This window comes from Paenibacillus xylanexedens, assembly GCF_001908275.1.
Lineage (GTDB): Bacteria > Bacillota > Bacilli > Paenibacillales > Paenibacillaceae > Paenibacillus > Paenibacillus xylanexedens_A.
This window is the reverse complement of the sequence record NZ_CP018620.1, coordinates 1,038,086-1,095,756: the sequence shown is the minus strand read 5'-3', so window position 1 is coordinate 1,095,756 and position 57,671 is coordinate 1,038,086. Positions and strand designations below refer to the sequence as shown.

The 57,671-nt window shown below is 47.6% G+C and carries 40 protein-coding genes, 2 rRNA genes, 1 pseudogene and 1 riboswitch (2 of these 44 running past the window's edge); of the genes and pseudogenes, 12 read left to right on the top strand and 31 right to left on the bottom strand.

Annotation, left to right across the window (positions count from 1 at the left end; all coding sequences use genetic code 11):
- The 9 genes and pseudogenes from BS614_RS04840 to BS614_RS04795 all read right to left on the bottom strand — a co-directional run.
- Positions 1–2,876: ribosomal RNA gene (locus tag BS614_RS04840) — 23S ribosomal RNA — on the bottom strand (it extends 50 nt beyond the left edge of the window).
- Positions 2,877–3,189: 313 nt separating this feature from the next.
- Positions 3,190–4,742 (bottom strand): 16S ribosomal RNA (locus tag BS614_RS04835).
- The 16S and 23S rRNA genes sit together here, the layout of an rRNA operon.
- 633 nt (positions 4,743–5,375) lie before the next feature.
- Positions 5,376–5,923, bottom strand: a pseudogene (locus tag BS614_RS04825) (GNAT family N-acetyltransferase).
- 51 nt (positions 5,924–5,974) lie between these two features.
- The gene (locus tag BS614_RS04820) at positions 5,975–7,579 is read right to left on the bottom strand and encodes a response regulator (RefSeq protein ID WP_074093110.1); all 1,605 of its coding nucleotides are present in this window, start codon (positions 7,577–7,579) and stop codon (positions 5,975–5,977) included.
- Positions 7,576–9,444, bottom strand: a complete 1,869-nt coding sequence (locus BS614_RS04815) for a cache domain-containing sensor histidine kinase (protein ID WP_074093109.1) — start codon at positions 9,442–9,444, stop codon at positions 7,576–7,578. The genes BS614_RS04820 and BS614_RS04815 overlap by 4 nt, the downstream gene beginning before the upstream one ends.
- A gap of 28 nt (positions 9,445–9,472) precedes the next feature.
- Positions 9,473–10,321, bottom strand: coding sequence for a carbohydrate ABC transporter permease (locus BS614_RS04810; RefSeq protein WP_074093108.1), 849 nt, complete (start codon positions 10,319–10,321; stop codon positions 9,473–9,475).
- Positions 10,318–11,268 carry a carbohydrate ABC transporter permease gene (locus tag BS614_RS04805; RefSeq protein ID WP_244898266.1) on the bottom strand — a complete coding sequence of 317 codons (951 nt, stop codon included), beginning with the start codon at positions 11,266–11,268 and terminating at the stop codon, positions 10,318–10,320. Before BS614_RS04805 ends, BS614_RS04810 begins: the two co-directional genes overlap by 4 nt.
- Before the next feature lie 47 nt (positions 11,269–11,315).
- The gene (locus BS614_RS04800; RefSeq protein ID WP_074093107.1) at positions 11,316–12,656 is read right to left on the bottom strand and encodes an ABC transporter substrate-binding protein; all 1,341 of its coding nucleotides are present in this window, start codon (positions 12,654–12,656) and stop codon (positions 11,316–11,318) included.
- A 262-nt stretch (positions 12,657–12,918) separates the two neighbouring features.
- A complete protein-coding gene (locus tag BS614_RS04795) occupies positions 12,919–15,162 on the bottom strand; it encodes a glycoside hydrolase family 88/105 protein (RefSeq protein ID WP_074093106.1) in 2,244 nt (747 codons plus the stop codon).
- Positions 15,163–15,764: 602 nt separating this feature from the next.
- On the opposite strand from BS614_RS04795, the gene BS614_RS04790 reads away from it, so the two are divergent.
- On the top strand, positions 15,765–16,592 hold the full coding sequence (locus BS614_RS04790) for a methyl-accepting chemotaxis protein (RefSeq protein WP_017691152.1): 828 nt from the start codon (positions 15,765–15,767) through the stop codon (positions 16,590–16,592).
- A gap of 162 nt (positions 16,593–16,754) precedes the next feature.
- Here the strand turns inward: BS614_RS04790 and BS614_RS04785 are convergent, their stop codons facing one another.
- Positions 16,755–17,573: an endonuclease/exonuclease/phosphatase family protein gene (locus BS614_RS04785; protein WP_074093105.1), complete on the bottom strand. Its 819-nt coding sequence runs from the start codon at positions 17,571–17,573 to the stop codon at positions 16,755–16,757.
- A 280-nt stretch (positions 17,574–17,853) separates the two neighbouring features.
- Between BS614_RS04785 and BS614_RS04780 the strand changes: the two genes are divergently transcribed.
- Both BS614_RS04780 and BS614_RS04775 read left to right on the top strand, forming a co-directional pair.
- On the top strand, positions 17,854–19,632 hold the full coding sequence (locus BS614_RS04780; RefSeq protein ID WP_074093104.1) for an SWIM zinc finger family protein: 1,779 nt from the start codon (positions 17,854–17,856) through the stop codon (positions 19,630–19,632).
- 5 nt (positions 19,633–19,637) lie between these two features.
- On the top strand, positions 19,638–22,658 hold the full coding sequence (locus tag BS614_RS04775) for a DEAD/DEAH box helicase (RefSeq protein ID WP_157116281.1): 3,021 nt from the start codon (positions 19,638–19,640) through the stop codon (positions 22,656–22,658).
- A 152-nt stretch (positions 22,659–22,810) separates the two neighbouring features.
- Here the strand turns inward: BS614_RS04775 and BS614_RS04770 are convergent, their stop codons facing one another.
- Complete coding sequence (locus BS614_RS04770) at positions 22,811–23,278, bottom strand: hypothetical protein (protein ID WP_074093102.1); 468 nt, start codon at positions 23,276–23,278, stop codon at positions 22,811–22,813.
- 381 nt (positions 23,279–23,659) lie between these two features.
- On the opposite strand from BS614_RS04770, the gene BS614_RS04765 reads away from it, so the two are divergent.
- Positions 23,660–24,343 carry a type 1 glutamine amidotransferase domain-containing protein gene (locus BS614_RS04765; RefSeq protein ID WP_074093101.1) on the top strand — a complete coding sequence of 228 codons (684 nt, stop codon included), beginning with the start codon at positions 23,660–23,662 and terminating at the stop codon, positions 24,341–24,343.
- Positions 24,344–24,447: 104 nt separating this feature from the next.
- Here BS614_RS04765 and BS614_RS04760 read toward each other — a convergent pair whose 3' ends face one another.
- From BS614_RS04760 to BS614_RS04745, 4 genes are all read right to left on the bottom strand, one after another.
- A complete protein-coding gene (locus tag BS614_RS04760) occupies positions 24,448–25,407 on the bottom strand; it encodes a 2-keto-3-deoxygluconate permease (RefSeq protein ID WP_074093100.1) in 960 nt (319 codons plus the stop codon).
- 6 nt (positions 25,408–25,413) lie between these two features.
- Positions 25,414–26,871: a glycoside hydrolase family 1 protein gene (locus tag BS614_RS04755; protein ID WP_074093099.1), complete on the bottom strand. Its 1,458-nt coding sequence runs from the start codon at positions 26,869–26,871 to the stop codon at positions 25,414–25,416.
- 79 nt (positions 26,872–26,950) lie between these two features.
- The gene (locus tag BS614_RS04750; RefSeq protein WP_074093098.1) at positions 26,951–28,879 is read right to left on the bottom strand and encodes a beta-glucoside-specific PTS transporter subunit IIABC; all 1,929 of its coding nucleotides are present in this window, start codon (positions 28,877–28,879) and stop codon (positions 26,951–26,953) included.
- 138 nt (positions 28,880–29,017) lie between these two features.
- Entirely contained in the window at positions 29,018–29,863 is an 846-nt protein-coding gene (locus BS614_RS04745) for a PRD domain-containing protein (RefSeq protein WP_235200849.1), read from the bottom strand.
- 313 nt (positions 29,864–30,176) lie between these two features.
- Here BS614_RS04745 and udk point away from each other — a divergent pair, with 313 nt between their 5' ends.
- The 4 genes from udk (at position 30,177) to BS614_RS04725 (ending at position 36,278) form a co-directional block, all read left to right on the top strand.
- Positions 30,177–30,809: a uridine kinase gene (gene udk / locus BS614_RS04740; protein WP_017691162.1), complete on the top strand. Its 633-nt coding sequence runs from the start codon at positions 30,177–30,179 to the stop codon at positions 30,807–30,809.
- A gap of 111 nt (positions 30,810–30,920) precedes the next feature.
- Entirely contained in the window at positions 30,921–31,250 is a 330-nt protein-coding gene (csaA, locus tag BS614_RS04735; protein WP_062837691.1) for a chaperone CsaA, read from the top strand.
- A 344-nt stretch (positions 31,251–31,594) separates the two neighbouring features.
- On the top strand, positions 31,595–32,881 hold the full coding sequence (locus tag BS614_RS04730; protein WP_074093097.1) for an S-layer homology domain-containing protein: 1,287 nt from the start codon (positions 31,595–31,597) through the stop codon (positions 32,879–32,881).
- A 529-nt stretch (positions 32,882–33,410) separates the two neighbouring features.
- On the top strand, positions 33,411–36,278 hold the full coding sequence (locus BS614_RS04725) for a DUF5704 domain-containing protein (protein WP_244898265.1): 2,868 nt from the start codon (positions 33,411–33,413) through the stop codon (positions 36,276–36,278).
- Positions 36,279–37,004: 726 nt separating this feature from the next.
- A riboswitch (cobalamin riboswitch) is annotated at positions 37,005–37,197 on the bottom strand.
- 77 nt (positions 37,198–37,274) lie between these two features.
- Here BS614_RS04725 and BS614_RS04720 read toward each other — a convergent pair.
- Positions 37,275–38,102 carry an AraC family transcriptional regulator gene (locus BS614_RS04720; RefSeq protein ID WP_074093096.1) on the bottom strand — a complete coding sequence of 276 codons (828 nt, stop codon included), beginning with the start codon at positions 38,100–38,102 and terminating at the stop codon, positions 37,275–37,277.
- A 202-nt stretch (positions 38,103–38,304) separates the two neighbouring features.
- On the opposite strand from BS614_RS04720, the gene melA reads away from it, so the two are divergent.
- Positions 38,305–39,606, top strand: coding sequence for an alpha-glucosidase/alpha-galactosidase (gene melA, locus BS614_RS04715; protein WP_074093095.1), 1,302 nt, complete (start codon positions 38,305–38,307; stop codon positions 39,604–39,606).
- 117 nt (positions 39,607–39,723) lie between these two features.
- Here melA and BS614_RS04710 read toward each other — a convergent pair whose 3' ends face one another.
- From BS614_RS04710 to ytxJ, 10 genes are all read right to left on the bottom strand, one after another.
- Entirely contained in the window at positions 39,724–40,425 is a 702-nt protein-coding gene (locus BS614_RS04710) for a response regulator (RefSeq protein WP_074093094.1), read from the bottom strand.
- A 1-nt stretch (position 40,426) separates the two neighbouring features.
- Positions 40,427–42,019 carry an ATP-binding protein gene (locus BS614_RS04705; RefSeq protein ID WP_244898264.1) on the bottom strand — a complete coding sequence of 531 codons (1,593 nt, stop codon included), beginning with the start codon at positions 42,017–42,019 and terminating at the stop codon, positions 40,427–40,429.
- Positions 42,020–42,026: 7 nt separating this feature from the next.
- Entirely contained in the window at positions 42,027–44,366 is a 2,340-nt protein-coding gene (locus tag BS614_RS04700) for a histidine kinase (protein WP_074093092.1), read from the bottom strand.
- An 88-nt stretch (positions 44,367–44,454) separates the two neighbouring features.
- Positions 44,455–45,015, bottom strand: coding sequence for a potassium-transporting ATPase subunit KdpC (kdpC, locus tag BS614_RS04695; protein ID WP_074093091.1), 561 nt, complete (start codon positions 45,013–45,015; stop codon positions 44,455–44,457).
- Positions 45,016–45,076: 61 nt separating this feature from the next.
- Positions 45,077–47,077, bottom strand: a complete 2,001-nt coding sequence (gene kdpB, locus BS614_RS04690) for a potassium-transporting ATPase subunit KdpB (RefSeq protein WP_210436983.1) — start codon at positions 47,075–47,077, stop codon at positions 45,077–45,079.
- A 208-nt stretch (positions 47,078–47,285) separates the two neighbouring features.
- Positions 47,286–48,965 carry a potassium-transporting ATPase subunit KdpA gene (gene kdpA / locus BS614_RS04685; protein ID WP_074093089.1) on the bottom strand — a complete coding sequence of 560 codons (1,680 nt, stop codon included), beginning with the start codon at positions 48,963–48,965 and terminating at the stop codon, positions 47,286–47,288.
- A 58-nt stretch (positions 48,966–49,023) separates the two neighbouring features.
- Positions 49,024–49,140, bottom strand: coding sequence for a potassium-transporting ATPase subunit F (locus BS614_RS04680; protein WP_084174397.1), 117 nt, complete (start codon positions 49,138–49,140; stop codon positions 49,024–49,026).
- A 288-nt stretch (positions 49,141–49,428) separates the two neighbouring features.
- Positions 49,429–50,625, bottom strand: a complete 1,197-nt coding sequence (locus BS614_RS04670) for a spr1629 family repressor/antitoxin (protein ID WP_074093087.1) — start codon at positions 50,623–50,625, stop codon at positions 49,429–49,431.
- A gap of 38 nt (positions 50,626–50,663) precedes the next feature.
- On the bottom strand, positions 50,664–51,422 hold the full coding sequence (locus BS614_RS04665) for a spr1630 family ClpXP-sensitive toxin (RefSeq protein ID WP_074093086.1): 759 nt from the start codon (positions 51,420–51,422) through the stop codon (positions 50,664–50,666).
- Positions 51,423–51,532: 110 nt separating this feature from the next.
- Positions 51,533–52,072, bottom strand: coding sequence for a bacillithiol system redox-active protein YtxJ (gene ytxJ, locus BS614_RS04660; protein WP_244898263.1), 540 nt, complete (start codon positions 52,070–52,072; stop codon positions 51,533–51,535).
- A gap of 222 nt (positions 52,073–52,294) precedes the next feature.
- Here ytxJ and BS614_RS04655 point away from each other — a divergent pair, with 222 nt between their 5' ends.
- Positions 52,295–53,152, top strand: a complete 858-nt coding sequence (locus BS614_RS04655; RefSeq protein ID WP_074096685.1) for a hypothetical protein — start codon at positions 52,295–52,297, stop codon at positions 53,150–53,152.
- Between the two features lie 116 nt (positions 53,153–53,268).
- Here BS614_RS04655 and BS614_RS04650 read toward each other — a convergent pair whose 3' ends face one another.
- The 3 genes from BS614_RS04650 to BS614_RS04640 form a co-directional block, all read right to left on the bottom strand.
- Positions 53,269–53,697, bottom strand: a complete 429-nt coding sequence (locus tag BS614_RS04650) for a VOC family protein (RefSeq protein ID WP_074093085.1) — start codon at positions 53,695–53,697, stop codon at positions 53,269–53,271.
- 167 nt (positions 53,698–53,864) lie between these two features.
- Entirely contained in the window at positions 53,865–54,425 is a 561-nt protein-coding gene (locus BS614_RS04645; protein ID WP_074093084.1) for a hypothetical protein, read from the bottom strand.
- 79 nt (positions 54,426–54,504) lie between these two features.
- Complete coding sequence (locus BS614_RS04640; RefSeq protein WP_017691180.1) at positions 54,505–54,732, bottom strand: hypothetical protein; 228 nt, start codon at positions 54,730–54,732, stop codon at positions 54,505–54,507.
- Positions 54,733–54,909: 177 nt separating this feature from the next.
- Here BS614_RS04640 and BS614_RS04635 point away from each other — a divergent pair, with 177 nt between their 5' ends.
- Positions 54,910–55,785: a CPBP family glutamic-type intramembrane protease gene (locus tag BS614_RS04635; RefSeq protein ID WP_074093083.1), complete on the top strand. Its 876-nt coding sequence runs from the start codon at positions 54,910–54,912 to the stop codon at positions 55,783–55,785.
- A gap of 16 nt (positions 55,786–55,801) precedes the next feature.
- A complete protein-coding gene (locus BS614_RS04630) occupies positions 55,802–56,563 on the top strand; it encodes a MerR family transcriptional regulator (RefSeq protein ID WP_074093082.1) in 762 nt (253 codons plus the stop codon).
- 48 nt (positions 56,564–56,611) lie between these two features.
- Here the strand turns inward: BS614_RS04630 and BS614_RS04625 are convergent, their stop codons facing one another.
- Entirely contained in the window at positions 56,612–57,484 is an 873-nt protein-coding gene (locus tag BS614_RS04625; protein WP_074093081.1) for a sugar phosphate isomerase/epimerase family protein, read from the bottom strand.
- 12 nt (positions 57,485–57,496) lie between these two features.
- Positions 57,497–57,671, bottom strand: partial view of a sugar phosphate isomerase/epimerase family protein gene (locus BS614_RS04620; protein ID WP_074093080.1) — the final stretch only. 701 nt of this gene lie beyond the right edge of the window; only the last 175 of its 876 coding nucleotides appear in the window; the start codon falls outside the window, past its right edge — the gene reads right to left on this strand; it ends in the stop codon at positions 57,497–57,499.

The window sequence follows — 57,671 nt, the reverse complement described above, 5'->3', positions numbered from 1 at the left end:
ACTTCCACCCCCAGCCTATCTACCTCGTCGTCTTCAAGGGGTCTTACATACTGGGAAATCTCATCTTGAGGGGGGCTTCACGCTTAGATGCTTTCAGCGTTTATCCCGTCCGTACATAGCTACCCAGCGGTGCTCCTGGCGGAACAACTGGTACACCAGCGGTACGTCCATCCCGGTCCTCTCGTACTAAGGACAGCTCCTCTCAAATTTCCTACGCCCACGACAGATAGGGACCGAACTGTCTCACGACGTTCTGAACCCAGCTCGCGTACCGCTTTAATGGGCGAACAGCCCAACCCTTGGGACCTACTTCAGCCCCAGGATGCGATGAGCCGACATCGAGGTGCCAAACCTCCCCGTCGATGTGGACTCTTGGGGGAGATAAGCCTGTTATCCCCAGGGTAGCTTTTATCCGTTGAGCGATGGCCCTTCCATGCGGTACCACCGGATCACTAAGCCCGACTTTCGTCCCTGCTCGACTTGTAGGTCTCGCAGTCAAGCTCCCTTATGCCTTTGCACTCTTCGAATGATTTCCAACCATTCTGAGGGAACCTTTGGGCGCCTCCGTTACTCTTTAGGAGGCGACCGCCCCAGTCAAACTGCCCACCTGACACTGTCCCCGCACCGGATTACGGTACCAGGTTAGAACCTAGATACGATCAGGGTGGTATCCCAACGTTGCCTCCACGCAAGCTGGCGCTCACACTTCAAAGGCTCCCACCTATCCTGTACAGATCGTACCCAAATTCAATATCAAGCTGCAGTAAAGCTCCATGGGGTCTTTCCGTCTTGTCGCGGGTAACCTGCATCTTCACAGGTATTAAAATTTCACCGGATCTCTCGTTGAGACAGCGCCCAAGTCGTTACGCCATTCGTGCGGGTCAGAATTTACCTGACAAGGAATTTCGCTACCTTAGGACCGTTATAGTTACGGCCGCCGTTTACTGGGGCTTCGGTTCACAGCTTCGGATTGCTCCTAACCACTCCCCTTAACCTTCCAGCACCGGGCAGGCGTCAGCCCGTATACTTCGCCTTACGGCTTCGCACAGACCTGTGTTTTTGCTAAACAGTCGCTTGGGCCTTTTCACTGCGGCCCCCTCGTGCTATTCACACTACCGGGGCACCCCTTCTCCCGAAGTTACGGGGTCATTTTGCCGAGTTCCTTAACGAGAGTTCTTCCGCGCGCCTTAGAATACTCTTCTCGCCTACCTGTGTCGGTTTGCGGTACGGGCACCATCACCTGGCTAGAGGCTTTTCTTGGCAGTGTGAGATCATGACCTTCGCTACTATAATTTTCGCTCCCCATCACAGCTCAGCCTTACAATGTGCGGATTTGCCTACACATCAGCCTTACTGCTTAGACGGACATCCATCAGTCCGCGTCACTACCCTACTGCGTCCCCCCATTGCTCATAACGGCTTACGGTGGTACAGGAATTTCGACCTGTTGTCCTTCGACTACGCCTTTCGGCCTCGCCTTAGGTCCCGACTTACCCTGAGCGGACGAGCCTTCCTCAGGAACCCTTAGGCTTTCGGCGGATCAGATTCTCACTGATCTTTTCGTTACTCATACCGGCATTCTCACTTGTATAATGTCCAGCGCTCCTTACGGTACACCTTCAACCCTTATACAACGCTCCCCTACCCCTGATGCAAAGCATCAAGCCATAGCTTCGGTGGTGTGTTTAGCCCCGTTACATTTTCGGCGCAGAGTCACTCGACCAGTGAGCTATTACGCACTCTTTCAATGGTGGCTGCTTCTAAGCCAACATCCTGGTTGTCTGTGCAACTCCACATCCTTTCCCACTTAACACACACTTGGGGACCTTAGCTGATGGTCTGGGCTGTTTCCCTTTTGACAATGGATCTTAGCACTCACTGTCTGACTCCCGGAAGTAAGTCTATGGCATTCGGAGTTTGACTGAGCTTGGTAACCCTTGCGGGCCCCGCACCCAATCAGTGCTCTACCTCCACGACTCTGTTTTCCGAGGCTAGCCCTAAAGCTATTTCGGGGAGAACCAGCTATCTCCGAGTTCGATTGGAATTTCTCCGCTACCCCCACCTCATCCCCGCATTTTTCAACATGCGTGGGTTCGGGCCTCCAGTGCGTGTTACCGCACCTTCACCCTGGACAGGGGTAGATCACCCGGTTTCGGGTCTACGTCCACGTACTATGTCGCCCTATTCAGACTCGCTTTCGCTGCGGCTCCGGCTCTTCACCTTAACCTTGCACGGGAACGTAACTCGCCGGTTCATTCTACAAAAGGCACGCCATCACCCCTAAAACGGGCTCTGACTTTTTGTAAGCACACGGTTTCAGGTTCTATTTCACTCCCCTTCCGGGGTGCTTTTCACCTTTCCCTCACGGTACTGCTTCACTATCGGTCGCTAGGAAGTATTTAGCCTTGGCAGATGGTCCTGCCGGATTCATACGGGGTTTCACGTGCCCCGCACTACTCGGGATCCGTCTCGGAGGGAACCAACTTTCAACTACAGGGCTTTTACCTTCTTTGGCGGGCCTTTCCAGACCTCTTCGCTTAACCGGTTCCTTTGTAACTCCATGTGAGACGTCCCACAACCCCAAAGAGCAAGCTCTCTGGTTTGGGCTTCTCCGCGTTCGCTCGCCGCTACTGACGGAATCACTATTGTTTTCTCTTCCTCAGGGTACTTAGATGTTTCAGTTCCCCTGGTATGCCTCTACACAACCTATGTATTCAGTTGTGAGTAACTGGAAATTACCCCAGCTGGGTTTCCCCATTCGGACACCCCCGGATCAAAGCTTGCTTACAGCTCCCCGAGGCAGTTTCGTTGTTCGCCACGTCCTTCATCGGCTCCTAGCGCCTAGGCATCCTCCGTGTGCTCTTAGTAGCTTAACCATTTTGTTCCGGTTTCGGTCGTTCGCTTCCCTTGGTTTGGACTACGTCCAAATCCAAAAGTCGCTCTCACCCGATACCATCACAAAAGCAATTTAACTACCTTTATAAACACTTCACTTGTTTACACAAGATCAGCTTAAAGGAATGTTCTAATTCGCGTTTGTTTCGTTTCGATATCTAGTTTTCAAAGAACAAGCTCCATGCAAAAGCAAGCTGTTTGAGAGTTTGAGCTCTCAAAACCGAACAACGAGTGAGTGTTTTGCAGCTAAGCTGCGTATTTGAATGTTTCCACTCGGGAAACGATTCTCCATAGAAAGGAGGTGATCCAGCCGCACCTTCCGATACGGCTACCTTGTTACGACTTCACCCCAATCATCTATCCCACCTTCGGCGGCTGGCTCCTTGCGGTTACCCCACCGACTTCGGGTGTTATAAACTCTCGTGGTGTGACGGGCGGTGTGTACAAGACCCGGGAACGTATTCACCGCGGCATGCTGATCCGCGATTACTAGCAATTCCGACTTCATGCAGGCGAGTTGCAGCCTGCAATCCGAACTGAGACCGGCTTTGTTGGGATTGGCTCCATCTCGCGATTTCGCAGCCCGTTGTACCGGCCATTGTAGTACGTGTGTAGCCCAGGTCATAAGGGGCATGATGATTTGACGTCATCCCCACCTTCCTCCGGTTTGTCACCGGCAGTCTATCTAGAGTGCCCACCCGAAGTGCTGGCAACTAAATATAAGGGTTGCGCTCGTTGCGGGACTTAACCCAACATCTCACGACACGAGCTGACGACAACCATGCACCACCTGTCTCCTCTGTCCCGAAGGAAAGATACATCTCTGCATCGATCAGAGGGATGTCAAGACCTGGTAAGGTTCTTCGCGTTGCTTCGAATTAAACCACATACTCCACTGCTTGTGCGGGTCCCCGTCAATTCCTTTGAGTTTCAGTCTTGCGACCGTACTCCCCAGGCGGAGTGCTTAATGTGTTAACTTCGGCACCAAGGGTATCGAAACCCCTAACACCTAGCACTCATCGTTTACGGCGTGGACTACCAGGGTATCTAATCCTGTTTGCTCCCCACGCTTTCGCGCCTCAGCGTCAGTTACAGCCCAGAGAGTCGCCTTCGCCACTGGTGTTCCTCCACATATCTACGCATTTCACCGCTACACGTGGAATTCCACTCTCCTCTTCTGCACTCAAGTCACCCAGTTTCCAGTGCGATCCGGGGTTGAGCCCCGGGATTAAACACCAGACTTAAATGACCGCCTGCGCGCGCTTTACGCCCAATAATTCCGGACAACGCTTGCCCCCTACGTATTACCGCGGCTGCTGGCACGTAGTTAGCCGGGGCTTTCTTCTCAGGTACCGTCACCTTGAGAGCAGTTACTCTCCCAAGCGTTCTTCCCTGGCAACAGAGCTTTACGATCCGAAAACCTTCATCACTCACGCGGCATTGCTCCGTCAGGCTTTCGCCCATTGCGGAAGATTCCCTACTGCTGCCTCCCGTAGGAGTCTGGGCCGTGTCTCAGTCCCAGTGTGGCCGATCACCCTCTCAGGTCGGCTACGCATCGTCGCCTTGGTGAGCTGTTACCTCACCAACTAGCTAATGCGCCGCAGGCCCATCCCCAAGTGACAGATTGCTCCGTCTTTCCAGTTTCCTTCAGGCGAAGAAAACAATTATTCGGTATTAGCTACCGTTTCCGGTAGTTGTCCCAAACTTGAGGGCAGGTTGCCTACGTGTTACTCACCCGTCCGCCGCTAAGTATCAAGGAAGCAAGCTTCCTATCAACTCCGCTCGACTTGCATGTATTAGGCATGCCGCCAGCGTTCGTCCTGAGCCAGGATCAAACTCTCCAATAAAGTATTGAAAAGAGCGATAAGCTCATTTTGAATCTGACGAGATTAAAAATCTCATTTGTGCTCCAGTCGATCCAAGCCAAGGCTTGTCTCAAACTTTCGCGTTCATTCTGCAAGCAGAATGTTTACTCACTCGTTGTTCAGTTTTCAAAGATCAAACTTGTTTTCGTTACCGAGTATTGTTCTCCTCAGCAACTTTTATATCATAACACTTCCGAACCAACTTAGCAAGCTCTTTTTTTCAAGTTTCTTTCGAAGCTTATTTGTTCTGCCTGCGGCACTTTGTTTCTCGTGTTTTTTTTGGCCGGAAATAGAATATATCATATACACAATACAATTGCTACTTGTAAAATATCCCACCTGAAAACTGATTATATATTTGTTCAATCTCTTCATAATCTCTTTTTCCAATGGCAATATCCTCTTACTATACCCTATATACACTCACCGGTCTAATCTATCTCAATAATAGGTTGTGAATAGACTCATTCAACATCATTACATTCGTTCTATAAGATAAGAAACATAATACATCTTCTCAATAACACTGCTATCTATTATGTCGGTATCAAATCTAATAATTAAACTCCATAAGCTGTGGGCTTATATAGATTCTGCTTTTCACTTTTTATACCATTATAAGTCTCTGAACCTGCCCATCACTATCGTGTCATAATACTGTCCATCCGCATGTCTACGATCCTTTTTAAAATACCTTCGTTCTCGAAGCCACTCTTTTGGTATAACTCGATTGCCTTTTCATTGGATGCCAGCACGTTCAACGTCATCTTCTCTAAACCAGTCTGGTCTGCCCATTCTATCGACTTCTCTAACAAGTTCTTGCCAATCCCATGCCCCCAGAACTCTCGGGCTACACACACGCCGAACTCAACTTTATGGCAAAAGCGCTTCAGCTCTGTACCTTCACATCGGGAGTATCCCACAATCTCACCCGCTACTACAGCAACAAGGAACAGATTCCGTGACTTCTCAGTGTCCAAATGGATGATCCGCCTAAACCCGGCTGCGTCGATATACGCCTCGCCCTCTTCACGATCCATGTTCTCGGTTTCCCCATCGATTTGTACACGTAGTGAAGACAAGGCCTCAGCATCCTTTTCCTCTGCCGATCTAATGGAGTAAGATAAGCCTTTAATGTAATTTTCCTGCTGATCGATCATCATAAGAACCATACCTCCTCTTCCACTTTGTATAATTACTATACCTGTTTCGCTCTACCCCACCTCAGACGGACTCTTGCCCGTAAGCATTTTGAACACCTGGCTGAAATACGTCGCATTACGGAACCCCGTCATCTCGCTCACCTCATATACCATGTAATGTCCCGACTGCAACAGTTCCAACGCTCTCTGAATTCGGTACCCGTTCAAATAACTCACGAAATTCTCACCGGTCACCCTTTTGAACAGTTGGCTCAGATACTTCGGATGTACGAACAGCCCCTTGGCTATCGCTTCAAAACTAATCTCTTCGGCGTAATGAAGCTCTACATACTGTTTCACCTGCTCGATAAGTTTATTGCTTTTCTTCTCACCCATCTCCTTGCGTATCTGTTCCAGCCAATCGCAGATAATACGATCCATCCAGCTTACCAGATCATGTAAAGCATATTTCGATTGAATTTCACGCAGAAAATCACTCATCGCCAGCGGTGGCGCTAACATAGGGTGAAGTCGGTTCCAGCTATGCATCAACGTGTCAAACAGACTGACGGCCACCACCTGTACATCCTGTATCCCAACACAGTTGCCCTCTTTCAACAAAAGCCGAATATGATGCCATACCTCTTCCGCCAGATCAGGTCTGATATCCGTCCAAGCCTCATTCCATTGACGAAGTAATAGCGAATAATCGGTCACACTTGGTTCTGTATCCTCTGACGCTTCATAGTGGTAGATACGACTTCCACCTTGAAACTCTGCTGTTTCCACCGCTTCCCTGCTCTCCAGATAAGAATCTATCACCTCACATGGGTGACTTTTGGATCTTCCTATTCCAGCACTCACTTCAATTTTCAGATACGTAAAGATCTGATCCATCATCCTCTCCACGAGTGGCAGGCATTCCTCCAGATGATCTTTATCTCCTAATAGAAGCAACACAAATACCTGATCCGAATAATCAACAATCTCTACCTGACCATTCATGCGCGCCGCTTGCTCCTTCACCGTCTCCTGAATAATATCGGCCGCCCCATAGCGGAGAAGCTGCCAATCCCGTTCTTTCATCCGTGTCAAAAATACGGGGCGATTCAGTTGCAGACTAATGGCGCGTGTCTGTGAGGACATATGAATGCCTATATAGTCCATGCGTTCTTTAGGCAGTTCCTCTGCCCGATATCGCGTAGTCAGCAGTTCGTGAAGGAATTGTTTGCGCAAATAAGGAAGCACCCGTCCAACCTCCTGCTTGTACGTCCGCTCCAGCCGCTCATGCCGCTCCCGCACATCTTGTTCCAGTAATACCTCCCGCAGCACAGACTCAATCTCCTCAACCTCTGCCGGCTTCAGCAAAAAGTGATTCACCCCCCAGCGCATGGCTGCCCGGGCGTTCTCGAATTCGTCATATCCACTAAGAATGATGATCGGCAGGTGGGGATGATCACGTCGCAACGTCTGTGTGATCTCAAGCCCGGTCATCCCCGGTAGATAGACGTCAGTCATAACGACATCTGGATTCATGCGGTGAAACAACTCCAGCGCATCCAAGCCATTGGAAGCAGTGCCTGCAATGCTGAGGCCCAGAGAAGGCCAATCGATATGATCTGTTAACGCCTTTACAATATGAGGATCGTCATCAACAAGCATAATGGTCTTCATCATTTTTCACCGTCCAGCCATAGATTTAATTGCTCGTCGGTCTCAATACGCGGCAGCGTAATGGTCACTTCCACGCCACCTGACTCTCTATCGCTCAGTTGAACGCCATATCTCTTCCCGCAATAAAGCTGAATGCGCTGATGTACATTCCGTACACCGATACCACACGTCTCTTCGAGTTTCCACCCCTCTGGCAAACCCCGCCCATTATCCGTGATACGAATGACGATATCCTGATGCGGGCCTTCCACTTCGTGCATATGCACCTGAATTCGAAGTGTGCCTTCTTCAGGGTGCCCGTGCATAACGGCATTTTCGATAAAGGGCTGCAAAATGATTTTGGGAATGTAACAACCGCGAGTATGCGGATCGATCTGCTCCTGATATTGAATGGAAAACGGTAGCCGCTCTGACTGTATGTTGACGTAGCAACGGGCATGTTCCAACTCATCACGAACCCGTATAAACAATCTCCCTCCACTCAGTCCGATCCGTAACAGCTTACTCAGTTGTACAATCATGCGACTGATATCCTTGGCTTCGTAATCAAGTGCGCGCCAGTGGATCATGTCGAGGGTATTGTATAAAAAATGGGGTTTGATCTGGGCCTCAAGCAAGCCCGTCTGGGCTTCACGCTTGGCCCGGCTCTCATCCTTCACCTGTTCCATCAGCGTCGTGAGCTGTGAAGCCATGTGATTAAAGCCATAAGCCAAATGGGCATATTCCTCCGTAAACGAAAGTTGGACCCGGGTATCGAAGTCCCCTTTCTCCAGTTGTCTCATTCGCTTGATTAATTGTCGCAAAGGCCGGATGATCCGCCTTACAAACAGGTACGCCAGCACAGCCGAGCATAATAGTCCCAGCACGGCGATGCCAAGGATCTGCCAGCCCGCTTGTCTGAGCGGAGATAACAGTGTATATACCGGAATAGTCTGTACGAGACGCCACTGAAGCATGGCTGGCCTGGAGTACAGCACCAATTGAGCACCTCCGGGTTGGCCGGAAACTACTTCGTACCCGTCTGCACCATGCTGGACATGTTCCTGAATCCATGCACTATCTATAATAGAAGAAGATGAATTTACAGCTTCACCCGTTTCTTGAATTGTACTTGCTTCATTTCTTCTATCCGCTCGTTCCTTCTCCCCTGCTGGATCAACTCTCCCCATCTGCATTACGACATTACCAGCCGTATCTACCAACAGGACTTTTCCATCAAGCACCATGGGTACATCGGCAAACCTGCGTACGATGTCCGCTCTACTCAGTCGAATGAGCACATAAGCAACCGTTCCACCACGACTGTCGAAAATCCGTTGGGCGTATCCGACCAGGGATTGGCCAGATTCGTTCTCACGCAGCGGAACCCAAGCCGCATCAGCCTTTTCCAGCGTAGCAAACCAAGAGTCATGTGCGATGGTGTCCACCGGAAATATGCGATCAGCCATAGTCACTGTCACTTCATTGAAGACATCCGTATACAGTTCGATGGAAGTGATGCCTTCACTCACGACCATGGTATGATCCAGGATTCGAGAGACCTCTCTCCGCTGGTGAATCTGTGCAAGTCTGCCCGTATCAGCCGTTTCGAGCAAATTGGACAGCTCCCGATTGCTTGCCAAACCATATGCGGTTCCTGTTACCCCTGTGATGAAATCAAATCCCCGACGTGTGCTTTCGTTCAGAAGAGCCAGGCGTGCTTTGCTAATCTCGGCAAAGGTGACTGCTGAGAAAGACTGATATGCCAGCCAGACCACAACCGAGACGAGCAGGAGGTTAAACGCAATAAAGCAAGTCACCATCAATGTGGAGAGCTTGCTTTGTTGCAGCTTTTGATTAATAAATGAAGACCATCTTCCTTTCCTCATGGAAAAATCAACTCGTTTCGTCTTGGAATTACCCTTTGAGCCCAGAGGTCGCGATTCCTTCCACGAAGTACTTTTGACACACGATAAATACGATAAAACATGGCACCAGCGACAACACCGACATGGCAAACGTCGGGCCCCAATCGGATTGAGAGCTGGAATCAAGGAACAGGCGCAGACCTAGCGGCACGGTGTATTTGCTAACGTCACTCAGGTAGATCAACTGACTGAAGAAGTCGTCCCATGTCCACAAGAACGTAAAGATCATCGTGGTAACCAATGCTGGGAAAGCCAGTGGAATGATGATTTGGGTGTATATTTTCACAGGACCACATCCATCGATGGTGGCCGCCTCATCCAGCTCTTTAGGCAATCCCCGGAAGAACTGTACCATGAGAAAAATGAAGAAGGCATCTGTCGCCAGCCATTTTGGCACCACAAGCGGCAGATACGTATTCACCCACTCCAGGTGGTTGAAGAGAATATACTGCGGGATCAGCGTCACATGATGGGGCAGCATGATCGTCATGAGCATCAGGCCAAAGCAAATGGCTTTGAAACGAAAATTCAGTCGGGCGAAGGCATACGCCGCCATAGAGCAGGAAATCACATTGCCCAGCACCGCGCCAAGCGATAGAACGACAGAGTTAGTTAGAAACCGGGAGAACGGGTTGCCCTGAATTCCCGACCAGCCATTCATGTAATTTTGCCAATTCCATTCCTGTGGCCAGAACCAGGTCTCTGTAAAGATCATATGTCCCGGTTTGAATGAGCTGCCCAGCATCCAGAGGATCGGGTAGAGCATGACAAAGGCGATGCCTGAGATTAACACATGTTTGCTGACGACCCATGCTGTAGAGTTCCGTTGTCCAATCATGATTTCCCACCATCCTCATAGTGCACCCACAGCTTGCTGCTGCGGAATACGAGCAATGTAAATACGCCAATCAGGATGACCAGCACCCAGGCCATCGCAGAAGCATAACCCATCTGAAAGAATGAGAATCCTTTTTTGTACAGATACAGAGAGTACATTAAGGTTGAGTTCACTGGCCCTCCGCTACCGTTACTGATGACAAAAGCCTGTGTGAACGATTGAAAGGACGTAATCAGCTGCATGACGAGATTGAAGAAGATAACGGGTGACAGAATTGGCAACGTTATATAGAAGAATCTCCGCAGAGGGCCTGCACCATCTACCGCTGAGGCTTCATCATACTCGGGTGGAATCTGCTTCAGGCCTGCCAGGAAAATAATCATCGACGATCCGAACTGCCACACGGATAACAGGACAATGGAGTACAGAGCATATTTCGGATTCGCTACCCAATCGGGCGCTTTAATGCCTACCATGGCAAGAACACTATTGAGTAGCCCGTCCCCACCCAGCATTTTACGCCACAACATCGCAATCGCCACGCTACCTCCAAGCAATGTCGGGATGTAATACACTGTCCGATAAATACCTAATCCTCGAATCCCTTTGTTGAGCAACAGCGCTACCAGCAGCGCGAAAATCAATTTGACCGGTACGGATACAGCGACATACGTGAATGTGACTTTGAGCGACTGAGTGAACAGTTTATCCGATGTAAACATCGTGGTGTAGTTGTCCAGACCGACCCAGGAAGGGGCGGCCAGGATACTGTAATCGGTGAACGAAATGTACAAGGATACCAACATTGGACCTAAGGTGAGAAATAACAATCCGACAAGCCAAGGGGCGAGAAATAGAAGTGCGGCTCCATTATGCGCATATCTTCGTTTGACCCGCCGGGTAGTTACACGCTCGATTCGGGCTTGACTGACCTGTGATGTCGTCATCTTCGCAACCTCCCCGCAGAATTAGAAGTCTGAGACAGTTTCAATTATTATTGACTCGATCCAAGCGTAGCCTTGGCTCCTTCAATAAACTGGGCAATGACATCTGGAGTATTGCCTTGACCGAAGGCGATTTGCTCGCTTGCGCTTTTGAAACTTGTGTCCACTTCAGCAAATCCTTGCGGGTATGGTGGGTCAATCTCGCTGGAGTTCTTCGATACAGTATCAATAAATTGGAAAATGGTTTGCTCCGCTTCCGGCAGCGTAGGCTGCATCTGTTCACGAATGCTTGAGTTAACCGGCACACCACGTTCAGAACCAAGAATAGCGGTTGCTTCTGGATCGTTAACCATGAAATCAATGAACATGGCAACTTCCTTCGGATGTTTGGTTTTGCCATAACCGGAGAGGAACTGGCCTGGTTTCAGGTATTCACCGATTTGCTTTTCACCTACACCATGCGGAAGAACTTGTATGCCAAGCTTATGATCCTGGTTTTTGTTCACCTGCTGGAATGTCAGCAATTGATTGGACCATGCAAAGTCCATGGCGGCTGTGCCCAGTGAGATCGGTCGTGTCTCCAGCGCATTGGTTGTGGATGCCGTTATCTCCGCTGTAGTCACTCCACCATTCTCGCGTAGTGCGCTCCACATATCGAACCATTGCTGAAGCTCCTCGCTGGTAGCGGTCATTGTGCCACCATCAAACAATCCTTTCCCGGATTGCCGAATAAACACTTCAAACATGTTCGTTGTACCGGAAATGTCTGCAGATCCATAGAACCCCTCACCTTTGGCTGCGGCGATCTTGGTCGCAATATCCCCAAAATCCTTCCATGTCCAACTCTCTTGTGGTTCTTCGATACCTAATTCCTGAAATACGGTGGCGTCATATATGACACCTGGTGCGTTAACTCCGAGGGTAATCGCATATAATTTATCGTCAATTGATCCGGCTGTAATCATGCTCTGATCATGATCCTCTGTCCGCAGCTCTTTACTCTCTGCAAACGGAGTCAGGTCAAGCAAGGCACCACGCCGGGCAAAGTCAGTCAAAAAGGCGTAATCCATCTGGATGATATCTGGTGCATTTGAACCAGCTACCTGTGTAGTCAACTTGTCAAAGTAACCGTCCCAACCGGAATATTCAGGCTTAATGGTGATTCCCGGATGTTTCTCTTCAAACAATTGGATCACTTTGGTCGTCAGATCATGTCTGGTCTGTGATCCCCACCAAGTCATGCGCAGTTCAATCTTGCCTGAAGAGTCTCCTTCATTTTCACTTGCTTCACCAGAAGAAGCCGGCTTATCGGAGGCCCCTCCCGAACAGGCTGTAGCGAACAATAACAGGGACAGGCAGAACAGGGTTACCCACTTTTTTGTAATCATCATAAATGAATTTCCTCCCCTTCTTGCATTTATGGAATCGCTTACAAAACCTATTGTATCGGTCTATTACTGTACATGACATAAACAAAAGTAAGCTTTCCTGTCAAAAAAGTAAGGAGTTACAGGAATCAAAAACCACCAGGAATGATATTCCCGGCGGTGATGATCCCGTCTCAAATATGATTACGGATATACAACCGTATTACGTGGAGCAGAAGACTGTTGTATAGAAACGATAGTATGAAAATCAGACCCCGGCGGTCTGTCAGGAATGTGAGACGGCAGGTGAAGACACCCTGTGTTCAGCCAGATGTTTCTTCATTTTTGCTACTTCAGTTCCTGCCAGCATCATAATGCCTATTCCGTGATTGTCATTGGTAACGGTACGCAAGTCCTGATCATAATACTCTGCCGTAAACGCATATCGTGATCCGCTACACACGCCATGCACACTCCCTTGACGATCAATGGCTTTGCAGATAAGTCCCTTCCAAGCCCGCTCGGCAGCTGTGACGTAAACTTCAGGGTCTTTGAACCAGCCAAAGCGTACACCTCTCGCAAAACCATAGGCAAACATCGCCGTGCAGGAGGCTTCTTCATACGTCTGCGGAACATTCAACACCTGATGCCACAACCCGCTTTCCCCTTGAAGCGCTGCGTACCCCTCACACAGCTCATTGAAGAAATCTATTAAGGCTGGGCGCTCGGGATGCTCTGTTGGCAAAGCTTCCAATACCTCTGTCAAGGAAAACAGTGTCCAGCCATTTCCCCGTCCCCATGGAATCTGCGTTGCCTGTCCGTATTTGAAATCATACACATGGGACATGATCTTGAACTCAGGCATAAACAGATACTTCCGATACAGTGAAAATTGTCTGGCGGCTTCATCCAATGCGGCTGAGTTGCCTGTCACCCGTGCATAACGAACGAGAAACGGCGTGCTCATATAGAGGTCATCTGCCCACATGGTATTCTCGGCATACTCCCCTACACATGTGCGATAAAATGCACCATCCTCCTGCCGTTCCAGGCGGGAAAGCATGAAATCTGCAATCCGTTCAGCAATCGGAAGAAACGTTGGTTCATGACACTCTGAATACGCTTCTAGCATGGCCGAACCAAAAGAACCACAGTTATCCAGCATTTTCAGCATGACCAATTGTTGATTGACTGCCGGGAAACCATACTGCTCCCGATCCCATAAGGAGTATTCATACATCTGGGTACATGCCTGCACATGCTCAGCCGCATAACGTGTAATGTCCGGTCTTTGCAAATAACGCCCCGTCCGTAATAGACCATATACAGTGACACCCAATGGATAATCCCAGCGACCATAATTGGTCACACTGCCCACTGTCCATTTGTTGCTTAACATCGCGTTCTCATAATAAGGTCTGATCCAAGCATCCGGTCGATCTAAGCGCCAATATGTCTGTCCTTTCCCCGTTTGATACACTCGGTCCGTTCGAGTCAGATCCTGCAAATCGGGTTCAACCTCCGACTCAAAAGGGCCAACATATAACCAAGACTCTCCATTAGCTCCGTGCACACGCTGAGGAAGTTCCAGTGAGAGCGGCTTGCCCGACACGGTTGCGTTCAAATTAAAATGCCAAGGTCCCGCCGTATCGTCATATTCACTTCGGACAAGCAGGTCATTCCGTCCAAACGGGACTGGTACATCCACCTCGAACGGACCCGCTTCCTTCACTTGCGCCACAGGCTTGCCGCTAATCCATATACTTAGAGAACCGGAGGATTGACCTGACAATCGCACCGCATTCCCGGTTGAATCGTTATTATTCAGATGAGTCCAAGCATAAGCATGCCGACCAGGAAGATGCCCGTATATTCGTTCGAAAGCTGGCTTGGTTTTATCTTCATCAGACCAGCCTGTCTCAGGCAGCCAGTTCAAGCTATAGTCTGATTCTTTTCCAAGTAGGTCCGGTTGCTTACTCGCAGCCGGGTTCGGTTGGGAGAACACCCACCCTGCTTGTCCCTGTCTCTCCTGAAACGGCGCAAATACGTTCAGAATACGCACTTTACCTTCATCTGACCCAAATTGGCAGCCAAATCCGGCAGGGGTGTTTTTCATTTCCAGCCAAATGGTGTTCCATCCAGGCTTGATATCGATGCTGAGCTTCACTGTTGCGTCTGGACTAATCTCATCCATTACGGTTGAGCGATAGACCATCTGCTCATTGAAATAGAAACGAACAGGCCCATAACAGCGGACCAGTACATCCAGGTTTCGGTCCTCGTCCCCCCAAACCAGTGCAGCTGCGTAGGATATATGGTCTTTAGATGCATCAGGAAAGCGTTTACCTAAATTCAGATCATAAAGCCCTTTTTCATTTTGCAAAATACCAGACTTCTGGAATACCCGATATACAAAATCAGCCTGCGCATTGGCTCCAATATACCTCTCGGCCAGTACCTTCAACACCTGATCCTGATCTTCTCCAAATCGGTAATACATGCTCTGTGGTTCACTGAAATAGGTCGTCATCGATGGCACACATCCCTCTCACGTTGAAATAACATCTTATCCGAAATAAAACGTTCGCCTGGGCAGGCCAGATCCGTATTCTGCTGTCACAGCTTCCGGGGATATAGCGCTTAACCTCCGTAAGAAATTCCCTTGCCCTGAACGTTAATACCTTCTAGTTTACTCAGACACCAATTAATAATCCCAGTATAACTGACATGTTCTATGGTGGCTACAGATTTTTGATTACGCTTTCAAAAAATCAGGAAATTCGGTTTTCACTTCGCCAATTACACCTTCATTGGGACATTAATTCAAAAAAACGGAAAATGTTACCGATATAGAAACTATATATGTTGAACTAATCATTTACACAGAAACGTAGAGGACAGAAAAAACTGAAAAAGCGAAGCGTTCGCCTAAAAGATTTCTGAAAGAAAGCTGCATCGTAAGCATACGCTATCACCGGATTTTTCCCTTGAGAAAAGGGAATCAAAAAAATCTGGGGATAACAGCGATTGGAAGGTTATTCTGTCATCGGAGTGTACGTGTGAATATATCTTTAGTTCAGCTTATATAGATTGAAAAATTCCACTTTTTGTATCGGGAAGGAAAGATGCACATTGAATACTCTTGAATCTCTGGTAAATGCTATGCCTTTTGTTAGCCAAATGTTCCGTGACGACATATCCATATCCATTAATGATCATGAGAAAGTATTGTATTTTTCCGAAGCAAAAAGTCTGGAGATTGGCGTGAAGGTTGGGGATGAGCTGCATGATGATTATAAACATTTCAAAATGCTGACTAACAGAGATTCCCGTACCGTGGCACGCATGCCTGGTGATCTGCAGGGCAGACCTTTTGATGCCATTCTAATCCCTATTAAAGAGAACGATCAGGTCGTGGGTATATTGGGTGTGAACTACGCACTGGATAGTCACATGACACTGGAAACGCTGATCCGTGAAAATGAAACTACCATTAATGCGCTCGTCGGTGGCATTCAGCAGATTGCGGCACATTCCGAAGAACTCTCCGCGACATCGGAAGAGATTCTGCGCAACTCCAAAAAAGCTTCAGAGAACTCCGTCAGTGTGTCTAAAGTAACAAACGTCATTCGTGAAGTATCGGAACAAACCAATCTGCTTGGACTCAACGCCATGATAGAGGCAGCTCGTGTGGGCGATCAAGGAGCAGGATTCGGTGTGGTTGCCAGTGAGGTACGCAAACTGTCGGATCATACGAAGCAAGCAGCAGCTGATATTGAATCATCACTCGGCAGTGTACAAGATTCCATGAAACATATGGAGCAAGAGATCGGTCAGATTACAACCGCAACAGTGGATCAGGCCAAGCTTGTTACCGAGTTCATGGAAAGTATCGAACAGCTTAGCGAGACAAGCGCGAATCTGAAAAAGTTTGTACATCAGATGCTGGCGCTCGAATAACAATACAGTTCCACAACAGAAAGAACAAACGATATGAAATGTACATAGAAAATGATTTAGAATGTGAAAATCCTCCGACGACTTCCCTTTGCAGGAAGTCAGCGGAGGCTTTGTTTTGTATTTGCGGTGATATCACCTTTATGGTTTGTGGTCACACGACTGTTATATCTCTACAGCGACGCCAAAATGGTCAGACACGACTGGCCCGTTTTTACCGTTCAAGACCACGGTGGAAGACTTCGCCTGAATGGGACGATTGGAGAAAATATAGTCGATCCGCAGATCGCGTTTGTTATCTGCCCAGCCGGCAATGGCCTTCACCACAGTTGCTCCTTCATCCTTTTGCAATGCTGTGGTGTACAGGTCATTCCAACCTTTGCTCATCATATAATCATAGCCTTCTCCACGCACTTCCGCGACATTATTAAAATCACCCATTATATATAATGGCTGATCCATGTAAGGGGCAAGCTTGCTCTCCGTCAACTCCCACTGTCCTTTGAAAGGTTCCTGATCATCATCCCACCAGTTATAGTGTCCGTTCACAAACCAGGTCGCTTCGCCTTGGACAACCGTCTGGATCCCCACAATCTTGCGTGTACGATAGTTGTTATAATCCCGCATGTGGGACACGTATTCCCCAAAAGCCTGCGTAATCGGCGTCCGGCTAAGGATTGCCAGTCCTTCATCGTATTTTTGAAACCCGACATGCGCGGGAATCCACGTCCAGTAATATTGTTCTGTCAGCTGCTGAAGCAGGACATAGGCATAGTTGTCTTTTTTAATCACTGCATCGGGTTCAGTAGCATAATACATCTTCAGTTCTTCTTCAGAAAGCGCGACTTCCTGCATCGATTGGTTGACCTCCTGCATGGAGATCACATCGAATTGATGTGTATTAATAAAATCAGCCAGCTGACTGATCTTGTTCAGTTGATCCTCTTCCGCCCAAGCGTGTGTGTTTAACGTAAGTATTTTCATATGCTCTCTCCTGTTGTTTGTAGTATAGCCGTTTCCCCGGCCTGCATCGTTCCTGAAAGGAATACATACCATAAGCATACACAATATGGGGCAATCATGCATTCCGTCCGCTATCAGAACCGACGTGTTCATCCTGATTCCTGTTGGTCTAAAATAACTTCAAATTCTTCATAACCCATGCACGGATTGGCTCATAACTGATATGATGGATACATCAAATTTACAACATCACGTCATAGACGTGGTGATTACTGAACCTATGTTTACCCCAGGAGATGGAATGATGAACATACCGAATAACATGAGGATGGATGATGCGCAGTGGCAACAGTTGATCAGGCAGGTTGCAGAGCATTTTAATAACCTGACGATCATGCGCGGATTCCAATATTATAAACAGAAACGTGTCGGACCATTAACCTATTCCGAACAACAAGGGATTTCGGCCGTTGTACAAGGATCGGAAGAGTACGAGGTCACACTAAGCATGCAATCTCTGTCTACCAGTCATTGTACCTGCCCGGTGAGTTCCGTATGCAAACATATGACAGCTGTATTGATGAGTTATGCTGAGCAACTGGAGCGACCTGTCCATGCCATTGTGAATGCACACTCCAGTACTGCGCTCAAACAAACGACCAAACCCGTCGGGGCCATGTCCGCAGGACTATCCAGCTACACAGAAGCCGATGAACAACAGGAGACGAACATTCCGGACAACCAATACAGCCAGATCAAGGAACGTGCAACAGAGCTTGCTGATCTCGAAATCTCGGAATGGCACGAACTATTCCACTCATGTCTGAGACGGCTGGGGACTGGCACAGCAAGCACATCCTACGTACAGGAAGCAACGGACGAGCTGTATGCCATTAAACCAAGGCTGAACGCTGCGATGGACCAACTTTTTGAACTACATGTGCAGTTGCACCTCATCCGATTCTGCGTGCCGCCGGCTCGTAATTCAATCACTCATACCCCCGTGTACTTGAGCTACCCTGCCCAGCTCGCGGTGGATGCACTTCTGAAAGACATTGAACGGATCTTTAACCATCCGCTAGACCTGTCAGGTCTAAAGGGAAACAAGCTTGAACAACTTTGGAACAGACTGGCCGAAACCTCGGCTTATTTACGCAAACAGATGATGCCTGAGACAGCCAGCATGATGTTCTTCACTCCGATCTATCGACAACTGTGGTTGAACTGGATCGTACCTCAGCTGCAAGGGTCGCGGGACATGTTAGTGTCGGAACAGGCCATCTTAGATGATATAGAACGCAATATAACCGCCGCTTCGTCACCTTCCCAGTCAGGTGGGAGTGTCTTGGGTAGCGCTCAAAATAATGGAAGTAGTAGTGATAGACCAGGCAAAGCCGTAACACTGCCTTTACCACTCATACTCGCGCAGAGCTGGATGCACTTCCATCTGGGGCAAGATGATCAGGCATGGCAGCGACTCATCCATGGAAGCTCGGCCTACGGCTTCCCGCCAGAACAACTGTTGCATTTTCTCCATGTACTCGCAGATTCGGCTGAATGGAAGCGACTTGGGGATTGGTTGGTACAACTTGGCCCCCTTCTGGCGAATCGGCGTAATACACCTTTGAATGATTACATGCATCTATGGGATACGGCCATTCAACATCTGCCCGATGCAGAGAACCGTATGTGGGACACGCTTGTCAGTATGCTTCCCCACTCCCGCCCCGCCTACGAGGATGCTATGCATTCGCGTGGACAGTGGCGCAGATGGATTGATTTTCAGCTGAGTACGGGAACGGAACCTCTGGAATTCCGCGTAGCGATGCTGCAACCAATCGAAAAAGATGCACCTGAGCTGCTGCTTCCCTTCTATCATCAGGCAGTGGAGCGTTATATCGGACACAAAAACAGGGACGGATACAAAGCAGCGGTGAAGCTGTTGAAACGTCTGTCCAAAATCTATAAAAAAATGAAGCAAGAAGCGCACTGGGAGCAATTCATCACCACACTCGCCGTTCGTAACAGTCGGCTGCGCGCCCTGCAGGAAGAGCTTCGGAAAGGTAAACTGATCTCATGAGCTTAATTCATCCTTACACTGAAACGATTGAGGTTCACGTCGCTTTAACCGGATATGGCGATGCTTTGTTTTACGGAGCACTCAACACACACCACTTTGTATCGGGACAGTCGCTTAAGCAGCGATTGTTCGCCTGGCATGTGCCTTCCTTCTACGGTACCGAACTGGAAGTTCGGCAGATCGAGGAGATTGAGCTGGTTGTTCTGCCTGCGGAAGAAGTGATTCCCTTTTTTGCCGAGATGCATACTCTGCTTCATATTGAATGGAAGTGGGACGAGCAAGCGGAACATCTGATTCGACTAGCTCCAGCACTGGCATCCTCCATAGAGAAACGAAAATACCTACCTAGCTTCGAGGCATACCGTGCAGGACAGCTTCAGTGGACCTGGGACCCGGATAGCTTGAAAAAGCAGGAGCGGGCATCGCTTACCAAGGCGATTCAACAGACCGACGAGAGTTATGCCGAAGGACTGGGGGCGGCTTACTCCGCCTTTGTGTTCCAGCGCTGGTACAGTTCGGAGGAAGCGGCAACCGATCTGCGACGTGAATTCCCGCAGTTGTTCCCAGAGCGCGGCACTCTACCCAAGACAGCCGGGATGGATGCTCAGTCCTGGCTCGTATCCATTGGCTGGAAAGCAGATGCCGCACCATTCAGACCCATGCTGCAATTGCAGGAGCCGGACGAGGATGAGCCATCTTGGCGGCTGCGATTGGTGTTGCAGAACAAGCTGGATGCCGCTGTATTGGTGCCCGTCATGCTGGATTCACGGGGCAGACTTGAAGGTGAATGGCCAGAGGTATGGACACCGTTCATTCTGGATCGCTCGGTCGGATGGCTGGATCAGCTGCGTGCACATCTGCCGCGTCTCGGAAGCTCCATTAGTGGTAGGCGGGATGTGCTGAGTGATCCTTTGGGAGATCAGGAAGCCTGGCAGTTCCTGACGCAGGATAGCGGCAGGTTGCTCGCAGCGGGCTGGCAAGTTCTGCTACCTGGTTGGTGGGAAGCAGCCCGTAAGAAGAAACCAAAGCTGCGTGCTAAGGTGCAGCCGGAGGAAGGCAGTGAACGGGGACAGTCGTTCTTTGGACTGGACTCGATTATTCATTTTGACTGGCGAATTGCGATTGGTGACACCGATCTCAGCGAAGATGAGTTCGCCGACCTTGTTGCCCGTAATGAACGACTGGTTCGCTTCCGTGGAGAATGGGTTCCTCTCGACCCCGACCTGCTGGAACAGATACGTCGTGCCATGGGCGGTGTAGATCGGGAACAGGGACTCTCATTCCAGGATATTCTGCACCTGCATCTGCTGCACAATGAGCAACGGGAATATCGCAACCAGAAATGGAAGGAAGGACAACAAACCGAGGAAGAGCAGCAACCACAGGATGATCAGAACATTCGGCTGGAAGTAGAACTGAATGAGCACCTGAACCGGGTTATTGCACAACTCGGGGGCGGACAAGGCGGCGCACCTTCCCTGCCCATTCCGACAGGGCTTCATGCCGAGCTGCGATCGTATCAGAAGGAAGGTTTTGCATGGCTTGGTTTCCTGCGCAGATTCGGACTTGGGGCATGTCTTGCTGATGATATGGGTCTCGGGAAAACCATTCAGTTCATCACGTATCTGTTACACATCAAGGATCATGAACCACGTAAGCCGGGACAAGCCCCGGTACTTCTGATCTGCCCAACTTCCGTACTGGGCAACTGGCAAAAGGAAATTAGCCGCTTCGCACCCTCCATTAATATCAGTCTGCATTATGGCGCACGCCGATTAAGTGGAGAAGAATTCCGGGAGCAGACCGAGCAGGTGGATATTATTATCACGTCCTTTGCTACGGCTACACTGGATCAAGAGATGTTACAAACCTACACCTGGTCATGCATCTGTCTCGATGAAGCGCAGAATATCAAAAACGCTCAGACCAAACAGTCCTTGGCGGTCCGCAGTTTCCCGGCGAAACACCGCATTGCCATGACAGGTACGCCGATCGAGAATCGGTTGTCCGAGCTGTGGTCGATCTATGACTTTATCAATCCAGGATATCTGGGCAGCGGACGGGCATTCCAGACTCGCTTTATCAGTGCTATAGAGAAAGACAAGGATGAGCAACGGATGCAGGATCTGCAGCAATTGGTGAAACCATTCATGCTGCGCCGGAAGAAAAAAGATCCAAATATCCAGCTCGATCTGCCGGACAAAAACGAGATGAAGACCTACATTCACCTGACGGGCGAACAAAGTGCTTTGTATGACCAGTCCGTACAGGCCCTGATGGATAAAATGAAAGAACTGGAAGGTATCAAGCGCAAAGGTGCAATTTTATCAGCTTTAACCCAGCTTAAACAGTTGTGTGATCACCCTCTGCTGTTAACGAAAGAAGCTTTGCCGGAGGAACTGCCTGAAGACGGTGCACTAACATCTGCTTATGACGTGTACAGCCCACAGGATATGGCGATGCTGATTAGTCGCTCCGCGAAGCTGGAACGACTGATGGAACTTGTCCGCGAATTACGGGACGAGGGCGAGCGATGCCTAATTTTCACCCAATACATCGGTATGGGTCAGATGCTGCAACAGGTACTGCGTCAGGAGTTGCAGGAACCTGTGTTGTATCTGCACGGGGGGACCTCCAAAACGGCACGGGATCGTATGATTGAGGAATTCCAATACCGTACATTGCCTGAGGATAAGCAACCGTCCGTCTTCATTCTGTCCATCAAGGCAGGCGGTGTGGGATTGAATCTGACCGCAGCCAACCATGTGTTCCATTTTGACCGCTGGTGGAACCCTGCTGTTGAGAATCAAGCCACCGACAGAGCTTATCGGATGGGTCAGACCAAGGATGTTCAGGTGCATAAGTTCATCTCTCTTGGCACATTAGAGGAGCGGATCGACGAGATGTTGGAGAGCAAACAGCAGCTCAGCGATAACATCATCACAAGCTCCGAGAACTGGATTACCGAATTGTCCACGGATGAGTTGCAGGATCTGTTCACTCGGCGTCGTGATTGGTCGGGCTAACTTGGATTGAAGAAAACAGTATACAGACTGGGTCCACACCCGGATTAGATGAGATATATCATAAAAAAGAGAAATACAAAAAGAGCGAAGTTTCGGAATTTGAATTCCGACTTCGCTCTTTTTGTATTGTTGCAGCAGTTAATCATCCGTTCTTAACGCATGTTACCGATGATGGATGATCTTGAATCTTGCATTTTTTTTACAAAGTTTGTCATTACATCAAATGCTTCATTGCGCTTGTTGGACATGGACTGCAAACGAAGCATGTCCATCTGTTGGGAGTTGCCCGCTGCATCAATTTGGCCTTTCAGCTTTTGAACAGCTGCTTCATCCCCATTTTGCTGGGCTATCTGCAATTGAGAGTTCAAATCTGCGATCTGTTGATTACGGTTCTGTACCTCCTGGATTTGCATTTGCAGTTGGACATCCAATAATTTGGTACGTTCGCTCTGAACCATCATCAAAGCTGTTTCGATATCCATACTGCTGCTGATGTTGATCGGTGTTACGCTAGAGATGTTGGAGACTGAAACTGTGCTCGCTGAAGCTGAAGAGACGATGGATACTGCAGCAACGGCAGCAACTACGGTTGAAGCGAAAAATTTGCCTGAACGTTTCATGAATGTTCCTCCAAGTATATATGTAATATGTACCAGTTTTTCGTTGGCATCTTCCGCCATTCTAAATCAAAAGAACTAGTTGTTCAATCAAATTAACATCAAATTTGAATTAATTTCGATATCGCTTACACACGCCTACCTCCGCTTACAAATTGAGTAAATTAAGTTGGGCATAATAAGTAAAAATGCATTCTTAAGAGCATATTTACTAGTAGGTTGTTCTTTTCATCTCCGCTTGAAAGTAAAATTGGAGATCGACGATACGTTCATGATTTTACTTTGAAAAATAGTTATGTTATATTTAATAATATATTTTACACAATTTAATTTTGTGATATTTAATATAAATTGATGTTATATACTTTATGGGAGGTTTTTTATATGAAAAAGATACTGGTTGTTCTAACAAATGTAGATAAGTACGCAACGAAGGACGAGCCTACTGGCTTGTGGCTGAGCGAAGCAACTCACTTTATTGAAGAGTTTGACCATAATGACAATGTTCAGATCGATCTGGTTAGCCCTAAAGGTGGGAACGTACCTCTTGATCCGAAAAGTCTGGGCGACTCTCTGGATGAAAGCACCAAAGCCTATTTCGAGAACGAAACGTTCATGAATCAATTGAAAAATACGCTGAAACCTAGCGAAGTGAATGCAAGTGACTACGATGCGATCTACTTCACAGGCGGTCACGGTACAATGTGGGATTTCCCGGACAATGCTGAACTTCAAGAGCTTTCTCGTGATATCTATGAAAAAGGTGGCGTTGTATCTGGCGTGTGCCACGGGGTTACAGCCTTGCTGAACGTGAAGCTGTCCAACGGTCTGCTTTTGATCAACGACAAAACCGTTTCCGGCTTTACGAATGAAGAAGAAACATTGGCTCAACAAACCGAGTATGTTCCTTTCCTATTGGAAGATGCTTTGAGAGAACGTGCTGCACAATACGATAAAGCAGCTGCCTTCAGCTCTTATGTCACAACAGATGGCCGCGTGGTCACAGGACAGAATCCGCAATCTAGCAAAGCTGTAGCTGAAAGTGTTAAACAACTGCTGGGTCTGTAAAATAAACCGATCGATCCCTCTCCTCCCCCAGGAGATCATATAGATGTACAAAGCAAAACAGCACGTGATCCGTCATAATCTGACAGAACACATGCTGTTTTTTTCTAGTGATTTGTCGAAGCAGAAGCTTCCGTTGCTGTTCCTCCAGCCAGACGTTTCACGATATAAGGCACGGTCACCGACGTCAGGATCACGGCAAACGCAATCTGAGCGATAGCTGTGTCCACATATGGCGCATACGCCGGATTGAACCCGGCAACCATCGAAGGCACCACCATGGACAATCCAGCAACCGAACATGTCGCAGCCGCTGCGTAACCGGGCCGTCTTAGTATCGCGCGATCGATTCCAATTAGCGGTAGCATGCAGATCAGCAAAAATAACACCGTGACCAACAAACCGGACAGACTGGACTGAAATGCAATACGCAGATCAATATTGGACCCGAAGCTGGTACCTAGAAAAGGTAGTAGAATCAGTGTTCCCGGAGCGAACATCTTCTGTATGTTGCTATCCAGGTTACCAAGCAGTATCCCGATCAAGAAAGGTACTAGTGTAGCAAATACACTGAGATAATCGATACCGACGCCGCTTGCCGAATTCAATATCATGACCGGAATAACCGGTACGGCGATCAGATTCAGAATGCCAAACGCAGCACGATCCACATCATCTCCATACGTGTTCATCAAGGCCAGATATAATCCTGGATTACAACTGGTCAGAACGGCAATGAAGGCTACCGCAGAAACTCCCCCGACCCCACTTATGCCAAAAAAGTGTACAAACGCCCATCCGAACAGGCAGCTGATGAGGATGCGTGAAATACAGAGCACCCCTGCTCTCTTCAAGGTCACCAGAAGCTGTGACAAGTTGAGTTGTGTTCCTGATATCAGTAAAATCATGCCGATCAGCACCATGGTACCTTTCGATGTGAACAGCGCTGTTGTTGGATCTCCGATCTGAAAAAACGATGGAAACACCGTGTTGATGACCGCGGCGACCAGCATGGGAACAATCAGCAAGCCGCCGGGTATTTTTTTGATACGACCCAGAATGTTCATGATGCGTTACAGTTCTGCTCCGTTGGTACGGATCACATTCTGATACCAGAAGAAGGAATCCTTACGATATCTTTTCAGCGTACCATTCCCATAGTCGTCCTGATCCACATAGATAAATCCGTACCGTTTGCTCATCTCGGAAGTCCCTGAACTGATCATGTCGATGGGCCCCCACATCGTGTATCCCAACACTTCGACCCCATCGGCAATGGCGAGTCCCATTTGTTCGATATGTTTGCTCAGAAAATCAATCCGGTAAGGATCGTTGATCGTTCCATCTTCATTCAGTTTATCGTAGAAACCTGAGCTATTCTCCAGAATAAAGACAGGCTTTTGATACCGATCATAGACGAGATTCAGCGTATACCGCAGGCCAATGGGATCAATCTGCCAACCCCACTCGTTAGCGGGCAGATGCGGGTTTTTATATACGCTGTGTACATTGCCTGCCGTTAGTTCGAGTTGTTCGGTATCACTACTGGAAATCATCGAGTTGTAATACGACATCCCTACAAAATCAGCCGTGTGCGCGCAAATGCTATCCAGATCGCCGTCCTCGATATTCAGCTGGATCTCCTTGTTTTTGAAATACGTTTTACTATAGTAAGGGTACTCGCCTTTATTGAGCACATCGAGATAGAACTGATTTTTCATCTGATCATCCTGTTGCATCTGGAGTGCGTCCTCCGGCTTGCAAGTGTAAGGATACGTTGTAAAATAAGCCACCATACTTCCGATCTGGTTATTCGGATCAATCTCATGAGCCATCTTGGTTGCTCTGGATGCAGCTACAAATTGATGATGCAACCCCTGGAACAACATTTCCTCATAATTTGGAGCATCATAATCAATGATTCCCAGCGTTTTGGCCGATGCTTTCACGCTCATGTTGATCTCGTTGAATGTCACCCAATATTTCACTTTGCCCTTGTAGCGATTGAACAGCACATCACAATAGTTCACATACAGATCGATCAGCTTGCGGTTATACCATCCTCCGAACTTGTCCATCAGTACAATTGGCGTATCAAAGTGACTGATGGTGATCAAGGGCTCCATACCGTGTTTAAGACATTCATCAATAACCTGATCATAGAACTCTAATGCCTTTTCATTCGGAGTAGCATCGTCGCCACCCGGGAATACTCTGGCCCATGAAATCGAATAACGGAATACTTTGAAGCCCATCTCAGCAAACAAGGCGATATCCTCACGGAAAGAATGATAAAAATCAATTCCCCGGCGCTTCGGATATTTAACTGTATCCTGGTCATTCCTGGCCTCTTCAATCATCTCCCAATTCACTCTGATCTGCTTGGTCACTTTGCGGTCGTTCTTCTCGTTAAATTTCATAACTTCAGGGATGGTCAGACTCTTGCCGTCCACATTATAAGCTCCCTCGGCCTGACAGGCAGACAGTGCACCGCCCCATAAAAAATCTTTTGGAAAATTGGAATTTGTCATTTTAGTTTCCTCCTGTTATTACGTGTTATTAAGACCATCTAGCTTGTAACTTGTAGCTTAATGAAAAGATGAGCAGTTCTTACGGAATCAGCTTGATCAAAGGTTCACTCTCCCGGATCGGGCCGCTGGTCGCTGTAGTCAGCACATCTCCATACTGTTGCATGTTGGTTACCACAATCGATGTAATGGTGTTATAACCTGCTGACGTAATGCCCTCCGGATCAAAATCAACCAATAAATCCCCTGCCTTGATTGTCTGTCCTTGTTCGATATGAGCGTTAAAATATTTCCCTTTCAGACTGACGGTATCCACCCCGATATGAATCAGGATCTCGACACCATTCGCTGCCTTCAAACCGATGGCATGTTTGGTGCGATAAAGCGCCTCAACTACTCCGTCAAATGGAGCGTATACCTTGCCATCTGTCGGAACGATTGCAATGCCTTTACCCATCAACTCTTGGGCAAACGCCTGATCTTCCACCTCAGAGATCGGTTTGATCTCCCCTGTCATTGGACTAACGATAAGCATGTCAGAAGATGTGGATGTCTGTGATGGCACTGACTCCGGAGTAGTGTCCGTTGCAACTGCCGCCTGATTGCTATTTACTTTATTCGTAGCTTGCTGCTTTGATTTATTTCCATCTGTATCTTCCTTGATGCCAGCCAATAGCGTGAACACAAACCCGAGTACAACTGCGGCAATACAACCAATAACGACATACATGTAACGATCTGATGTATACGTACCAATTGCCAATACACCTGGCAGTGAAATTGCATTCGCTGTTGTATGCACCAAGCTGTAGAATCCACCGACTAATCCACCTGCCAGGCAACCTGCGAAAAAGGGACGTTTATATTTGAGCGTAACACCATAGATCGCCGGCTCAGTAATCCCGAACAAAGCGGTGAATCCACTTGAAGCAGCTGCTGATTTCATCGTTTTACTCTTCGTCAGTACAAACACACCGAAGGCTGCTCCAGCCTGAGCCAAATTCGCTGCCAGTGCTGTTGGTAACAGCACGGTTGCACCAAGTGTAGCCACTTGTTGAACCTGAATCGGCATGATTGTATAGTGCATACCAAACATGACCATGATCGGTTTGAAAAATCCAAGAATCGCACCAGCAAGAACACCTGCTGTTGAGAACAATGAGTTGATGCCATTGGTCAACCAGTCACCGATATATGATCCTACTGGGCCAAGCACGATTAGTTCCAGTGGAATCATAATGAACAAAACAATCATCGGAGTGAGCAGGACCTGCAGAAACTTGGGAATCACTCGATTGACGATCGGATACACATAACTCATAATCCATACCGCCAGAATGATTGGAATGACGGAAGAGGAATATTTCATCAGCAGAATCGGCATGCCGAGAAAATCAATACTGTTTACACCCGTCTCAGCAATCTGAGCCACAGCGTTCAAAATGGTTGGATGCATTAGTCCCGCAGCAAGAGCTACCGCCAAATAGGGATTGGTTTTGAAACGATTTGCTGCACTGACAGCCAGGAAGAATGGCATGAAGTAGAAAATGCAGTCCCCGATCATGTTAATGATCGTCAGGAAACCGGAGCCTTCCAGGTAACCCATGGCAGTTATAACGGTAGCCAAACACTTGATCATCCCGCAACCAACAAGTGCTGGCAGAACAGGGGTGAATATACCTGCGATGGTTTCAAGCACTACGTTGACGGGATTACGTCTCTTTTTCGGTCCACTGTCTGTAGACTCCGTAAGCTCGCCAATCTTGTCAGAAGTTAAATTCTTCACTTCACTGTATACCGCGTCTACTTTGGCACCGATAACAACCTGAACCTGTCCACCGGAATTTTGTGCCTTGAGCACACCTTCGAGCTGATCCAGCGCCTTGAGGTCTGCTTTGTTATCATCCTTTAATACGAATCTCAAACGGGTTGCACAGTGTGTCAGACCCGATATATTTTGCTCGCCGCCAACGAGATCAAGTACGTTTTTAGCCAAGTCTTTGTTGTTCATGACCCTTCTCCTCTACATGAATAAATTGGATATATAAAAAATGACCAAGCCGGGGAATCGTCATTCCCTACGCTTGGTCATGCCTGATCGAATCAGTAACAGTCCAATATGGATTATTCGGTTAGTTCCTTCACTGGTTCATTCCGTTGGTTCATTTGAGATCAATCGTTGAATATGCAAGATCAAATATAATTTTTCATCATCCGAACAGGTCCAGCCATAATTATTTTTCAGGAAGTCAGCAATCTTCTCCACACAAGCCAGTTCTTTCGGGAACTTCTCCTTCACCATCAGGAACAGCGATTCATTCTCATCCTTGAGCGACTTACCGCTCATCTGCCTCAGAATGAAATACCGGATATGTGTGGCAAAGCGCATGAAATGGATGGAATCCTCCTGAAAGTCAATTTTGAGCGCATACTTGATAACCGACAGGATTTCGCCCGTAACTGTGGTTACCTTGGTGGTATCCGTCATCTCTCCAGAGCCCACTTGTGCATTAACAAAATGCAGAGCAATCAGTGTTGTTTCGGCTGTTGGCAGCGCGATATCCGTTTTTTCCTGAATCAGCTTCAGCGCAGCCTCCCCCACCCGGGTCTCGTCCGGATAGAGTGTCCGCACTTCCCATTCCAGCGGGTTTTTGATACGGATGCCTTCTCTGGTTCGGGTTAATGCAAAACTGATATGGTCGGACAGGGTGAGAAGCAGATTCGGGTTAAATGTTTTATTCAGGATCTGACTGCCCAGCTTAATGACTTCCTCCGCGAGATAAATATCCTCAATCGGAATACTGTTCAGCAGGTCATACATACGGATGTTCTTTGGTGCTACGAATATTTTCTCCACCAAGTCCGTCTCCGTCAGCTCATAAGGCGTTTTCAGAAATCCTACACCCTTGCCTACGACAAAAACCTCTTCGTTATGTTCATTAATAGCGATGGCTACGTTATTGTTTACTTTCTTGATAACCTTCAATGTTCTCACCCCCCAACAAAAATAAAAAAAGACCGAAAGCGATTACAGTAAAGCAATCGAATTCGGTCATGCCTGGTTTCCCCAGTAACAGTCCGTGTTATGAATATAAGTTTATTATAGTGCTGTTTTTAAAAAAGTCAATCATCCAATCCTAGGGAAAACATGCCTCTGCATAGCAGATGAAAAAAGCAAAGCGCTGTGGTACAATGAAGGAATTGTGTATTCAGAGACAGACATGTGAATAAAGGTGCTGAATCGATTGTGGATCAGTGCTCTTTATTCATGATTATGCTGCCATTCTAGGGAGGCTTATGGAACAACCATGCTCATCATTGGTATCGCCGGAGGAACCGGCTCCGGTAAAACGACGGTAGCTCGCTCCGTCATAGACCGTCTGGGATCAGGTAAGGTTACTTTTATATCCCAAGACAATTATTACAAAGACCAGTCGCAGCTCACACCTGAGCAACGCCGACTCACCAATTACGATCACCCGTTTGCATTCGATAATGATCTGTTGATTGAGCATCTCACCCTGTTGAAAAAAGGCCAAGCGGCGTATGCCCCCGTATATGACTTCACCATAGATAACCGTGCTGCCAATGAGACGGTTGAACTGGCACCGAACCATATTGTCATTGTAGAAGGATTGCATGTGCTGATTGACGAACACCTTCGCAGTCTCATGGACATCAAAGTATTTGTTGATACTGATTCCGATGTGCGGATTCTGCGTAGAGTGCTGCGGGATATTGAGGAACGCGGACGCACGATCCAATCCGTGTACAAACAATATCTTGAAACGGTAAAACCAATGCATGATGCTTTTATCGAGCCATCCAAAAAGTATGCCGATATCATTATTCCAGAAGGCGGACATAATGAAGTAGGTATTCAGATGTTATCCATCCTCACCGAGAAATACCTCACCGGGGAAAATTGGAACGGCGCTTAATTTGCTGCAAGCAACACAACTGAAATCCAGGTTACGATACAGCGTAATCTGGATTTTTTGTTGATTTTTCATTTATAATAGTTCCCAATAGTTGAAAGGAGATCTTCCCCTATGGCTACTTTTGAAGAGTTCATGCAACATGACATCCGGGTTGGTACAGTGGTGGAAGCCGAACCCTTCCCCAAGGCTCGCATTCCCGCTATTAAAATGACGATCGACTTCGGACCACTTGGCCTGAAACGTTCCAGTGCTCAGATCACCCAGCGCTATACCCCTGACATGATCATTGGCAAACAGGTCGTTGCTGTTGTTAATTTTCCACCTCGCCGGATTGCCGGTTTTGTCTCTGAAGTACTTGTGCTGGGCGGCGTGCCTGGTGAAGGCGATGTTGTCTTGCTCACACCGGATAGTCCGTTGCCAAATGGAACACCGATAGCCTGACTTTATTTTGAGCAAGAATAATATGGGCTTTTCAAATGTTTGGAAATCGAGTATCCTTGATGTATTGAGTATTGAATTGACTATTGATGGAACTACATATGTTGAAGACCTTAAAGCATAAGGCTATGAATCTGCGGATTCGTGGCCTTTTTTTGTGTTTTTAAGGAAATATAGGACTGGAGAATTAGTAAGGGTTGAGCGGAGAGGAGGAGTTTTGTTGATAAATCATACCAACAGCCTAGTTTTACATGGTAGAATATTGATTATTATTACAAATTTAGTATCTAGTAGCCTAACTCGTACATACCAAAGACAAAAAACTAAAATTGAGAGGAGTAAGAATCATGAAAAAAATGATGATTTCCGGCGTAACGGCATTAGCTTTATTAACAGGGGGTATCGTAAGTTTTGGAGGCGTTGGGAGTTCTGTAGAAGCCGCACAAGTTACAACTAGATTCAAGGACGTTCCTTCTACACACTGGGCATCTTCAGCAATTAATTCGGCCGTGGAACAAGGTTATTTCAAGGGGTATACCGACGGGACATTTAAACCAAGCTCACCTGTTACCAAAGCTGAAATGGCAATTATCCTGGGACGTTTATCCGACCAGCCTAATGCATCGACACAAGAACAAAACAATTTCACGGACATACCGGAGTGGGCAAAAAGCGGTGTCTCTACTGCTATTGCAAAAGGTTTTATCACCCCTTCTAATTACAAGGGAAAATTGGATGCACAAGGCGCTCTTCAACGAGGCGAGATGGCTACTTGGCTGATGCAAGGACTAACCGTGGTTGATCCTGAGTACAAACAAGTACTCTCTGATGTGACCAACACCGTTGTGCCTGCAAAGGAATATTTTACAGGTAAACTCGCAAGCGCTCAAAAAAATGCAGTCGCCGTTGCCCTGGGAACAGGACTGATGAGTGTAGCAAACGATAAAACATTTGGCGTTGATCGTACTACAACTCGCGCGGAAGTTGCTGTGTTGATCGCCCGTTATGCAGCAGTTGCCAAGACAAAACCTGCCGATTTTCAGGGTTTAAATGAGCTGCGAGCAGTGGGTTTGACTGGTACGAATTTGAATATTATTGCAAAGTCTTTTAAACAAACACCTGAAAGAAAAATTATTCTATCAGGCAATCAGAAGTACGATGAAGTTGTAACTAATGACTTTTCGAAAGTTAGAAACAAAGAAATCGTTACCGATACAAATTATGCTGATCTTAAAGTTTTGAATTGGATTATTGTAGATACTAATGTCGCTAGCAATAACCGTAGCATTTATTATCCCGTTTTTGTAGATGAAGGAGTAAAGCTCCAAAACGATAGATATTTCTCTTTCGTCGAGTTTGATTTAAATATTAAATCGGCATCCATGAACCAACCACAAGCCGGAAGTCTCCTTAATTCAGCTACCTTTAATCCTTTGGCTTCCCCACAGTCAAAATCATTTTTGTCATATGAGGCTCCAAAAACAGGAGACTACACCTTGAATAGAGGAGTCTTTGGAGTTAAAAACCCTATATATTGGGCACAAGGAATGTTACATTTTAATCAATCTGTGACGAGGGCTGTGACCTTAGAAACTAAAGAGGGGGCAATCTTTAGTGTCATCGATACAAAATAAAATAAAAGATTTGAGGTTGAAGCCAGCTATCAGTAAATTACTGATAGCCTTTCTAACCATCTACGCTGTATTAACACCTTATTCATTTGTGCACGCCGGTGGCGGACCTGGTACTAAACCTGCAATAAAACCACAATATATGGTACCTGAAACACCAGCTAAATCTCAACTAAAAGTTATACCTGTTGAAGGGCAAAAAATGACCAATATTGGTATTTATATTTATCAAATTGATGATTTAAGATGGAGCGTTGATGGCGGATGTAGTGGGCCTAATGATCATATTTTGCTAGCTAACGATCCATCAACAAATCGTCCCGTTTCCTCGACAGTTTGTGTTGATCTAGATCTGGATAAAGAATTGTACAAACCTGCAGTATATATGGATAAGAACAGCGACCCTTATCCACGATCAGAATTAACCGAGGTATCCCTAAAGCCTCATTATATGGATGACAACCAACATTACAATGCAGATTTAAATATGCCTAAACTTGTTTCTGTCGACTCCTTCAATGGTAGAAGAACAATGTTCACCATGAAAATAGGCGGCGTTATCAATGCAACAGCTGCAAGAGAATATAACCCACCTAAATGGTCAGCAGATTACATCTTCAATACAGATCTTTATTGGAAAGGTCTTGTTGAAATAACCAAAGAGATCAACCTTACCGCTGGCGGGCAACTTAGCTTGAACCAGTCCAAACAATTGAATGCAACTGTCAAAACCAAAAATGGAGATGGAAACTTTGGTGCAGAGACCAATGTTAACACCGGCAGCGGTGGTACAACTACATGGGAATCATCCAATCCTGGTGTCGCTACCGTTAGTAACTCCGGATTAGTTCAAGCCGTCAGCAGAGGAACGACAACCATCACCGTATTGTGGGAAAAGGACGATTTTGCGTTAACTACCACTACAAACATTGGTGTTGAAGAGAACCCAGGTACGGGTGAGGGCGACGGTAACGGAGGCGGTGGTGGAGGTTGCACGCCAACGATTGGACCACCCTCTGCTGGAACCATCATGAGCATGAATGATCTCGATCCAAATGCCAACGGTGTTATCAAGTCAGATAACAGAGACAATGAGACATTTAATGTGTTAAGAGGAATTCCTACTTCCGAGTCACTCTACACAAATGCCTTTGCTGACAATTACCTGTTTAAACAAGCTTGGGCGAAAATGAGCGGTAAAGTTACATACAACTGTAATGTCACAATCTCGTACGACAGAGAGTGGACAGTACCTGGACCAGAGGAATGTGATGATGATGGTTGTACACCAGGGCCACCTGTACCCGCGAACGACACGGTACCCAAGCCATACAACTTCCAGATCACAAGAGACTACTCCTACTGGAAAATTAACAATCTGGAAGTATACAAGATCGCTAAAGCAACCATGAATAATTACGCTTTGCCCGGTGAGACCGTTACGATGAATCCAACAGGATACACACCACCAACACTAGAGTCTAAAAATGATGAATCCGTAGAAAGCCATGTACGACCAGGGCAAACCACTTCAATCACATATACTCCACCCAAATTAACAGGTGGTTTGAACCAACCTCCCAGTGTGCCAGATGATACATCACGGTTAAAAGGGATGGCTGAGTCCAACACACCTCAAAGTAAAGTGAATAATGATTTAGTGAAATTCAACAACACAACCATTATGAATAATGTGGAAGCAACCAAAGATGGACCAACACCATCCAATATTCCTAATCCAACAACGATTGGGCGTGATGTGCTGTACAAACCGGGTAATATGATCAGCAATTCCCTGCTGAATAAAGCAAACACCGCAAGCTCTGGTGAGATCTATTATGATTTGCTACCGGGTAACGTGAATGGCGGCACCAATAAAATATTACCGATTAACGGCATCAACACGGTCACGGTACACACCCCTGTCGTCAACTACGCCTGGGTATCGGATGATCAGCCGCATAATCAGAAAACCGTACCGGACCCAACCAGCGCTGCACTCATTCTGGAACGTCCGTTCATTGTGCGAATTCCCACATCGGGACAGCACTTGGACGCAGCGAGTTATCCCGGTTATGGAAATCGGGACTATGCCAAATATTTTCGAATCAAACAGGTGCAATTCCCGTTTGATGTCTACAACGCAGACCGGAGTCAGTTTATCCCTGCCAAGACATGGGTCGATATTCCGGTCAATCAACTGGATACCACATTTTATCTCCCTGTATGGGTAGATGAAGGTAAATATCACATTGTATTCCGTAATATTGCAGAGAATGCACCTGCAAACTTTACCGAGCAACAGGATGCCAATACCAATCTGACACATCATTTTGCAGCAGATACCGTACCGGTAGATGTGATCGGAAGGTTATATGATTTTCACGTAACTGATATCTCCGATTACAACTGGGAAAATGTATTTCGCAAGCGATTGGGTAGTCCCGACCCAACGGGCCTTAGCTACTGGGCAGGGATGAATAGCATTGATGGTGATCCGAGAGGTAATCTGACTCCATTTGTATTGCCCATCCGACCAGGAAGCCATCCGGTGCAGGGATTCGCTAACGCGACTGTGAAGACGGGGTACCATTTCAAGTTCGATCTGAAGACCAAGGGCAATATGTTTGGCAAGCAGGATGGTATTCGAATAACACCAACTTTTTCTTTTGTAAGCAAAGACGGTTTATCCCGACAAGAAGTGGATCTGTACTACCATCGAGGCCAGGAACGTCTGATCCGTATCGGATCGGCACAGGATCTGGAGAAACGCTTTGTTGTCCTGAACTCACGTCTTCGAAATGTACCCGGCACAGAGTTAGGCGATACAGCGCGTTATCAGTATACTTATGAGCTGACAGCGGAAGAACGCAACCAGCGTACGTTGGCGGAACATATGGTTCGCCTAGTTGATCAGACTTCTCATCAAAAAACGTGGGTAGGTCGCTATGATTGGATGATCCTGTCTGCTCCGATTCGGACACTCATTGGGCCCAAAACGGACATTCCTTCCGGGGTCAACGTGGACCGGGCCAATGCAGCAATCCAACGCTGGTACGGGGAGTATAGCTTGCCGGCCGATGTATATGCCGTACCAAAAGGGACGGATCTCGAACCCCTTGCCCAACAAAATCAGCTAGATGAGAAATCGAAGATTTTTCTAAAGAATGGTTATATCGTAGTTAACTTCAACATGGAGAGCCTGCGGAATGGAAATACAGAGGCACCCCATCTACAATACATTCATGCACCACTAATGAATCAATGGCAGATGGAAGGTTTCAACAAAAAACCAACAGACACTCAAGGCAGAACCTGGCCGCTGAAGGATGGCGACATTGTCTTTTACCATGCTGATCAGTCCAGCCGGAATGACTTCCAATCCCAAGTACCGCACTAGTTTGAATCTCTCATGTCAGCACGACTGGCTAAGCATATGTAGCCAACTACATGTGGACAGAAGAGTCTGTATGCGGAGTACCTCTCCAAAATAAGACTGAATATCTATATAGCGACAATCACCCAATGAAGCAATCAATAAATATATGATGAAATAGCCATGAAGTGCCGGATTAAGTACTATACAGCCTGCGCAAAACTATGGTGTACTGAATGACTTAAGTGCACTGAACGACATACGATGAAGCATTCACAAGTGATTCTAGTGTCACATCCCAGCTACACACAACATGCCTGTTATACAACAAAAGGGTTATCCTGAGAGTCATCTATGGACTTCTGGGGTAACCCTTCTTGCATTATTCTCTTTTTATAACCTTACTTAGACTATAAAGAAAACCGGCAGATCAGTATTATCCTGACAAACTTTCTCCAGGAGACAGGTAGGTTAGCAGGAACGTCAGGAGTCAGGAACGTGATGCCGAACAATACGACTACTAGTTGTAATAATCGTTTAACGATATATCTGCTCAAGTGCTCTAACGTCCTTCCACAAAACTTTATGTACGTGCCATGATGTTCTCCGTCCACAGCTCCGCTGAAAACTTATAAATTCTATCAAAAAAAGCGTCCCTCTCCGGGTTACTGGTTGAGAACGCCTTAAATAAACAGATTTTCAGAAAAAATCATGCTCTCTAAACACCTTCCTATCTCCCGTAGGGTACTACTGTGTTTGTTAAACCTGGCAGGTCTCCTGGCTCCAGAATCATCGTCACTTGCAGCTCCTCCCCGGCTTACACCAGTGGATTATCGCTACCTGACTCCTCTGTTACAGTGGTGGGACCGAGCCGGTATTACACCGGACTTTCCTATTAAGCTTCCACCCTGACGGGCAAAGCACCAAGTTCCACATATTCAATTACACTTCTGTATCAGTAAAACGGGACAACGTTTAATGATCAAAACTTTTCTTTTAAATTTGAAACACTAGATGCGTCTAATCTCGATTTCTCGAACCCTTTGGAGACACACCCGTCACTCGCTTAAACATCTTGGAAAACAGTAAGGGGTCCGTATACCCGACAGAATGGGCCACTTCACTGACCGACAGCCCTGGATTCTGAAGAAGTTCGGCAGCCCTATTCATACGATACTCCAGAAAAAAGGACTGTAGCGACATGCCATATCGCTCTTTGAACAATCCCGACAGATACGTGCGATCCAGCCCCACAGCTTGGGCAATATCCAGAATGGAGGTTCGCTGGCTGTACCTGTTCTCCATAAACTGCACCGCCTGCCGGATGTACGTCTCTTTGTTCGAAAGGAGGTGCCCTATTTCTTCCTTCACAGGCGAAGAAGAGATTAATTCTGCCACCAAGCGATACAAGAGACTCTGATTCATCACATCGCCTCCCGGACGCGTGGAAGCCTGGACCATCTCTGTATACAAGTGTTCCATCGTATTTGTATCATGGGCATCATATATCGGGTGCTCCGGGCTCAATTGGGCACGTTGCATGAATGCTTTGGCTTGTACACCCTTGAATCCAAACCACGAATACGTCCAGGGCTCCTTCGGATCTGCCTCATAATGAATAAGTGTGTCCGGGAGAATCACAAAGCCCTGTCCCTGAGTCAGCTTGTACTCCAGATCCCCCATGTACACAGTGCCCCGTCCTTCATGGATGTAATGCACAATGTAAGAATCACGTACACCCGGTCCCCAATAATGCGCAGGATCACATGCCTCCCACCCGAAAAACAACAACATCAGCTCCATCTGTGTCCAGCCTGCGGGAACCACATTCATCTCAATCCGACTCATTTTTCGCCCTCCATCCTGACTTCGTTCCGCTTACCTCTTCATTTCGTCTATTTATATTATAACAGCTAAAGTGCTTCCATATTAGTTGAAAGCGGGAACAAAAATGGGATTATGCCATGTTTGAAAGGGTTTGAGCCATAGTTATATGTGCCGAATCGGCCTATAGTTGGGGTACAACATTTTTCAGGGAGGCTGAACTTAAATGAATAAAATTACATTTCTCGGTGCGGGAAGCACCGTCTTTGTCAAAAATGTATTGGGTGATGTCATGATGACCGAAGCACTGCAGGATTTTGAACTGGCATTGTTTGATATCGATGCTGAACGTTTGAGCGATTCAGAGCGTTTGCTGACCAGTCTGGCCCGTTCACTCGGAAGTCGTTGCGTTGTGAACGTATATCATGACCGCAAAGAAGCGCTACGCGGGGCCAAATATGTCATCAACGCTATCCAGGTCGGTGGATATGATCCATGTACCATTACAGACTTCGAGATTCCGAAGAAATACGGACTGCGTCAAACAATTGCAGATACACTTGGCATTGGCGGAATTTTCCGTAACTTGCGGACGATTCCGGTCATGCTGGATTTTGCCCGAGATATGCAGGAAGTATGTCCGGATGCATGGTTCCTGAACTATACCAACCCAATGGCCGTGCTTACCAACGTCATGAACGTACATGGTGGGATCAAAACCGTAGGATTGTGTCATAGTGTGCAGGTATGTGTACCACATCTGTTTGATGCACTGGGGATCGATCAGACAGGTGTTGTGGCTAAGATTGCAGGGATCAACCACATGGCGTGGCTGCTCGAAGTTACAAAAGACGGGCAGGATCTATACCCCGAGATCAAACGTCTGGCGAAGGAAAAACAGAAGGAACAGCATGAGGACATGGTTCGTTTTGAGCTGATGCAGCGTTTTGGCTATTATGTAACGGAATCCTCTGAGCATAATGCCGAGTACCACCCTTACTTCATCAAGCGGAATTATCCGGAGCTGATTGAACGCTTCAATATTCCACTGGATGAATATCCCCGCCGCTGTGTGAACCAGATTGAAGGCTGGAAAGAAATGCGTACCAAGCTGTTTGCCAGCGAAAATATTGAACATACCCGCAGCCGTGAATACGCATCGCATATTATCGAAGCGATGGAGACAAATAACCCGTACAAGATTGGCGGCAACGTTATGAACAACGGATTGATTACGAACCTGCCGCGCGAGGCATGTGTGGAAGTACCTTGTCTGGTCGATGGATCAGGGATCAGCCCTACGTACATTGGGGATCTGCCACCACAACTCGCAGCGTTGAACCGGACAAACATCAACACGCAACTGCTAACAATTGAAGCGGCAATCACTGGAAAAAAAGAACATATCTATCACGCCGCCATGCTTGATCCACACACGGCTGCGGAGCTGTCTATCGATGACATCGTAGCGATGTGTGATGAGTTAATTGAGGCTCACGGCGACTGGTTGCCAAAATATACGTCATAATACAAAAGCACCGTTTCCTTTACTGCTAAAGGGGACGGTGCTTTATTTGTTCAATAGCGCTCACCCGCTGAATGGTGCATCACATCATTGTTACGAAATGTCCCGCTCTCTTAAACGTTACTCGGCAGGGAGCAAAAAGCGATAACCAATGCCAGGCTCCGTCTGAATGTACCGCGGATTCGTTGGATCTTCATTTAATTTTTTACGCAGATGTCCCACATATACCCGAAGATAATGGCTGTCGGACTCATGATGATGCCCTCCCCATACTTGCTGTAAAAGCTGGCGCTGCGTAATGATTTTCCCTGCATTGGAGGCAAGCACCTTCAGCATCTCATATTCCGTTGGGGTTAATTTGACCAAAGCCCCCTCCAGTTCGACCTGCCTTTGGGCTAGATCAATCGTGAGTGATCCGAAGCGCAGTATTGGCTCATCCGTTGTTTTGGCTACATGACGCAGCGCCACCCGAATACGGGCAACTAACTCACCCATTCCAAATGGTTTGGTCACATAATCATCTGCACCAGCATCCAACGCAGCAATTTTGTCTCCCTCCTGATCCTTCGCTGTCAGCACAATAATTGGCACTTGTGACCATTCGCGAATCCGGCGAAGGACCTCCATGCCAGACATGCCCGGCAGACCAAGATCAAGGATGATCAGATCCGGATGTACAATACTGGCCTGAATAACGCCCTCTTCGCCATCCCCACACTCGTGGAGTTCGAATTGGTGTGCCTGAAGGGTGACCTTGAGCAATTTGCGAATCTGCGGCTCATCATCGATCACCAGTATGCGAGCCCCTAGTGGTGCGTTCATGTTATTCTTCAACCTCTCCTTGTTCTGAATAGGGAAACCGTGATCCGTGAGCCTCCAGGGGGATATCTATACGCATTCTCGTCCCCCCGCCCGGATTCGGCTCTGCCCCAATGGAACCTCCGTGGACTTCCACAATGCCTTTGCAGATCGCCAGACCAAGCCCCGTTCCTGTGACATGCTGAGTCGACTCTGAGCGATAGAACTTATCAAATATACGCAATCTTTCCGCTTCCGTTATACCGATGCCTTGATCAGCTACCCAGATCGTCAATTGATCTGTACTCTTATCGCTTGCCACAGTGATGACAATCGGGCTCTCATCAGGCGAATATTTGATGGCGTTACTGATGATATTGACCAGTACCTGCTCCAGCAATACTTCATCTCCGTAAATGAAGGCCGGATCATCAGGCAGTTCAACTTGAATGTTACGATGCGGACTGAATTCCCGAACCTGTGTCAGTACAACGCTGATCATGTCCCCCACGTCACACCATTTCCGATTCAGTTGCAACATGCCGCTCTCCAGCCGAACCATACCCAGCAGATTCGTGACGAGACGATTCATACGCAAAGCTCCATCCCGAATGTTGTCTGTTAATTCTCTCCGATCCTCGGGTGTAAAAAGAGTATCATTCTCCAACAATCCCGTAGCCGAGCCGATAATGGCGGTTAGGGGCGTACGCAACTCATGAGAGACAGAGTCCAGCAGCGCTGTGCGTATGCGCTCCGATTCGGCAGTGATCTGCGCCAATCTGGCCTCTTCCGCCAGCTTCACTCGGGCAATGGCACCTGCGGCCAGTCCTCCGCATGCTTCCAGCAAACGAAGCTGTTCTTGCTGTTCATGAACCTCACCAGCGTCCATGCTCACAGCGAGCACGCCATGAATCTGCTCCTCTGTGCGTAGCGGCACGTAAAGTCCGGGAGATTCCCGTAAAGCGGATGATCCCTTACCTGCGATCTGTCCGTGATGATACACCCATCTGGCAATGGCAATCTCCGACTCTCCATCTCCCCAGACATCCTTTTCCCCTTCTGATTCGGGTGTAGAAGAGCTTGTAACCAGCAGATCCCCCTGCCCATCTGGAAGATACACAGCCGCCGGCTTCCCTAGGGTAAGCGATACTTGGGTTGCAATGTTAAACAGTAATGTATTCAGATCCGTAATAGCTGTCATCTGACGACTCAATGCGTATAGGGAGTTAGTCGTGGCCTCGCGTGCTTTTACCATCTCCAGTTGTTGTCGCAACCGACCTGCAAGACTGGCTGTCAGGATCGCCACCGCAAGATACACAACAAAGGAGATGAGATATCTTAAATCCTCAACCGTAAAGCTCAGATATGGCGGGACAAAGAAGAAGTCAAACATAATGACACTAAAACTCGCGGCATATACGGCTGGCCCCATTCCCCAATACACAGCACTCACCAGAACGGGAAACAGGTATACAAGCGCTACATTAACCAAATCACCACTCATGCCGATGGCATGAAGCAGCAAAGTTAGCAGCGTCACCCCAAGGGTCACCCATACATATGCCGAAATCCGTTTCCCATGGGATGGCAGTGTTTCTTTTTTTATTCGTTCAGACAATATCCATTCACATCCCGCTCAGTTCATAATCGTAATCTGCAACGATCAATACATCCAGATGCCGCGACAAGCGTACAAGTCGGTTGACCACCGAACCTGAGCCGCGGTAGCCATTCAGCCACCACACCCGTCTTGCCTGCCCGACTACCAACTGGGTTGCTCTCGCCTCCGATGCCTTTCTTGCCAAAATCTCAGGTACATCGCGCAGCCTTGGACTGTGATGAATATGAAATTGACCACCAAGCCGAATCGTCAGCTGCTCCAACGCTTCCAGATGGCACTTCACTTCGTCACTCATGGACTCACCGATGTGGATATGGTGTACATGCCAGATGGCTTTTAGACGATAAGCCATACGGAATCCACGCCGGATCAGCCGCTCGGCATGACGATCACTGCTTACACATACAAAGACCGCTTCCTGTCTGCGCCAAGGTCCTCGAAGTGCAATATTGGCCTGCTGTGCTTCAAGCCGTTCATCGACATCGTCCGCCAGCTCGCGCAGAGCAAGTTCTCGCAAGGCAATCAGATTGCCAATTTTGAAGAAATTCGCAAGGGCTTGCTCGACCTTGGCAGTTGCATAGATTTTACCCTCCCTCATGCGCTGCCGCAAGGCTTGGGGTGCCACATCAATCAGCTGCACCTCATCCGCCATCTGAATGATCCGATCCGGTACGGTCTCGCAGACACGAACACCGGTAATATGTTCAACGGCATCATTCAGACTTTCGAGATGCTGTACGTTCATTGTGGTAATCACCGAGATGCCTGCATTCAGCAGGAGCAGGACATCTTCATAACGCTTTTGCCGGACACTCCCGGGTACATTCGTATGCGCCAGTTCATCCACAAGCACCACTTCTGGGCAAAGATGCAGAATGGCCTCCGTATCCATCTCTTCCAGACGAGTTCCCTGATAATCGCGCTTCGCGCGAGGGATCACAGACAGGTGACCCATCTGCTCCACGGTTTCTGCCCGCCCATGTGTCTCCAGCAAGCCGATTTGCACATCGATGCCCTTACGGAGCAAATCATTGCCTTCTCGCAGCATCATGTAGGTTTTGCCTACACCTGGTGCGGCTCCGATATATATTTTGAATGTGCCGCGCTGAATCTGGCCAATCTGTTCCTTCATTTCCTGCTCGCTTAGTCTGCGGTATGTCAGTGACTCCACATCGTTAACCTTGGCCGGAACTACACGTTCACCCTCCCTGGCCGCTCGATCAGCAACCAGAAAGAGATCCACACCACGTAATTTGCGTAGTAGCGAGTTAACAACGGACCCTTGCCACAATTCCTGCCAGCGCGTACGCCGGGAGTGCCCCATCACAATCCGGGTAATCTGGTGCTCCATGGCATAACGCGCCAGTGTAGACGGGATGTTGCGACGGTGTAATATAGACAACTCCTCCATATGGCCGCCAAACTTCTCCACCATCTTGATCATATTTCGCCGAAATACGGTTGCCTCCTTGGTTAATGGCTGCTTCATATTCCGGAAAACCACGGCGCACAAATCACCATTCAGCCGTTTGGCAATCTGTTGCCCACGCCGGATATAGCTGGAGCCGTTCCAATGATATTGCGTAGACACCAGAATCCGCTCCATGATGCCTGTTGTGACGGTAATTCCCATCTCCTCCCGATGCTCACGCAGGGATTCATTCACCCCTTCTGCCACCAATCTCAGGGCCAATTCGCGCAGAATACCCAGATTACCTTGACGAAATACTGCTTCTCCCTCATGCCCCTTCAAATGACCTTCTGCCAGACGGCTCAGTATCGTTTCCGGCGTGACGTCAATCAGCTTGACTTCATCCGCAAGTTCCAGTGTATCCGCAGGTACCGTATGTTCTGCTGCGATACCCGTAAGTTGTCGTGCCAGCTCGGTATACCCTTCCAGCTCATACACATTCACCGTTGTCATTACACTGATGTTGTTTCGGAGCAAAAACTGAATGTCCTCCAGCCGGGTAGCATACCGAGCACCTTCTCTGTTACGATGTGCCAAACCATCCACCAGCACAACCTCCGGATTACGCGCCAATAGTGCATCCAGGTTCAGATCCTTCATCTCTACATCATCACTCTGGCGTAACCAGTGAATGCTTGGAATTCGTTCGAGTGCGCCAAGCTGTTCCACCGTTTCCGGTCTGCGCATTGTGGAGACAGCGCAGATGACCACATCAATGCCCTGCTCACGCAACGTATTCCCTTCTCGTAACATGTGATACGTTTTGCCCGATCCGCTGACTGGGCCGATGTAGATTTTGAGCGTACCCTGCTGCAGCTTCCTAATCATCCTCAACATCTCTTCCGGTGACTTGCGCTTGAAGCTGTCTTCCATCCGTCCCTCTCCCCCTTTCCTTTAAAAATAGGATGAAAAAAATGGAGAAAGCCCCTCCCGATATATCGTGAGCAGGCTAATATGTTCGTTAGTTCATTTCTGCTGTCAGCGCCAGATTCAGAGCCGTTACATTTACACGCGGTTCCCCGAATATACCCATCTGACGACCTTCCGTATGCTCATTTACAAGTTGCACAAGCTGCTGTTCACTAAGCCCCGTAGCTTTGCTAATGCGCGGGATCTGTGCCTCAGCGGCTTCGGGAGAGAGATCCGGATCAAGTCCAGAGCCTGAACCCGTCACGAGATCAGCAGGGATCTGCTTCAATCCCGTGTTTTCCTGCTGGAGCTGAGCAATCTTTTCCTTCATCTCGCCGATATATTCCTCCGAAGCTACGGCGCGATTTGAACCGGCTGAAGCCGTTGGGTCATAACCGGCATTTGATGCCCGGGGCTGGAACAGCCCTGGCGATTGGATTTCCTGCGCCAGCAGTGACGATCCGATGATTTTCTCATCTTGCGTAATCAGACTGCCGTTCGCCTGCGCAGGAAACAGAAGTTGGGCTACACCAGTCGTTACAAGCGGGTAGATTAGACCGCATATCAGCATAAGTACGACCGATAACCGTATAGCGGGCAAGAACATGTTCATACAGATCACTTCCTGAATTCATTAGGATAAAAGAATAATTTTGATAAGCGTTGTTATCTCGTTAAAGAATCCCCGACAGTACCATGTCAATCAGCTTAATGCCGATGAAAGGTACAATCACACCACCTACGCCATAGATGAACACATTGCGACCAAGCAGTCGTTCGGCTGACATCGCCCGGTACTTGACCCCTTTCATCGCGATGGGAATAAGCAGTGGAATAATAATGGCGTTGAAGATCAGCGCCGACAGGATTGCGGACTGCGGCGAAGCCAGATTCATAATATTAAGTGCCTGAAGCTGCGGCATGGCGAGAATAAACATGGCTGGAATGATGGCAAAATATTTTGCGATATCATTGGATATCGAAAAGGTTGTCAGTGCGCCGCGTGTAATCAGTAGCTGCTTGCCAATGGAGACCACCGACAATAACTTGGTCGGGTCTGAATCCAAGTCAATCATGTTGGCCGCTTCTTTGGCCGCCATGGTGCCCGAATTCATCGCCAGGCCCACATCGGCCTGCGCCAGAGCAGGAGCATCGTTGGTACCGTCGCCCGTCATGGCGACGAGTTTGCCCTCCTGCTGCTCTTTTTTGATCGCCGCAATCTTGTCCTCGGGCTTCGCTTCGGCAATAAAATCATCCACGCCCGCTTCCAGCGCTATGGTCGCTGCGGTTAACGGATTGTCGCCTGTACACATAATGGTCTTGATGCCCATGGCGCGCATCTCAGCGAACTTCTCCTTCAGCCCTGGCTTCACAGTGTCTTTCAGATAGATCACACCGTAGATTCGTCCATCGATGGCAACAGCAAGCGGCGTGCCTCCGGCCTTCGCAATACGATTTGCAATCTCATCCAGATCTACCGGTATACGACCTCCTTCGGAAGCAATATAACGTTTGATTGCATCCACCGCTCCTTTGCGGATCTTCATTCCGCTGATCAGATTCAGACCAGACATCCGGGTCTCTGCCGTGAACTCCACATTTTCCGCATTGGCATACCCCGTCTCAGACCAACTTTGGCCTTGTTTGCCTGCCAATTCCACAACAGAACGCCCTTCCGGGGTCTCATCTCGCACAGAAGCCTGTAAAGCAGCTTGCGTCATCTCTGATGAAGTAATGCCCTGAACTGGAATGAATTCAGATGCCATACGGTTTCCGTATGTGATCGTTCCTGTTTTGTCCAGAATCAACGTATCGATATCCCCGGCCGCTTCTACCGCTTTACCTGACATGGCGAGCACATTAAACTGCGTCACACGATCCATTCCGGCAATACCAATAGCGGATAGCAATCCCCCGATTGTAGTTGGGATCAAGCAGACGAGCAGTGCGATCAGGGTCGCCAGATCCAGTCGAATACCCAGGTAATTCGCCATCGGGACCATCGTCAGAATAACAATCAGAAAGATCAGGGTTAATACGGCGAGCAGGGTTGTCAGCGCAATTTCATTGGGTGTTTTCTGGCGCTGAGCACCCTCAACCAGAGAGATCATCCGGTCAAGGAATGACTCACCCGGATCGGTCTGAACACGCATGACGATATAATCGGACACGACACGTGTACCTCCGGTAACGGAGGAGAAATCGCCTCCTGCTTCCTTGATAACCGGTGCGGATTCTCCCGTAATGGCCGATTCATCAATGGAGGCCAAGCCTTCCAAAATCTCACCGTCCGTCGGGATCAGTTCACCGACCTCCACACGGACCATATCGCCTTTTTTCAACTGGGTCGAAGACACTTGCCTAACCGTTCCATCCTTCTGCACCAGATTGGCCATGGTGTCCGACTTCGTTTTGCGTAACGTATCCGCCTGCGCCTTGCCTCTTCCTTCCGCAAGTGCCTCCGCGAAGTTAGCGAACAGCAGCGTGAACAGCAAAATGAAAAACACGGCGATGTTGTACCCGCGCCCAGCCTCGGATGCGGTGAATAGATCGGGATTGATGCAGAGTAAGAGCGTAATGAATGTACCAATCTCAACAATAAACATGACCGGATTTTTGATCATGACCACCGGATTTAGCTTTTTGAACGCATCCAGTGAAGCCTGAAGTATCATATCCTTGCTTAACGACCGTTTCGATCCGGGATCACGTTGAATATTACCTCGGTTGTTATCCGGCTCATTGCCCTTCGTTCTAAACATTTCTGTATTCATGTGTTGCATCGTCTGCTCCTTCTTTCGTTCGACTGCATTCATCGTGCGCTGCCACCTCCATACGTTACGTCCTTGTGCTGATCCATCTGTGGTTTCCCTGTCATAACCATCATTGAATCATCGCCAGATGCTCTGCAATCGGTCCAAGAGCAAGTGAAGGGAAGAATGTGAGTGCGCCGACAACAACAATCATCATAACCAGAATGCCAGCAAATAGAGGCGTGTGTGTACGTAGCGTACCTGTAGTTACCGGAACAACCCGTTTGGTGGCGAGTGAACCCGCAATAGCCAGCATGGCAATCATTGAAACGTACCTTCCCAGCAGCATAACGATACCAATTGCGATGTTGTAAAAGTCTGTATTGGCATTTAGTCCGGCAAAGGCCGATCCATTATTGGCTGCACCCGAGGCAAAAGCATAGAGAACTTCGGTCAGACCATGCATGCCCCCGTTCGAGATGGACGCAATGGCTTCAGGCCGCATAAGCGCGATTGCCGTTGGCGCCAGAATAATCAAAGGATGAATGAGCAAGGCGATAGATGCGAGCTTCACCTCTTTGCCCTCGATTTTTTTGCCTAGGAACTCAGGTGTTCGTCCCACCATCAATCCACAGATAAACACAGCCAGAATCACATACAACAGTCCGTTGATCAGTCCTACCCCTTTGCCACCAAACACGTTATTAAGCATCATCTGAGCCAGTGATACCATGCCTCCAAGTGGAGTGAGCGACTCATGCATATTGTTGACCGAACCTGTTGTAGCCGCCGTCGTGACCGCTGTGAATAAGGCCGACTCCGGTATGCCGAACCTGACCTCTTTCCCCTCCATATTGCCTTGAAGACCTACTGCATCCAGCGCGGGTACACCGCGATATTCGGAGACAAATACGGTGGTCAACATCACCAGGAAAAGAAAACTCATCGCTGCGAACAGTGCCCAACCCTGCTTCCGGTTATTGACCATCAAGCCAAAGGCGTATACCAGTGCAGTAGGCAACAGCATCATGCAAACGATATGCACCAGATTGCTCAGGGCCGTCGGATTCTCGAATGGATGTGCAGCATTGGTTCCAAACCAGCCACCGCCGTTGGTGCCAATGTGTTTGATCGACTCCAGTGAGGCGACCAGTCCACGTGAAATCGTCTGCTGCGCGCCTTCCAGCGTGTTTGCGTTCACCGCTCCCGCGAGTGTCTGAGGCACACCCTGGAACACGAGGAACAAGGCCACGATGAAACTCAGTGGTAAAAAAATTCTCGTAATCGACCGTACAAGGTCGACGTAAAAGTTCCCCAGTTCATCCCGGCGGCCTATCAGCCCGCGAATGAACGCAATAGCCACCGCAAATCCCGTTGCTGCCGACGTAAACATCGGAAACGTCACGGCCAGCATCTGTGACAGATACGACAGGGCATTCTCGCCCGTATACGACTGCCAGTTCGTGTTTGTCATGAACGAAACCGCCGTATTAAATGCCTGCGCCGCTGGCATATTGCCGATTCCATCCGGATTGAGCGGTAAATATTTTTGCAGCCGCAGCACCAGAAACATCAACACCAACATTACAAAGTTGGAGAGGAGAACGGCCGTGAGGTACTTTTTCCACCCCATGGATTCGTTCGCACGTACCCCCATCACTCGATAGAGCAGTCGCTCCGGCCCGCCAAAAACCCGATCCAGCCCCGTTCGCTGTCCATCAAACACGTTCACTACATATTTCCCCACCGGTTTCACCAGTAGCAGGATGATCAGTAGCGTTACCGCTACTTGCACTACACCGATACCCATATCCGCATTTCCTCCCTATTCGACGTTCCCTTGTTCCGCATTACGTACATCGTCAGCATCAGAATTTCTCTGGTTTCACCAGCACATAACCGAGATAAATCACCAGTGCGAGTACAATCATGCCGATGACAATCATTTCGCTCCTCCCCCTCTCTACCCTCAAGCCTTTTCGCAAAATTTCACAAATCCCCAAAACACCCCAAACAGCAGTACAACCAATCCAATCATCGTGGCATCATTCACCATGCGCCCTTCCTCCCTCTCTCTACCGTTCTCTGCAACTGCTACATGTAAAATCGTAATACGAAACGCTGTAAAAAAGGGGTAAAGAAATGCCTCCATAGGTGTAAAAAAAGCGTAAAAAAGACCCGATCTCCTCAGCTCTGGGCTGAAAAGAACGGGTCTATCATCATTTTTATACGGAGCAATCCATTACGTGCCAATCTATTACCTACCCGTCATTTCAAGAACTGCGTGTAGGCATTTTCCTAACATTTTGAATGCTAGTTTCAGGCTTGTTCGTCATGTACTTGTTAAAAAAGTCCGTGTTTATTCCTGTCATATGATGAAAGAAAGAAGTCTCCACTTTCCAATCCTCCTCAATCATATAACGGATATCTACAAGACCTTTCTTGGAGAGCAGGTCAATAATGGTTTTGATACGCATCGGCTTCTGAAGTGGAATTGTAGAATCGAACGGCTCTCTTTCCAAATATCCTCTTCGGTGCATCGCCGCATAAAAGTTCCGATGATCCTTAGCTTCCATCATTCCTAGATGTGCTGCTCTGTATCCCAACACTTGTAGTGAAGTCTTCCATTTCTTTTTTAAGTCAAGATACTGATCGGGATTTGTCTTGTGCGTGATATCATTCATGTCCAATGCGAACTCTTCCTCAGGCAATAAAAAGGCACCCGCAAACAGATTGGCTTCATTCTCGATCAATTTATGTTCTTTCCGATCCAGATTGACAAACTCAAGACGATAATGAAGCAGCAAATGACCAAGTTCATGTGCAATATCGAAATTCCTGCGAACCGCGGAACGTTTGATGTTGCCCAGTATGATAAATGGACGATCGTTCCGTGTCCACAGGCTGTACGCATCAATTTCTTCACCAATTGCTTTCTCAAAAACGTACACACCGCTTTTTTCAATCCAGAACATTAGATTTTCATTCGTGGATGGCTCCATATTCAGCCGTTGTCTCGCAAGTTGGGCAACATAATGGATCTGAGTCTTACGATCATCGTCAGAGTGATTCATGTATTCAATGACCTCTTCCCGCAGCTTGATGATCTTCAGCGTGGGGAGGCTAATCTGAGCGGTAATATAATTGATGAACGTATCTAGATATGCTACATGTTTTGCTTCTGTCTGTGTCTTTGAGATGACATTCATTACTTTCGAACGATAGGCGATGTTCATGACATCAATATTGGCGGAATTCATATGCTCTGTTAACATATCTTTTGCATAAAAATACTTGCTTTTCACACTAAAAATGCGTTTCAACTCGTTCACAATTGGCACTTTGGGAGAGGTATACGCATTTTCATATTGCCAGACTGCTTGTTCTGTCACACCTAATTGTTCGGAGAGTTGCTTTCTCGAATATCCATGCATGATCCGTAAATTGGTCAAATTTTCACCAACGAACATGCTGCTCCCTCCTTACTGGACTGCGAACTACCAAGGAATCAACCTCGCTGTTCTTCTTCCAAAATTTCGATATCATAAGCCGCCGGATCAACGATATCTTCCATATCTGGTGCAAGTACCTCACGGTCACTCTCATTTAACTCAGCACCTGAGATCAGATCCGACAAATCTTCTATAAAATAAGCTATATTATCATGCGGATTGGGCAGATAATGCTGAACCTTCGAAATTTGATATGCATCATCAATAGCATAAGTGAGTATATGAAACTCATTATATGTAGATGCAAGATGTTCAAGTTCTTCTTTCACACGGCTGACCTGACTCTCTGAGATTGGAAAAGAAAGTTGCTCAACCCTCTCCAACTCGCCATGTTCATTACGGCGTGGTTGAATCAAAGAAAATTCCAGATCGTTATTAATCTTGGAGAGATCGTGTAAATAGGTACGGAAAGCACCTTTGTTGTCAACGCCCGTAGGTAGCTTGGCACTGGAAAAACTATGCTCATTAAAGTAGGCTGCGTTCTTTATCAGAAACAGAACTTTTGATTCTTCATGTGTGAACTGGAGATAATCCCATGTTAAACCTGCTTTGGATTTCTTGTGAGTGAATCCTTGTTCACCGCAATAATCTGCGATTTTGCTCTCAATAAAATTTCCCTTTGTCCAGGCAAAGGCTGAACTAATCTTCATGTTTCTCTTCCGATCTTTACGGTGATCAATATATTCGCGGTATCCTTCAACAATAGCATCAACAAGCATCTGACTATGTTCCGACTTGAACTTATATTGTTCCATATAGATCACTCCGATTCATAAATATGAAGACAAGTTATATTTTAATCGAAGTTCGTGTGCAAAGATATGATTTTTTTTGATATTTTTAAAGTAAAACTATCTCATACACTTCATCCAAATGGATTCTGTGCCCACTGCAATAATCTCTTTTTTGTGATTTTGCCATGAGAGGTATGATGGACGACTTTTCCCTGATCGAGCAGAAGTACCTGTGGTGACTCATGATGAACCTCTGTTTCCTCTGCAATATGACGGGATAACGAGCGATTTTCAATCACTTTGACGATGCGGTAATCCATGGGTTGTTTGGGATCTGATGCATGGGTGCCTACAAACGCCATAAACTCTCTGTACGCTCTCGCACTGGTTGGACAAGTTGTGCTGTGTTTCAGGATAAGCACCGGATGATCCTTCGAGCGATGAAGCGCGTCTTCCCAGTCATCTGGTTTGTGCAATTCACGGACATGTTCGCTGAGCATATGTTCCGAGTCTGACCCCGCACGTTTGCTAACCACCGAACCAATCACTATGCCAAGCGCCACGCCAAAAGCAATCCCGAGTCCAAGCTGCTGTGTAGCCGTACCAATGCTGACTCCCATAGCCGTTCCTATAGCAAGCCATACAGCTTGATGATTTACTTTTTTCTTCATGCAGATCTTCCCTTCTTAAACTATGTATATCAAGGCAACAACTTCTCACCCTTTATTCTGATCAAATTATAGCATAGGCCTCTGTAAGCAGGCTTTGAGAATCTTCATCTCCGAGTACAGATTTCGGCGTTTCGATTTATGCAAAATGCTCATTTGTGATACACTGGTTGTAATTTGGAAACGATGAACATGAAGAATGGATTGGAAGGGCGGAAATTCCATATGACATACGCATTTATGATTGAACCGCAGGATTTTATTGCGCTGGATAACGAAGATGAACTGATTGAGAAATGTCAGGAGTGGGGCTTGCTTTCCGGTAAAGCGACCAAACTCAAAACGTTCTATTATAAAGGAAACGGATTAAACATGCCGTGCACCATCATTGGATATGTGGATCACATGGCAGCCGTTATTCAACTGGATAATGGTCAAAAACATTGTATTCACCCGTCTTATCTGAAGGAAATGCAAGCGTCCAGTTACAGTGCCAGAAGCATAAGTAATGCCGGGTCAGATCGAAGCATAGAACCCTCAACTTCGGATACAGTCGTACCAGTTACCCCTGCTGAACTTACGCAAACTCCAGATGCCTTGGTTAACCTGGATGAAATTCCGCCGGATCCGGATGATTCGGACGACACGGACACAGATGAATTCTCCTCGGGGATGAAGGGTGATCCGGATGGGCTTGTTGAAGAGTATGTTGGACCTCAGTCTGGAGCAACCAGTGTAGCCAAACCCAAAGCCAAAACAGCAAGCAAAGCTAAGAGCGTCAAGATTGATCTGCCTGAAGGCAAAGTGAAGATGAGTGCCGTTGTCAAAGAGTTCACCACCGTACCGAATCATTTCTCTGACAATGATGATGAAGTCATCATCTACGAAGCAGTTACCATTACGGAGCCAGACGTCATCGATGTTGGGGAAGCCTGGTCCAGCCACAGTGCTACGGTTAAGAAACAGGAACTCGAAGTGGGAGACGTTATCACGTTTGAAGCGAAAATTATCAAGAAGAAGCTGACACGTAACCCGGTTCCTTTTAAAATCAACAATCCTTCCAAGATTCAGAAGGAAGACTAATCAAGGAAGATTAATCAAGAGTCATTACAAAAAAAGCAAAAAAACCTCCATACCTGCTCAAGGCAGCTCGCGGAGGTTTTTTCCATTTGAAATTTATATTAGTGAAGAGTACGCTCTTAAGCTTGTCCAGGCGTAGCATTAATCTGAAAATGTACGCCGAATTTGTCGACAACCGTGCCGTAGGCTGGACTCCAGAACGTCTCTTGTATCGCCATTTCCACTACCCCGCCATCTTCCAGTTGGCTGAAAATTGCTTTGGCTTCATCCACAGTATCCGTGTTCACAGTAATACTAACATGATTACCTATGGTGTACGGCATGCCTGGAAATGTGTCGGACAACATTAATACCGAGCTGCCAATCTGCAAAGAAGCATGCATAATACGGTCTTTCGCTTCTGGCGGGATGGGATGATTAGGGTCGGATGGACCTTCGCCAAATGTTTGAAGCGCGAGCACTTCCGCTCCAAATGCCTTTTGATAAAAATCTACCGCTTCACGTCCATTACCATCTGTTATCACATACACATTCAAGCTGATCGACATGCGTTCTTCATCTCCTTGGGCTCTTGTAATTATACGATTCACGTCACTTGCGACATGAGTATATATGAACAGGTTGTCCTTTGACAAGCGTATATTTCTCCACTCATCTCTGCGGACCTTTACACGATTAGGGTTACCAACATATTCTTAATCCATCCCTCTCTCCACTACTTCTTACGCTTGCGTATATAGTAGAGAACCGTGATCAGAACACCCGGAACCAGTGCTGCAAAACTGGCATAGATCAGGCACCATTTTAACAGGGTAAATATCGGAGTGAGCTCAGCAAGCACAGGCGTACGTTCAGGATAACGATACATGATCAAGGAGGCACCTATATTTTCAAGCATGTCCATAACCCAACCTAAGACCGGAATCAGATTCACCCAACGCCAGCGACTTTTTATCGGAAGCACGCGATAGAGTATCGATAACAGAACAACCAAGAGGGACAGATAGGCCAACGGCCATATGAGATCAAATGTGAACCGTGCCTGAATATAGGCGCTCCGCCCTGCTTCACCATAATGCTCAGCCATCTGATAAAGATCATTCGCAGTGTACAGAAACGATGAATCCGGGGACTGCCCACCACCTGTGGCTTCCTCCGACTTTGCCGCCTGCGAGGGCAGAATGAATGCAATAAAACAGGCAAAAACAACAACCGCAGCTGCAACCCATTTCCAATTCACCCGCTGATAGAACCAATTTGACACTTTATTCAGCACGTTCCGTCCCCTTTCAGATAAAAAAAAGACCACTCTCCCGAATCCTGTCGGTAAAATGGTTGTGTTCAATCCTATGAAGTTATCGAGCTTGAACGATGTTATCTATTTCACTTTTCAATAAGAGGTATCGGTGAACACTTCTCATGATCGGGACCTTCGTTAGTTTGTTCTTGTCCACGTACAGTTTCATCTGGTCTTTGGTCAAACCAAGCAAACTTCCAGCTTCCGATACCGTCAATACTACCTCTGGGTTCGTAGCATTAAACGTCCTCTTTACTTTCTGATTCCAGTCCTCGAATACCTGCATAGATCAGTGACATCTCCTATCCATAGCCAGTTATTATCAGGCTGAATATATCCATTATACCACACTTGTGCTGCTCGTAACTTAATCCTTGCGCAGAACCATATTCTGATAGGCAGATTTCCTGCTTGACCCTGACGTTAACTCGAGGGTTTAGACTGGCTTCAGGAGGGGATTAGCATGAGTATGTCAACTGAACATGTAACCAAGAAACGACGCAGCAGTGGAATAGCCATTATTGGAATGAGTTGGTTAACGATGACATTGGGTCTGTTTTTTGCTACACTCGCAGGGGAGTTTGTCAGCACTATTGGTGCTGCTGATTGGATGGTTCATCTCACCCAAGCTGTTGTCATTATTAGTATCGTCTTGCCCGTACTATTCGTCATTCGAAGACACTTCCATATGAAGTCCGTTCTTCTTCCTCTGACAGGAAAAAGCATAATTCACTTGCTCTTTGGCGCATTATTTGCCACTTCTCTGGCCTTCATCGGGTTGGCGATAGCAAGTATGAACAACTGGATTACGATTACGGAGTGGCACTTCTCAGCCGAGCTGTTCCTTGCGGTCGTACTTAATAGTTGTATTGCTTTCTTGTACGAAGCTTTGCCAGAGGAACTATCCATGCGAGGCATGGTCTATGATGGATTACGCTTCAGACTGCGACTTCCTGTGTTTTTCGCTTATGTAACTCAAACCATACTCTTTCTGCTGGTTCCAATGAGTGTCAGCCTATTGCAAGAGCTCGTCGGTATGGATGCCGGAAACCGGATAACCTTGGATTATATGATCCTGCTCTTGACCTATGGTATTACGTTACAGCTTCTGCGCAGTTTGACCGGATCTTTATGGGCCTCCATCGGATTTCATATCGCTTACCTGGAAGTAGCCCGATTCGTTGTTATGCCAGGTGATAGACCGGCATTGTTAAACTATACCGCGCAAGATAACGGGTTGGCCGAAATATTTATTTTGTATATGATGATAATCTTCGTCGGTGGGATCATTCTGGCGGTGCTCAATGCATGGCGCTGGTGGAGAATACATAAATCATGAGGGAGGGATCTGCCAGTTGTATACCGTTGGACAACTATCCAAACATACCGGAGTATCCATCCGAACACTGCATTATTATGAGAAGCTGGGTTTACTGCGACCGGTCCGTAATGAGAACAATCAGTATCGCTTATATGGTGAAAAGGATATTTTACGGCTTCAGCAGATTACCATTCTGAAGAAAATGCATTTTAAATTGAATGAGATTGGAGAATTCCTCGATCAGGATGCTGCTCGCTCTGAACCAGAGAGTACCCTTACTTTATGGAATCATACGTTGGAACAACAACTGGCCGTCGTTAAGGAACAGCAGGAGAGATTAAGCAAGGTCGAGCATCTTCTTTTTTCAACCCTATATGCCATCAGAGCCTCCGGTACAATCAGTCTGGATGAGATGCTGGGTTTCATCCGTGAACTGGATCAGCCTCCGGGCAGGTTCCGTCAAGATGTTTTTACACCTGAAGAAATGGAATCGTTACCTCTGAATAATAAGAACAATTCATTATCAATGGAATGGGCCGATATTCTTAAAGATGTTCATACATGCAAGATGGAACCTCCAGATTCCGAAGCCTCACGGTTACTGGCCATCCGAATCTCTGATTATGCTGAAAGGGCTTTTCAAGGGAATGTAGAATTGGCAGAAAAATATTGGGATTATATCACCCCAGGGGATGATCGGTCAGCTCGTGTATATGGTATGACAACGGAAACCATGCGTTACATCGAAATGATCCTGGACCGATGGACAGTCCAGAATCCTGATGATCAACAATAAGAGCCACTTCGAAAAGTGGCCCTTGATCCATTCCCTCGTTATGCTTCGTTACGCTTCTTCCCAGAAGCGACGCAGGTTGTCCATGGCGATTTTGGATGCGGATTTGCATTCCTCCATGCCCTCGAACTCCACCGTAATGTTGCCATCATAGCCGGAGTCTTTGATCAGCTTTACAATTTTACGAATTGGAATGTCACCTTGTCCAACGATGGCCCCTCGCAGGAAGTTACCGTAGGCTGTCGTGAACCATTCACCCTCACCCGGATGCTCATCATAAGGACGGAAGTAAAAATCTTTGAAGTGGACCAGAGAAGCGTACGGCAGATTTTTCATGACACCGATGATCGGATTCTCATCCACACACATGAAGTTGCCAATATCAAGTGTTGTTTTGAAATTCGGACGATCTACAGCATGCAGAACACGCTGCACCCGATCACTCGCCTGCACACTGAAGCCGTGATTTTCAATGGTTGTCGTGATGCCAAACTGCGCGGCATAGTCCGCAATGATCTGGCTTCCCCGCACCATCAGAGGCAGATGTTCCTCGAACCAGGCGATGGTCATCTTCTCCTTTGGCAGGGTAAACGCCGTGACGTCATGCCGCAGATGTTTTACACCCATCCGGTGTACCACATCCACATGTCTTTTGACCCGAGCCATCTCTTCTTCAAACGCCTCTTCCGTCTCCTGCACGAAGTTCGCTGGCAGCGAGTAGTTGGACAGTTCAATACCCGCAGTCGCTGCCCGTTCCCGAATCGCATCCGCCAGATCATGATTATCCTCCACGGTATAACCGTAAGGCACCATCTCCATATGCTCGCCGCCGTTCGCCGCAATCCAGTCGATCACATCCAGCACCGTCATCTCACCCGAATTCAAATCGTTCAACAAACTATACGTGCTCAGGCCCACTTTCATCTGCTCAGCTCCCTATCGATATTGTTGGATAAATTGAACCGCCTTGCGAATATCCTCCTCCGGCTGATGACCAACCTCGCGTTCAATCGTCAGATAACCGGTGTAACCAATCTCCTGAAGCGCTGCAAAGTATCCGTCAAAGTCAACGCCACCTTCGCCCAGCGGCACCTCACGGAAGAACGTTCCG

Coding starts and splice junctions, on each gene's coding strand:
- BS614_RS04625 (WP_074093081.1), bottom strand. CDS start 57,484: ATGAAAGTGGGCCTGAGCACGTATAGTTTGTTGAACGATTTGAATTCG.
- BS614_RS04760 (WP_074093100.1), bottom strand. CDS start 25,407: ATGAACATTCTGGGTCGTATCAAAAAAATACCCGGCGGCTTGCTGATT.
- kdpA (WP_074093089.1), bottom strand. CDS start 48,965: ATGGGTATCGGTGTAGTGCAAGTAGCGGTAACGCTACTGATCATCCTG.
- BS614_RS04815 (WP_074093109.1), bottom strand. CDS start 9,444: ATGAGGAAAGGAAGATGGTCTTCATTTATTAATCAAAAGCTGCAACAA.
- BS614_RS04750 (WP_074093098.1), bottom strand. CDS start 28,879: ATGAACAACAAAGACTTGGCTAAAAACGTACTTGATCTCGTTGGCGGC.
- BS614_RS04820 (WP_074093110.1), bottom strand. CDS start 7,579: ATGATGAAGACCATTATGCTTGTTGATGACGATCCTCATATTGTAAAG.
- BS614_RS04670 (WP_074093087.1), bottom strand. CDS start 50,625: ATGTTCGTTGGTGAAAATTTGACCAATTTACGGATCATGCATGGATAT.
- BS614_RS04765 (WP_074093101.1), top strand. CDS start 23,660: ATGAAAAAGATACTGGTTGTTCTAACAAATGTAGATAAGTACGCAACG.
- BS614_RS04805 (WP_244898266.1), bottom strand. CDS start 11,268: ATGACGACATCACAGGTCAGTCAAGCCCGAATCGAGCGTGTAACTACC.
- BS614_RS04800 (WP_074093107.1), bottom strand. CDS start 12,656: ATGATGATTACAAAAAAGTGGGTAACCCTGTTCTGCCTGTCCCTGTTA.
- BS614_RS04810 (WP_074093108.1), bottom strand. CDS start 10,321: ATGATTGGACAACGGAACTCTACAGCATGGGTCGTCAGCAAACATGTG.
- BS614_RS04725 (WP_244898265.1), top strand. CDS start 33,411: ATGTTCACCATGAAAATAGGCGGCGTTATCAATGCAACAGCTGCAAGA.
- BS614_RS04785 (WP_074093105.1), bottom strand. CDS start 17,573: ATGAAAATACTTACGTTAAACACACACGCTTGGGCGGAAGAGGATCAA.
- csaA (WP_062837691.1), top strand. CDS start 30,921: ATGGCTACTTTTGAAGAGTTCATGCAACATGACATCCGGGTTGGTACA.
- BS614_RS04650 (WP_074093085.1), bottom strand. CDS start 53,697: ATGTCGATCAGCTTGAATGTGTATGTGATAACAGATGGTAATGGACGT.
- udk (WP_017691162.1), top strand. CDS start 30,177: ATGCTCATCATTGGTATCGCCGGAGGAACCGGCTCCGGTAAAACGACG.
- BS614_RS04730 (WP_074093097.1), top strand. CDS start 31,595: ATGAAAAAAATGATGATTTCCGGCGTAACGGCATTAGCTTTATTAACA.
- BS614_RS04700 (WP_074093092.1), bottom strand. CDS start 44,366: ATGGAAGACAGCTTCAAGCGCAAGTCACCGGAAGAGATGTTGAGGATG.
- BS614_RS04780 (WP_074093104.1), top strand. CDS start 17,854: ATGATGAACATACCGAATAACATGAGGATGGATGATGCGCAGTGGCAA.
- kdpB (WP_210436983.1), bottom strand. CDS start 47,077: ATGATACTTCAGGCTTCACTGGATGCGTTCAAAAAGCTAAATCCGGTG.
- BS614_RS04635 (WP_074093083.1), top strand. CDS start 54,910: ATGAGTATGTCAACTGAACATGTAACCAAGAAACGACGCAGCAGTGGA.
- BS614_RS04640 (WP_017691180.1), bottom strand. CDS start 54,732: ATGCAGGTATTCGAGGACTGGAATCAGAAAGTAAAGAGGACGTTTAAT.
- kdpC (WP_074093091.1), bottom strand. CDS start 45,015: ATGAACATGTTCTTGCCCGCTATACGGTTATCGGTCGTACTTATGCTG.
- BS614_RS04755 (WP_074093099.1), bottom strand. CDS start 26,871: ATGACAAATTCCAATTTTCCAAAAGATTTTTTATGGGGCGGTGCACTG.
- ytxJ (WP_244898263.1), bottom strand. CDS start 52,072: ATGAAGAAAAAAGTAAATCATCAAGCTGTATGGCTTGCTATAGGAACG.
- BS614_RS04665 (WP_074093086.1), bottom strand. CDS start 51,422: ATGGAACAATATAAGTTCAAGTCGGAACATAGTCAGATGCTTGTTGAT.
- BS614_RS04710 (WP_074093094.1), bottom strand. CDS start 40,425: ATGAACGCACCACTAGGGGCTCGCATACTGGTGATCGATGATGAGCCG.
- BS614_RS04720 (WP_074093096.1), bottom strand. CDS start 38,102: ATGAGTCGGATTGAGATGAATGTGGTTCCCGCAGGCTGGACACAGATG.
- BS614_RS04770 (WP_074093102.1), bottom strand. CDS start 23,278: ATGAAACGTTCAGGCAAATTTTTCGCTTCAACCGTAGTTGCTGCCGTT.
- BS614_RS04795 (WP_074093106.1), bottom strand. CDS start 15,162: ATGACGACCTATTTCAGTGAACCACAGAGCATGTATTACCGATTTGGA.
- BS614_RS04655 (WP_074096685.1), top strand. CDS start 52,295: ATGACATACGCATTTATGATTGAACCGCAGGATTTTATTGCGCTGGAT.
- melA (WP_074093095.1), top strand. CDS start 38,305: ATGAATAAAATTACATTTCTCGGTGCGGGAAGCACCGTCTTTGTCAAA.